The sequence below is a fragment of the Seonamhaeicola sediminis genome, assembly GCF_004358095.2.
Lineage (GTDB): Bacteria > Bacteroidota > Bacteroidia > Flavobacteriales > Flavobacteriaceae > Seonamhaeicola > Seonamhaeicola sediminis.
In genome coordinates this window covers 288,357-346,027 of the sequence record NZ_SMZJ02000001.1, presented here as the reverse complement: position 1 = coordinate 346,027, position 57,671 = coordinate 288,357, and the positions used below count along the sequence as shown (strand labels likewise).

Genomic DNA, 57,671 nt, shown 5'->3' with positions numbered 1-57,671 from the left:
GGACCAAAAGCGTCAAAATTAAATTTAAAATAAAAAAAGTGAAAGTAACAAGTTCTATTAAGGTATTATATTTTGTTGTAATTATCAATTTTTTGGGTTGTAAAAGGAATCAACCAGAAACCATTAAAATTGATAAAAAACCAAACATACTATTCATTTTAGTTGATGATTTAGGGTATCACGATTTAGGTATTACAGGTAGTACATTTTATGAAACGCCTAACGTAGATAAATTAGCAACCGAGGGTGTTATGTTTACCAATGGCTATGCAGCAAGTAGAGTTTGTAGTCCGTCTAGAGCAAGTATTATGACAGGAAAGTTTACGGCGCGTCATGGTATTACCGATTGGATTGGTGCAAAAGCAGGTAAAGACTGGCGTATAAGAAATAGACATGATAAAATGTTGCCAGCAAATTATGTGATGCAATTACCAAAAGAAGATATAACCATGGCAGAAGCTTTTAAGGAGCAAGGTTACAAAACCTTTTTTGCTGGTAAATGGCATTTAGGAGGTGAGGGCTCTTATCCTGAAGATCATGGTTTTGATATTAATATTGCGGGCATTGACGCAGGAAGTCCAAGAGGAGGTTTTTTCGCCCCATGGAACAATTCTAAGCTTAAAAATAAACTAAAAGGTGAAAATCTAACCCTACGTTTGGCAAACGAAACCGCAGATTTCATAAGTAAACATAAAGACTCAACGTTTTTTGCATTCTTATCCTTTTATGCAGTACATGCACCTGTGCAAACTACCCAAGAAAAATGGCGTAAATTTAGAAATAAAGCAGATAGCATGGGGATAGCCAATTCTGGTTACCAGATGGAACGTATTTTACCCATAAGACAAATTCAAGACAATCCTGTTTATGGTGGATTGGTAGAATCTATGGATGATGCCGTAGGTGTAGTTTTAAAAGCTTTAAAAGATAATGGAATTGATGATAATACTATTGTGGTGTTTACTTCTGATAATGGCGGTGTGGCTTCAGGAGATAACTATGCTACCAGTAATTTGCCATTAAGAGGTGGTAAAGGCTACCAATGGGAAGGCGGTATAAAAGAGCCCTTTTTTATTAACGTTCCTTGGTTAAAAAGTATAAAATCATCAGAGGTGCCTGTTGTAAGTACAGATTTGTATCCTACACTTTTGGATTTAGCAGACCTGCCTTTGAATGCAAATCAGCATGTGGATGGTTTAAGTTTGAAACCCATTTTAGAAGGTAAAGATTTTGATACGAAAAGACCATTGTTTTGGCATTATCCGCATTATGGAAATCAAGGAGGTGAGCCTTCTTCCATCATACAAAAAAATGGTTGGAAGCTTATTCATTATTGGGAAGATGGGCGAGAAGAATTGTTTAAATTGCCTTCTAAAGAGAATGATAGTGAGAATGTAATATCTCAGTATTCGGATATCGCTAATAATTTAAGCAATGAACTACTCGCATGGTTAAAAGAAGTTAATGCAGCATATCCAATAACTGATACCGAGTTTGATGCTAATAAACGAAATCAATATTTGAACAATTTGGTAAACAAAAAATTACCAAATTTGGAAAAGCAAAGGTTGGATATGTTATCTCCAGATTTTAAACCTAATGATGATTGGTGGGGCAGTCAAGTTTATCATGATTAAAGAGTGTTAAAAATTTAATACTGGTTGTATTGTTTAAATGAAAAAAGGAGATGAAATATTATCATCTCCTTTTCAAAAAAACTAAAACAAAACTAACTCAAAAACTATTTTATTTTTAATTGATACGCTTTAGCTTCTGGTTTCACCATATATTCTTTCAATGGTTGGGGACCACAACTTCCGTTACCCACAGGACCCTGCTCAAAATCGATGTTCAATATATGGTAGGGATTCTCTTTTAATTGATAAGAAAAACGTGCCTTTGCCAATTGGTGCGCATCATATTTTTGCAAGGAAAAGTTTATCGGCTTGTTACTACTAATATGTAATTGCGTATCCTGCCCCTTTACTTCTACCCAACGCACTTCTGAGCGATTGCCATTGGCTTGTGGTTTAATATAGTTGGTAAATAAGTCCTCTATGGTTGTATTATAGACGCCCATGCGCATCCCGGTTTTACGATCAGAATAAGAACTGCCGGGTCCTTTGCCATACCATTCGGCCTGATTGTACGCTTTGGGGATTTTGGCTGTATATCCGATACGCGGCAAAGATGCGGGTAATTCTTTACCAAAAAAGTCCACATTTAAGGTAGCTGAAACAAGCCCATTATTCGCTATTGAAAACACTTCGCGCGTTTTTATACCACTGCTTTGGTTAAGAGATGCGTGTGTTTTCACAATGGTAATTTCAGCTTTGCCTTCTAGCACTTCAAACTCAAAAGACTCGACCGAGCATTGTAAACTATCAGGACGGAAGTTATTCCAATCCTTACGAAACGAACGGTCATTATCGACAGGCGCACGGTAAAATGAAAGTGCCATACCATCAGAAATGATTACTTTATCGTTTTTAAGTGCTTTATGCAGGTTTCCACTTTCCTTATCAAAAATGAAGGTATGTTCCGAAGCTTTAATCACAAGCTGATCGCCTTGTTCTTCAACGGCAACTTCCCCCTCAGCACTCAACAGCATTTCTTTTTGTTCTTGAGGAGTCATTACCCATTCCTCAAAAGCAATTTCATAGCCTTTTTCTGCCCATAAAGTGGATTCCTTTAGTTTTGCTGACAATTGCAATACATACTCGTCATTTGTATTGTCCACCGCTTGCCATTGTGGCAAATTAATTTTGGTGCTAGATAAACCTTTCAAGCTTAAGCTAAAGGGTGCACCAGTTAACTTTTTACCATTTTTCAGCAAAGACCATTCAAAATCAAAATCCTGTAGATTAGTGACGTGGTACTTATTGTTGATTTCGATTGTCCCTTTCGTAAAATCTTTCAAGTCGAATGCAATTTCCTGATAAGCTTTTTTCACCTCCTCGGTTTTACTCGTAGGCGTTTGGTCGGGTAATACCAAACCATTGATGCAGAAAGACCCGGAATTGGGGGAATCGCCAAAGCTACCACCGTAAGCCCAATAATAATCCTGTCCGGGCATTCTACACTTTTGGTGCGCTTGTTCCACATCATTTATTTTTACGCCATAAGTCCCATCTGTACCTTTTGTCACCCCTTGATCTGACCAGTCCCAAATACATCCACCAATCAGGTTAGGGTATTTTTCAAATACATCTACATATTCCTGTAAATTACCGGTGCTATTCCCCATGGAGTGGGCAAATTCGTTGAGTAAGTAGGGAAGATCGGTACCCTCAGTACCCAAGTGAATTAAATCATCTACTGATTGGTAACGCCCAAAAAAGTCGTATTTCCCAAATTTAATGATACCACCACCGTAGGTATCGTAAGACACGCCGCCATCAATAATATGATAGTGCGTTGGTCGTGAAGTGTCTAACGCTTTGGCTGCGCGCTGCATGGCTTCCATATTTACGCCATTACCCGCTTCATTACCAAAAGACCAAAGTATCACACATGGATGGTTTTTGTCTCGGTGCATCATAGCTTCCAGTCGTTCCACATGTGCTTTTTCCCATTTGGAATCTTTCGCCAAAGATGCTTCTTCATACTTCATTCCTTGCGATTCTACATTGGCTTCGTCAATCACCAAAATGCCATATTCGTCACATAATTTATACAAATAAGGAGACGCCGGATAATGAGCCGTACGAATGGTGTTGATATTGTATTGCTTCATCATTTTAACCGTCTGCTCCATACGTTCCTTGGTGATGTATTTGCCATAAATTGGGTCGTGTTCCACCACATTTACTCCTTTAATAATAAATGGGTTTCCATTGAGCAACAATTCGTGTTTATTGGATATCGCAATATCTCTGAACCCAATTTTTGTTTGAAGTTCGTCAATAAGCTCATCGCCTTTCTTTAATTGAATTTCTAATCCATACAGGTTGGGCGCTTCGTTTGACCAAGGGGTAATGCTTGCAAAATCTGTTGAAACATTCACCACGACATCCGCATCCACTTCCTGATCAGTCAGTACCTTTCCATTATTGTCCTTTACAGAAATGTGCAGACTGTATTTCTTTAGTTTCTTTTCAAACTTATTGCTTAAATCAATTTGCAGGTTCAGTTTGGCACCATCACCTACTAAATCTGTTTTTACAAAGTAATCACGAATGTGTACCGCTTCTTTTTCTACCAAAAATACATCCCTGAAAATTCCACTCATACGCCAACCATCCTGGTCTTCGAGGTAGCTACCATCGCTCCAACGAAATACCTGCATACGTAAGGTATTTTTTCCTTTCTTTAAATAAGATGAAATATAGAAGGTTGCTGGCGACCACGAATCCTGACTGTAGCCAACTTTTTGGTCGTTAATCCATAAATAAAAAGAAGAGGCAACGCTTCCAAAATACACATATACGTTTTTGTCTTTCAATTCACCCACCTCAAATTCGGTTTGATAAATCCCCACAGGATTGCCATTGATACCGGCAATAAAAGGCGGGTTTTTATCAAACGGATAGATTTGATTGGTATAAATAGGTGTACCGTATCCCTGCATTTCCCAGGCTGCCGGCACTTCTATTTTATTCCATTTCTCGGGTTTAGCATTGGCAGGTACTTGGCTCACATCATCGTAATACGCAAAGTCCCAAATGCCGTTGAGCGAAGTTACATCATCCGAACTGTCGTCATAAAACAAAGTTGCTGACGGTTTTTCTTTATTAATTTGGGTGACGTGTTGATTTTCCCAATCGTTGGATTGGGCGTTTGCACTTCCAATGATCTGAAGCACGCCTATTGCAAATCCTACTTTTCTCAAAATCACCTTAATATACTGATACTTCATGTTACTAATATTTTGTAATTAATCAATCATCGGAATTTAAAATTGTATTATACTCTGTCCGTAATTCTTCTAATTTCTCAGGGTTACTTTCTACTAAGTTATGTTGCTGCCCTATGTCTTCTTTTAGGTTATACAACTGCTCCACTACATCGCATCCTGTTTCAATATTAACGTTCTTTTGTACACGAGGGCGCTTAGGATAGGCTGGAATAAAAACCCAATCACCTTTTCGGTATGCTGTTCTTCTTATTTCACCAATCACAAGGTTCTCTCTTCCTCGATCAGACTTGCCCAGTAGAGCAGTCAACACATCTTTACTATCAGTATTCGGAGCTCCTACACCTAATAGTGTTGCAAAAGAACTCAATAAGTCAATTTGACAAATCACCGCATCAGAAACTTTAGGTTTGATAATACCTTTCCAGTACGTAACAAATGGCACACGCATACCTGCTTCGAACAAACTGTATTTTCCTCCTCGTAATGGGCCTGCAGGCTTGTGATTACCAAGTTTTTCTAGAGCATCATCATAATAGCCATCATTTAACACCGGACCGTTATCACTTGAGAATATGATAAGCGTGTTTTCCATAAGCCCTTCCACTTCAAGCGTTTTAATTAACTCACCGATGCACCAATCGGCTTCCATAATTACATCGCCGCGAGGCCCCATAGTTGTTGTTCCTACAAAGCGAGGGTGAGGGGTGCGTGGTTGGTGTGGTTGCTGTAAAGCATAGTACAAGAAAAAGGGTTCGTCCTTATGGGCTTTTACATATTTCTTGGCTTTATTGAGGAAATAATCCGCAATATCCACATCTTTCCAATACGCATTTTTCCCACCTTTCATAAATCCTATGCGCGGAATACCATTGACAATAGAATTGTTATGTCCGTGATGGGGCTTCATTGTTACCAATTCTGGATGGGTCTCACCTGTTGGTTCCCCTTCAAAGTTCTTTTTGTAATTCACATAGATTGGATCATTCTTTTCTAATCCTACGCCATATCCATTTTCGATATAAATGGTAGGCACACGGTCTTGTGTAGCTGCCATAATTACAGAATAATCAAAACCAACCTCATTGGGACCAGGTGCTACTTTGCCGTTCCAATCCAGGCTGCCATCACCCAATCCTAAGTGCCACTTTCCCACAATACCGGTATGATAGCCTGCTGATTTCATTATTTTTGGTAAGGTAATCACGGCCGTATCGATAATAAGCGGTGCCGAACCCGGAAGAATGTGCGCATCTTTATTTCGCCAAGGATAGATACCTGTTAGCAAGCCATAGCGACTTGGTGTACAGGTTGACGAGGTTGAGTAACCCTGCGTAAAACGCACCCCTCCATTGGCCAACATATCCATATTAGGTGTTTTAAGCTCCGTTGCTCCATAGGCACTTACATCGCCATAACCCAAATCGTCCAAATAGATAAGAACAACATTGGGCTTTGTGGGTTGCTCGTGTTTTTTGCAGGAGCTAAATACTACTATTAGCATCAGTAGCATGCATGAGTATTTCGCTGTTATCTTCATTTTATTATACTATTGGCTTTCGGGCATTTTGTGGTTAATGCCGCAATACGCACTATTCTATTTCAAAAGTTTTATAAGGGCTTACAACGGTTTTTACATTGTTTACTTTGTCGATGTGATAATTTTCACGGAATTCTTCCCGACCATAATAGCCGAATTTTTTAAGGTAATATTCGCGCGGATGAATTTCCGTTTCTCCAATACGTTCAAGTTCTTCCATTAATTGTTTTTCAAGCTTTTGTTGCACTTCCTTATACTCTGGTTGATTTACAAGGTTATTCATCTGATAGAAATCGTTTTTATCGTCGAAAAGCATAGATGGTCCATCAGGTGTTTGTACATAGGTGTACTGATTTGTGCGTACAGCACGGTACTCGTCGGTTGGAAATGCGATCCCAAAGGGACTTAAATTCATGTATAAAGCGGCTCTTTCTTTGTCTTGTTCCGGTGCCTTAAATACCGGCGACAAATCATAACCTTCAATGGCCTCGGGAATATCGATATTACACAAGGACAGTAAGGAAGGCAGAATATCGGGGGTGGTAATGGCTGCTTCGGCCAATTTCCCGGCATTGCTTCCCATATTGGGGTAAGCCACCAAAAATGGCACATTAGCCGATTCGGAAAAAGGTTGGTGTTTCATGTATGGTCGAAAATCGTGCCCACCCATCATTTCACCATGATCGGATGTAAAAACAATTATCGAATTGTCGTAAATCCCCAGTTCTTTAATTTTACTGATGATATCGCCAATAGCTTTGTCGGTTGCTGTGCAATGGGCGTAATACCCCTGCAACTCTTCCCGGGCTTTTTCCTCCCAGCTTTCAGGAACATTTGGCGGAAGTATTAGTTTTTCCGGCGGATACAAAGCTTTTAATTCTTCGGGAGCCGTTTCATGCGGAAAATGTGGAGTTCCGAGCGAAACAAATAAACAAAACTGATTGTCATTATTCACATGATTCTCCATGTATTTATTGGCCTCATCGGCAATGGCATATGTTGAATAGCCTTCCCAATGTTTTTTATTTGGGTTGTCGTTCTCAAAATAATGTTCATTTACATAATTGTGGTCGCATTCCGACCCTTTCCAAAATGTCCAGCCCTGACGACGTTCCGGGGCAACATTGCTTCCTCTCCCGTGGCCGTCGAGATGCCACTTCCCCAGATAGGCAGTGTTGTAACCTGCTTCGTTAAAGATTTCAGCAAAACACAATTCTTCCGATGGCAAGTACAGGTCGTTTATAAACATACCTGTAGAGGAAGGATAACGCCCTGTCATTAAGGATGCCCGGTAAGGCGTGCAAACCGGAGTTACCGAAACCGCATTTTTAAAATTAACGGCTTCCTTTGCGAATTCATCTAAATGCGGCGTTTGTACCATATCATCGCCGGCATAACCCAAGGATGATGCTCGCCATTGGTCGGTCAAAATAAAAATTACATTGGGCTTGAGTTCGTCTTTTTTTGATTGGCAGGATGCTAATAATAGCACTGCTGCAAGGAATAATAGATTTCTCATTTTTATATTTATTTTTTTGTGACTTATTTATAATTGCATAAATAATGTAAATTCATTAATTTATTTTTCATCATTAATAAAAATTTCCTTTACCATTTCTGCGCTCACTTCAGTCGATGGATTGAAATCGTCTGAAGAAATGTACTTCAATATATTATTGCGTAGCAAGGTTGTTACCGGGCGTTTATCTAAATCATTTTCAATATCGATGGAACAAATGACCAATTTGCCATTCCCCACTTTTGCTTCTGTGAAAAGTGATAGTTTACGGTTGATTTTCCAACTATCGATGGGCTGCATGGCCGATTGGTAGTCTTTAGGCCAGGCTGCTTCCGAGTCATAAGAATCCAACACCATAGGATGTGCATAGGTAAGTACATCCCACCATTGCCAGTTGATGTGCTTCTCAGTTGGGAAATCCCGAAAAATGGGGTGTGAAGTATCAAACAGCACCCCTGTTGCTGATGACTGCCCTTCGTTTTTACCAAAACTCGTCCAGTAATGGTTGGTAAAACAAATGGGTAATTGATCTTTTAAATCTTTCTGCTGAGGCAATAATAAAACAGTTTTTCCTTGTTCTAATTGAGACTGAACATTGGCATCCCAAACTTGCGCCACGACAATATTTTTAGGTATTTCTATTTTCTGAACCTTTGGAAATACCCACAAGTCATAGGTATTAAAAAATTGTTTATCGGAAGATTTTAATTCCAAAACCAAACGGCTTGCTTGGTGAACTTCTAGCTTAAATACTGAAATATCACCCACTTTTTGCCCACTACCCTGAGTCATCGTTTTTTGCGGAAGTGTCCAGCGCTTAAGCACTTCTCCTGCTTCGTTCTTCAATTCGGCAATAACCTGCAAGTCCAAGCTTTCTTTACCAAAATGGCTCACCAAAATATCCGCTTTAAAATCGTTGATAGAAGTAAGTATGCGTTGAGGCATAGCGGCCAGTAAAACTGTAGAGCCATTCCATTGCCCCACTTCTTCAGGGTTTACATACGATTTTGCATCGTAAAAAGCATCCGTAAAACCAACCGGTGCAGTATGCTGTCCGGTAAAATCGGCTAATCCTAACCAATGGTACCCCGCCAAACCCGGTGTTCTGTAGGCGGCTTCCATTTCTTCACGGGTAAGGGCGACTTGCCATTTACCCGACGCTTCAACGAACTCTGGTAGCTGTTCATATACGCCTTTTGCTTTCATTTGTTCCCGGGCAATTTCGAGGTAAGTGGCTTTCAAATAACCCGTGTATTTGGGTAGTTCGGATTCAATGTCAGGGAAAGCACAAATTTGTGCTGTTTCGTGCTGAATGATGGGGCGCTTCTCCCTTTTAACCGCCTCCTGCCAATTGATAACGGTCTGAGGAGCCCTGTTTATAAATGCTGAATTTTGAGGTTTCGGAGGCCAACCTGCCTGGTAACGAGCCGGCACAGTAGGCTCTTTCCCTGACTTTCGGAGCACTTCAAAATCGGCACCCTCATTACAAAAGCCTTGCTTTTCGTAATTGGCATTGGCCTTAATGGTATATAAATGGCGACTGTCCCATGCTCTCCAATTCTCTAGCAATGTTTTAAATATCTCGGGTTTTCCTCCCTTTTCATTCCCTAAGCCCATTTGAATAAATGAGGCATGATTGCCATAGGTGTCTAAAATCTTTTTCGACTCTTCAAGGAAAAAGTCCAGCTGTTCCTGTGTAGTTACAGACGCCCACTCCATGACTTCCGGTGCCAGGTAAATCCCCATCTCATCGGCTGCAACAAAGGCAGCACGCGGTGGACACCACGAATGGAAGCGAGCCATATTCAGTCCAAAATCTTTATAAACTTGCCATACCCTTTTCCATGCATCCACATCCATTGGAGCATAACCTGTCTTGGGCATTACAGCACAATCTGCATTTCCTCTTATAAACGTTTTTATCCCATTAATTGTAAATTGGGAGCCATCTACCTTAAACTCCTTCATTCCAAAATTAAGCGCAAAGCTGTCCAAGAATATTTTTCTTTTCTGTTTAACGCTTAATTTAAGGGAAAGGTTATACAAATTAGGATCAAACTCATCCCATACTTGCATTCCGTCGCCCAAAGGATAGGTTAAATGAACAAGCATCTTGGAGTCGGCTTCGACCTCTCCCGAAAAAGTAAGCGGTGTGGGATCGTGTCCATTTCCATTATACCCTCTAGCATCCGCTTCAATTTCCCAGGTGGCTTTTTTGAGCGTTTGTAAGCCCTCAATCTCAACTTCAACATTGACCAACTTTTCACTAATATTTGGAAAGGTGCGAACAGACTTGATGCTAATAGGAGCTTGCTTTCTTAACTCCATTTTGCCCACAATACCGTTCCAGGTACCAGCCGTTTGGTCAGAAGTTGCATGTGCCCTTGAACCTACATCCACTAATGGGGAATTATCAATTCGCAATACAATGGTATGTTTTCCCGCTTGTAAATTCTTTAATAGATATTCGTGAGGAGTACCCAGACTTCGATTTGAACCTACAAATTCGCCGTTGACCCACAATTGGGATTCCCAATGGCAGCGTTCGAGAAAAAGAACGCCATTTTCCTGGTTCCAGTTGCTTGGAATTTCAATTTCTTTCTTAAACCATACAGCACCTATGTAATATCGGTCGGGCACCAAAAAGGCTTGCGTTTTAAAGTTTTCAACATTGCTGTACTCGCTCAACCATGGCCTTTCTTTAAACCAACCTTCCAGAGTTTCACCATCCCACCAAATTGTCGTTGGACCAGGTACTTCACCAAAGCCCTGTTCTTGAATACAACCCGGAAATTGAAGCACCTCATTGAATGCAACTTCTTTAAACCACTGCTCTTCAATACCCTTTTTCTGCGGATCAAGTTTTAATTGCCATTCTCCTGAAAGGTTAAGTGATTCCTGTGCAAAAGCAAAGTTACACGGCACAAGCAATAGGATATAAAATATTGTTTCTTTCATCTAACTATTTGTAATTTACTTATAATTTTATTATGAATTGGTACTCTTCAGCAAGCGGTTTTAACCAATACTTTTCCATAGGTCTGAGGCCACAACTTCCATTCCCTAGTGAGTCAAGTTCAAAATAGATGTTTAACTTGATTTATACATCATAATTTTTCCAAATTTTCAGTTTGGGTTTTTATCTAGTCATCATTGTCTTTTCAAAATTTTAAATCTTCCTTCTTTATACTAGCGGCTAAATTTTTTTAATCTACAGTGTATATCTACGTACCTTTTATTATTAATGTATACCATATCACATCGTCTTTAACGAATACTTTTACTTTAGTTACAGCATTCCTTTATAAACCCCATGAGTTAATGGTTTTGTTGAGTTAAAAAGCGATGTTCTAAAAGGAAAGCAAAAGGTATTAATAATTTTGTGCTTTTAAAATTAACAATTATTCCAGCAAAACTATTTAAGTTAGCAGTGTTTACACTTGGGGTCTAGTATTATATGTTACTTCTACAGCGCTATTGGTCTGTAAGTAGCACTATTAGTAAATTTCGGGGCCTTTTTTACACGTATTTGCTTAACTTTCTTTTACCTGATTACAGGATGTCGCCATATAAAGCGAACATCCTATTATCAGTTATACTTGAATTTGCGTTTTAATTTACATTTTTTGTATTAATATCCAGGATTTTGTGGCTGTAAATTAGGACTAACTTCTAATTCTCTAATAGGGATAGGGTAGAGTAGCTCATCAGCTGTTATGATATAAGACTCAGGTTCTATACCAACAATATCTGATGAAGGCATAGTTGGGTTTGCAAGTTCTTCTTCACCATGTGCAGTCATTACTTCAACAGCTTTATCAGTTCTTACTAAATCAAACCAACGATGATTTTCAAAGGCTAGTTCAACTCGTCTCTCGTGTGCAATAGCATCTCTAAAAGCGGCTTGATTAGGTAAATCTGTAGGAGTCAATGTAGGTAAACCAGCACGTGTTCTTACCATGTTAAGTAAATTAAAAGGTGTGTCGGTTTGATAGCCCTGCTCGTTGATTGCTTCTGCTTGCATAAGCAAAGCATCAGCATATCTGTAAATTGGCCAATTATCAGGTGTTCTAGCAAATTCTGGATCAGAATCATTATCATATTTTTTAATATACCAAACGGGACTTGGGTTTCTGTCAAAATAGGCTATAGAGATATCTTTTCTTAAATCATTAGGCTCATAAGCATTAACAATACTGTTAGTGGGAATATTTCTTCCACCGCCACCATCGGGACCTACAACAACCACACCTCTAGAATCTAATGGTGCAAAGGTGTAAATAAATCTACTAGATTCACCTTCTGGACCTTCTTTGAATTGTGCTTCAAAAATAGATTCATCATGGTTTTTATTTGTTGGGTCAAAAACTGCTGCATAATCATCTAGTAAACTATATTGATTAGAACCAATAATATTATTTAGCTGAGATTGGGCATTAGCATAGTCTTGTCTGGTTAAATATACCTTGGCTAGTAACATTCTTGCAGCTCCCTGAGTAGCTCTCCCGACATCGCTTCCAGAGTAAGATGTTGGTAAAGCAGACACAGCAAAGTTAGCATCAGAAATAATAGACTCATAAACTGTAGCGGCAGGAGTTCTGGTGATTGCGAATGCTTGTTCTGGAGATGTTATAGGTTCTAATACCAAGGGAGTATCTCCCCAATAACGTACAGCAACAAAATAGAAATAAGCTCTAAAGAATTTAAGTTCTGCTTCGGTACGCTTTTTAAAGTCCTCATTAAGATCAGCACCCTCTAAAAAAGATAGGGTAAAGTTAATATCTTTAATGGTATCATATATTAAGGTCCAGGATACATTTATCCAAAATGCTCCAGAATCCATAGTGAAACGATCTATAAAGTTGAATTGTCGGCTACCACCAAGTTGACCACCATCAAGAAGTTGATCAGGCATGGTATTGTCAGATCTTACTTCTTCGAGAATATAAGCATCTGTTACATATTTTTGTAGTGCAGAGTAAACAGCAATGGTGGCTTGTTCAAAATCTGCCTCAGTTTTGTAGAAATTACCATCTGTTTGAAAAGTTTCGGGTGGTATGTTTAAAAACTCTTCGTCACAACCAGTAATAGCGAAAACGATAACAAGAAATAACACATTTCTTAACCTTAAAATTGAATTATATATTTTCATTGTATCTTCTTTTTAAAATTTAATGTTTGCACCAAACGTAAATGTTCTGTTGGTAGGGTATCCAAATTCATCAATACCTAGCTGTTGTACATTATTTCCAAAACGACTTACTTGAGGATTCCAACCACTATAGTTGGTAAATTTAGCAGCATTTTGTACACTGAGGAATAATCTCATTTCAGATAAAAATTTAACTTTATCTATAAGTGATTGTGGTAGTTTATAACCAAAGGTGATATTTCTTATCCATAAGTGATCACCTTTTTCTAACCAGTGCGTACCCGCTTGATGTGTGTTTCGAAAATGAATTCCAGGGATTAAACCATCTCCGGGTTCACTTGGTGAAATGAATCTGTTCAAGAACTTTGAACTCACGTTCCAACGACCTTTTGCATTGTATAAAACTTCATTTGCTTGTGGTAAAATATCATACCCAAACATGCCTGTTGCTAAAACTGATAATGAAAAATTCTTATAGTTAAATACATTATTAAACCCAAGTATGACCTTAGGATGTGGATTTCCTATATCTGTCTGATCTAAACCATCTATTGTACCATCCTCATTTATGTCTCTAAAAATATAGGCTCCGAAGTCTCTTGAGCCAGGTGCAGCTCCTAAATTAGGATCATCTAACTGTGCTTGCGTGGTAAATATGCCATCAACGGTCCAGCCTCTAAGCGAACCAACTGGTAATCCTACTCTGGTAACATTAAACCTTGAGTTGATTTCAGAAATTTCATCAGGCAATGCTGTAACCTCATTTTTTAGGAATGATAAATTTAAATTACCATTCCATGAAAAATTACCATCACCACTGTATAGATTTGCTCCTAGTTCTATATCTAAACCTGTGTTTTCCATTTCACCAACATTGGTTCTAACAGTGCCAAAGCCAGAAACCGCTGGAATAGATAAATTAAAAAGCATATCTTCTGTGGTTTTCTTGAAATAGCTCACATTTAAGCTTACCGCGCTATCAAATAATGCCATTTCCATTCCAATATCAAGTTGAGTACTTGTTTCCCATTGTAATGTGCTTGACGGTAAAGATGTTAAAGATTTCCCTAGAGCAATATTATCATTAAGAACATAATTAAAATTATTACTTAAATCATTTGCATTAGGAATAGAAATTACGTTTCCAAAACGATCAAAATCACCGATAGCGGAGTTACCTGTAATACCATAACTTCCTCTAAACTTTAGTTCGTTTATAAAACCATCTTTAGGAAAGAAGTCTTCTTCAGAGACACGCCAACCAACAGAAGCCGATGGGAAATTTCCGTATTTGTTATTAGCTCCAAATCTGGAGGATCCCTCTCTTCTAAAGTTTAATTCCAAAAGGTATTTAGATTTGTAGTCATATCCCACACGCGCAAAAAACGCAGCTAAAGACCAATTGCTGCCATCGGTCACCGCAGCGGTAACTTCGGCAGCTTCAAGATAATTTAAAACATCATCACTTGGAAAACCTCTCCCTGTAACATTGGTGTTTTCACCAGATTGTTTTTGTGCGGTATACCCTAATAATGTGCTAACGGAGTGGTCTCCAAACTTGTTGTCATAACTTAGGAGGTTATCAATCCCCCAGTTTGTTATGTCTCTTTTTGAATTCGTAGCGGTATTTACAAATGGAGGGGCTCCTGGTGATAAGTTGGAGGCGTTACCAATTCTAAACTGCCCTATTGTAGTTGGTGTGAGGGTATTTTGTTCTGTGGTTAATACACGACCGTATAATTGTGGTTTATAATGTAGTCCAGGTAATATTGTAATGTCGAGGTTAATACTTGCGTTTATATCTCTTTGGATAGTATTGTTTTTACGCTCTAAAGCCTCAAAAACAGGATTAGCCCGTGCAAAATACCCCGGGGAATCTGCTGCTATAAAAGGGATAATGTCTCCATTTTCATCGTAAGGAGATTTTAGAGGACTGGAAGTTATTGCTTTCATTATAATACCTCTAGAGCCATCTTCTGGTAATAAGTTATTCTCAGAAAATGCTACGGCTACGTTGGAACCAACTTTTAACCAATCTTTTACATTGGCGTCTAAATTTGTTCGTAAGGAGTATCTTTTAAAATCACTGTTAATAAGCACGCCTTCTTGACTTAGGTAACCTCCTGACACAGCTCCTTTAAATTTACTGTTGCCACCTCTAAAAGTGACGTTATGGTCTTGGAATAGGGCATCTCTAAAAATGAAATCCTGCCAATCAACAGTTTTAAGATTAGGGTCATTTAAAGCATCAAGGTAAATTTGAGGAACTGCGTTGTTTGTGCCATTACGATCATTAAGCTCTGCAACCCTTTCTGCATTATACTGAGCATATTGACGAGCATTTAATACTTTAGGTCTCCAGCCATTTGGAACACTTTGAATACCTGTAGAACCTGAATAGGTAAATTGAGTTTCAGCTTCTTTTGCTTTTATAGTTTGAATTAAAATTACACCATTGGAACCTCTGGCACCATAAATGGATGTTGAGGCTGCATCTTTTAGAACTGTGATTGATTCTATATCTCTTGGGTTTAAACTTTGAGGAATACCGTTCCCTATAGGGAAACCATCAATAACAACTAATGGCTGGGTTCCAGCATTAATAGAGCTAATACCTCTAACGCGTATTGAAGGCGCTTCACCGGGTGTTCCTGAATTATCATTAATGATAACACCCGAGACTCTACCTTGCATGGCTTGACCTGCTGTAGTATTTGGCATATCTTGAGCTCCCTTCAAATCTACTTCAGAAATGGCCGACGTGATTTTCTTTCTACTTTTAGAACCATATCCAACAACTACAATTTCATCTAAACCTGCGGCATTTTCTGTAAGTTTAATAGTAATTGGAGTAGAGGTATTGGCGGTAACTTCTTTGGTAGTAAAGCCAATGTAAGAGATAACAAGTATCGCTCTATCTGATGATACATTGAGTGAAAAATTTCCATCAAAATCTGATGTAACGCCATTACTAGTTCCTTTTTCAATAATGTTTGCTCCTGGTAAAGGAGTGTTATTGCTATCTACTACAGTACCCGTTACGGTTTTTTGAATATCTTTTTTAGTACTTAATTCTTTAACAGGCTCTTCAACATAAATAGCGCCTTCTTTTGTGAGTTTAAAATTATAGTTGCTTAGTTTTGATATTTCTTTGAACAGGTCAACTATTTTGATTTCCCCTTTTTTAACTTTAATTTTTGGAGTTTTATCAAAACTTCCTGAGCGATAAATAAAATTGTATTCTGTTTGTTTTTTTACAACATCAAGAACCTCCTCAATGGACATTGTAGTGTTTTCAGGAAAGGTGATTTTTTCATCTTGAGAAAATCCATTTTCAGTGCTTAAGGCAAAAGTTAAGAATGAAAAGAAAAAGATAAGAACTTTCATGGTAAAAAGTAGAGGCGCTTTTAGATGTGAAAAATAGCACCAGTTTAGCTTGGTTTTCATAAATTTGAATATTCGTTAATAATTAGTTAATTGATTTTTAATGAATCTCGGGTGGTTGTTTAAATTTTCCAGGTCTAGACACCACCCATTTTTTGTTATTATATCATAGTTATAGTTTTATTGGTTATACGGTATTTTACTTCATTGGTATTTTGAATAATATCTAAGATTTGTTTTAGGTTTGAGTTTTTCCTGAAAACACCATTAAACTCTATAGTTTCTTTTGTTTGATCTTCAAAAACTATTGAGACATCGTACCATCTGGATAATACTTTAGTAATCTCTTTTAATGAGGTGTTTTTAAAACTAAATAAGCCATCTTTCCATGATATTTGATTGTAAACGTCTACCTGAGTAACATTTAAACTTTTAGAATCAAGGCTTAAACTTGATTGCTCACCTGGTATCAACTTTTGATATTGATTATCGAGATTCTCAACTAGTACTTTTCCTTCAACTAAGGTAGTAAAGATTGTGTTTTCATCTTTATAGGCTTTAATGTTAAACTGAGTACCTAGTACTTGTACATCTTGACCTTCAGAATGCACAATAAAACCTGAACCATTATGTTTTGTACTTGGAGACACCTCAAAATAAGCTTCACCATAAACTAGTTCAACTTCTCTGGTCTTGTTAGGTGTGAAGTCTATTGGATATTTAAGCTTTGTTTCAGAATTCATCCAAACTTTAGTGCCATCTGCAAGTACTAAATAGAATTGCCCTCCTCTTGGAATGGTTAGTGTATTTTGTCTGACAAGATTACTAGATATAGATTTTGCCGATTTATATACAAGTTGTTCTCCATTACTGGAGGCTTCGTTATTATTATAAACCATACCCTTTTCCAAAGCTATTTTTGATCCGTCATCTAGTGTTAAGGTTGCTTTATCAGTCCCTATTTTTATTGTGTTGTCTTTGGCTACCTCATACTCCTGATGAATTTTGGATTTATCCTTAAAGGAATTGAAATACCACAAACTTCCAAAAGAAATAAACATGGCTACAGCTGCAGCATATTTAAGGTTTAAAACACTTTTTTGAGTATCAGTTCTTTTTGAAATTTTATACCATCCCTTTTCTAAATTGACTGTATCAATACCCCTATTGTAATTTCGTTGGACTTTTTTAAAATAATCACGATGTCTCTGTGATTCATTGTACCAAGTCTTAAAAATTTTCTCATCTTCTTTTGAAAGCGTTTGTTTTATTTTTTTTATGATTAGTTTAAAATCCATAGTGTTAAAATCAATAATGATTTATTGATAGACAAAAGAATGTATAAAAAGGGTGACAAAAACTTATTAAAAATTTAATTCTGCACCAAAAAAGTAAAGTGTTTCTCAAAATAAAGCGGCTTGCATTAAAATTTTATTGTGGTTTTTTTACATTAAAAGTTAAAAGCTGTAGCGTTAAAGCTTTTTAATTCTTTTTTAATTTCGGGGTTTGTATAATGTCTCCTTCATTATAAAAACCAAAATAATCAATTGCATGGTTTTTTTGTCTTATCTTAAGATGTCACTTTTTTAAATAATAATCTCTATGCTTAAAGTTTTCATCAACAATACGCTTGAGTTTAGTACAATCTTAAATTTTCGAATCCTATAGATAAAACCTGTTTTTAGCAATAAGTTTTAGTTAATTTAGCTAGCTTGTGTTAGAATAATTCTAAATACAATAATCAATATTTAAACTGATGTACATATGAGGGTAAGACAACATTACTAATAAAATAAGTGAGGTGACAAAACTAATTTAAAAAGTGCTTTATTGAATAGAATAAATGTCTAGAGTTGTGTTATTGTTAAAATGAAGGTGAAAGTAAATAGGACAAACTGGGCTAATTTTACCTTGGCGCGTTTTAATTGAGTTTTAACTGTGTTTACAGATATGTTGAGTTCGTTTGCTATTTCTTTATATTGATAGTTGTTTACAAACCGCAACTTTACAATCAGTTTCATTTTGTTGGGTAAACTTTCTATTGATTCCAAAACTCTCTGATAAAGAATATGTTTGTTGTTATCTTCTAAGGTATAGGGTGTTTGAACATTTTTATTAGCATAGTCTAAAATGAACATATCATCAGTGTAAGATATTTTAAGGTTTTTTAATTTATTTAAACAGTGGTTCCTTACCATGGCATATAAATATGCTTTTAAACTTGTTTTTATTTCAATAGTTTCAGCTTTTTCCCAAAGACAAACGTATACATCTTGAACGACATCTTCACTTAAGCCTTTGTCAAACAAATATTGGTTTGCGTAAACAACTAATTCGAAATAATGCTTTTGAAAAAGCTTTTTAAAAGCTAAATGATTCTTATCTCGTATTTCAAAAAGAATTTCTATTGAATCCATTATTGTTAATTAACCTAAATCAGAAGTAAACTCTATTAATAATATAGAGTGTATATTTAAAGATATGTGGTTTTGCTTAATTAAAAAGGTGTTTTGATTTAGTTAGTTCTATTTTGGTTTTAAAAAAATTAAACGTTAGTTACGTGACTCAATATAGAATCAAAAAAGAAGATCACTATCCTGTACAATACTGCTTTAATTACGTTGTTTGTAAAGAGTATAAAAAAATGCTATGAAATTTCGCCTGTCAATACAAAAGAATAAAAAGATTAGAGGGTGAAATTTTCAATCAGTACTGTGCAGGATAAATATCTACCATTCATAATTTAAATTGCCAAAAGTCTAAATCTAAAATATACAATGAAAAATATACATATGTGTTTTGCTTTAATGGTTTTATCCGTTTTGAATATATTTTCATGTAGAAATGAAAATAACAATAAAAATGAGAATGCGTACCATTCAATTTTCAATGGAAAAAATCTCGAAGGTTGGGAAGGTGATTCCACGTATTGGCGCGTGGAGAATGGCCTTTTAGTTGGTGAGGTTACACCTGAGACACTTTTAAAGCGAAATTCCTTCATTATTTATAAAAAGGAACAGCCAGAAAACTTTGAATTAAAACTTGAGTATCGCATTAGTGAATTAGGAAATAGCGGAGTTAATTACAGAAGTGAGATTATTGACGAAATGCCTTTTGCTTTAAAAGGTTACCAGTGTGATATAGATGGTAGAAATAGATATACGGGTCAGAATTACGAAGAAAGAAAGCGTACCACATTAGCTTATATGGGTGAAAAAGTAAACATACCTTTAATGCCTGATAGTATTCCGATAACTAATATTCGTAAGAATGTTTTAAAAAATTGTTGGCAAATAAGAGTGGTTTTGGATACTCTTGGAACAAAGTCACAATTAAAATCGAACATTAAATCAAATGATTGGAATAAAGTTTATATCAAGGTAAATGGGAATAAATTACAACATTATATAAATGGCGTTTTAATGAGTGAAGTGACAGATTTGGATACTGTAAATAGAACTTTAAAAGGCTATATAGGCGTTCAAGTTCATGTTGGCCCTCCAATGAAAGTTGAATACCAAAATATACAGCTAAAATCTTTAAGTAACTAAGTTTTAATTAATCGAGTATCAAGCTTATTCTTTAGTTTGAGCCTTCAGTAAGTAATAGAGTTTTCAGCACATAACAGGATAGATGTAAAGTTATTAAATTTTACTTTTAAAGAATTATTTTTTAACTGAGTTGCTATGCTATTAAATGATTGTAAAAAAGTTTTCGGAGTTATTTTAATTTTTACATTAGTTTCAAACTTCTATACCTGTTCTAAATCCAATCCAGTAGAAGAAGAGGTTATAGTGACTCCAGATCCAGATCCCAATCCTGAAGAACCAGAAGGTATTGATGAAAGCACTTTAGATCCAAATAAAATTATAACAGTAAATACAGGTGCCGTTGTTGGGCAGTTTTATAATTTTTGGTCTACCCGCCCTATGATAAATCAAACAAGATTTAGTGCTTCTGGTTTTAGAAATTCACTAAACCCCATAAAAGATTATGTGAAAAGCTATAATCTGGTAAGAATAATGGGCGGTAGAACCGATAATCTTAACATGTTTTATCAGGGCGTCGATGCTTCGGGTAATATAATTACAGATTTTAGCGACTTGCTTACCAATATGCGTGATTTTATGAATACTGGTTTTAAGCCAAGAATTGTTTTAAGTAAAGTACCTTGGGAAATGGTTGCCAATAAAGTGGTTAATACCTACGGAAATACCAGTCCTCCTGATAATTATGATCATTGGAGACAATACGTGAATGCTTTTTTAACTACGTTGGTAAATGAGTTTGGTATGAACGAAGTAAAAACATGGCGGTTTAGAGTAAGTACAGAGCCTAATTATACACCTAACCACTGGAATGGTACCATGGAAGATTACTTTAAGCACTATGATATTACGGTTGATGAGGTTTTAAAAGTCATTCCAGATGCTATTATTGGACCCGGTAATATGTTAACCGAAGGAGTAGCCACTTATACCACCCAGCTTATAGACCATTGTGCTACAGGAACCAATTATGCCACAGGAGCTACTGGTACTAAAATGGATTTTTTTAGTATTTCCTATTACGAAAAAATAGATCAGAACACTGTAGCATTACCCGGGAAAATTGAGCCTTACAGAAACAAATTGAATAGCTATTCGCAATTTCGAGATATCCCTTTAGACATTCAAGAGTTTGGAATGTTGAGAGATGAAAATGGTGTAAGAGGTGTTAGTCTAACAGATGCTACCGAGTTAGGAGCTAGTTGGTACGCAACGGTGGCTGATATGGTCTTTGATTATAAGATTTCAGAAATTTATGACTGGGGACAAGAAATAGAAGCGAGCGATTTACCTCAAGGAAGAAAAAATGTAATGCGTATGTTTCAAATGATGGAGAATGGTAACAGGGTAGAAGCTATTGATAATTTTAGTGGACATGCAGGTGTAATACCTGTCATGAAAGGCGATGTTATGTATGTGCTGGTTTACAATCACAATCCATCTAGAACCAGTTCAAACAAACAAACTATTTATCCCAAGCTTACTGGTGGAATAATTCCCTCTAGTAATACATGGAAAATGAACGAATGGACCGTTGATAAAGACCATAGTGTCATGATGCATGAACTTTATAAGGACTTGAGAAATGCGGGTGTAACCGAAAAATCAAACGGCCGTATTTATGGTAACAGACCTTCAGACCGCTTTGGAGATGGTTGGAAAGACGTACTTAGTGCTAATTTATCGAAATATGAAAATTTAGCCAAACTGCAACAAACGGTAACAGATTCTGTTGTTGTAAAGCGAGACGGAAGCCTAATACTTCAAGTAGATTTAGAGCCTCATAGTGTAAAACTTATTGAGTTAATACCAGAATAAATAAATATGTTAAGAAGTCAATTAATAAAAATTGCAACCCTAGTTGTTTTAGGGTTTGGTTCTTTTTCATGTGATAATGTGCAAGAAAATAAAGATTATGTGTCACAGGAAACAAGAACAAAGTATAACTTCAATCTGGAATGGAAATTCATAAAGGAAAATCCAGAAAATGCTCAAGAACTAGGTTTTGATGATGTAGTTTGGAGCACTGTAAGTTGTCCGCATACCTTTAACGATATAGATACTTTTGACGATTTAAGTCATGGTCATCATGATGGAGAAGGTAATCATTGGAGAGGTACAGTATGGTATCGTAAACACTTTATGCTACCTGCTGAAGATGCTAATAAGAAAGTTTTTATAGAGTTTGAAGGTGTGCGTCAAATAGCAGATGTTTACATTAACGGGAAATTTTTGGGGCAAAACCAGACAGGTTTCATTCCATTTGGGTTTGATTTAACACCGTATCTAAAATTTGGAGAAAACAATGTATTGGCTGTAAAAGTGAATAACGACCGTGGTGATCATTTTAGAGACAATTTTCCTTTAGTATGGCATCATGAGCATTGGCATCCTAATCATGGCGGGATTTACAGAAACGTATTTCTACATGTTACAGATCCACTCCATATCACATTACCCCTTTATGATAATTTAGAAACATTAGGAACGTACGTATATTCTGAAAACATTACTGCAGAAAATGCCGATGTTACTATAAACGCCGAAGTTCAAAACGAATACCCTGATGCTAAAAAAGTGGTTTATGAAGCTAAAATTATTGATAACGACGGTAAAGTGGTGGCAACAGCATCATCAGAAAAAAGCATTGAAGCGGGCGACAAATATATGTTTTCAGTAACAACAAGTGTGTCAAATCCAAAACGTTGGTACACTCGCCATCCTTATATGTACAACGTTGAAACTATTTTAAAGGTTGATGGAAAAGCCATAGATTCTTATAATACACCTTTAGGAATACGAAGCTTCAATTTTGATAAAGATAAAGGCTTTTTTAATAATGGCGAATATGCAAAATTACATGGTTGGGGTCAAAAACCAACCAATTCTTGGGCAGGATTAGGCGCTGCATTGCCAGATTGGTTACGCGACTATACCTATCAGTTAATGGACGAAGCTGGTGGTAATTTTATACGTTGGGGGCACTGTGCTGGATCACCAGCAGAAATTGCCATGGGAGACAAATATGGTTTTGTAACTCTTATGCCAGGTGTTAGTGGAGAATCTCAAGACGATGGCGAAACTTGGAATATCCGTATTAAAGCCTTTAAAGATATGATTGTGTATTACCGCAACCACCCATCAATTTTTATTTGGGAGGGGGGTAATTGGGCTGAAACCGAAGCACATTATCAAGAAATATTAGATGTCATTAATACATTCGATCCCAATGGAAAACGCCTTATGGGAAACAGAAGGGCTGATGTTAAAAATGATTCCGAGGGTTATGTGTCTATTGAAATAGGAACCGAAGGTTGGGAAAGAGAATATCCAGATTTGCCAATTGTTGAAAGTGAGTATAACCGTGAGGAAGCCCCAAGACGTATTTGGGACAAATATTCTCCCGACGATAATTTTTACAGTCACCAGAATATCAAAAAGAATACCTATAAATTAAATTCTGAAGAGTTTGCAGTAAACCAAGTAGATCACTGGTGGGAAAAAATGGGAAAGAAAACTTACCATGTGGGTGGTGCCAATTGGGTATTTACTGATGGGCCTCATGGTGGCCGTTGCCCAACAGAAGTAACAAGGGCTAGTGGAGAGGTAGATGCCGTTCGCTTGCCTAAAGAAGCATTTTTTGCCACAAAAGCCATGTGGCGTCCAGAACCACAAGTGCATATTGTTGGGCACTGGAATTACGATGAAAATACTATCAAAGATATATTCGTTGTGTCAAATTGCCAAGAAGTAAAGCTTTATGTTAATGATGAATTAGTGGGTACCAATAGCAGCCCAGAAAATGGTTATATTTTTAAATTTGATAAGGTTAGTTGGAAAACTGGTAGTATCAAAGCAGAGGCATATATTAATAGTGAATTACAAACCTCTCAAATTAAGCAAACGGCTAGAAAACCAGTAGCTTTAAAGCTGAGTTCAATTACTGGCCCTCAGGGTTGGTTGGCTGATGGTTCTGATATTGCTTTAGTTGATGTAGAGGTCGTTGATGCAAATGGTAATCGATGTCCTTTAGCGAAAGGGCGTGTAGATTTTACTTTTGAAGGAGCAGGTGTTTGGAGAGGTGGTTACAACAGTGGTAAACCAAACTCTATTAATAATCTGTATTTAGACATAGAGGCAGGTATAAACCGAGTGTCGGTACGTTCACTTTTAGAGGCTGGTAATGTGTCTATTACAGCGTCTTATGAAGGTCTCCCTTTGGCCAATATTAGCATAACATCTAAACCAATAAAAGTGGTTAATGGCTTAACAATAGAACTTCCTCAGGTATACCAAGATGTGCTAGCAGAGGAACCAATGCCTATATATACTCCTGAAATTCCAGAGTATATTCCTGGTAAGACCAATAAAAGTAAGTTGTTTACCAAGTTTAGTTACACAGGTGATGGTAAAGCTATGTTGCGTACTAATATGCACTGGGGTAAAAAATCACATACCGATTTAGAACATAATTATACAGTGATACCAAGATATCTTAACAAAGCCGAATATATAAGAACACCAAATTCTGATAAAAATTATTGGGCAAGAGATCAGTTACAGTTTATTGCTGGTGTAAAAATGCATATCTATGTACTTCATGATGACCGGGTTCCAAGACCAGAATTTCTTTTAGAGGATTATAAAGATACCGGTGACAATGTAAAATTAGATGACGCTGTTATGTCTGTATTTCACAGGTTGGCAGAAGCAGGTGAAAGTATTATTATGGCAGGAAACTCTGATGGTGAAGTTCCAGAAGATGCTAAAATGTACACGGTAATAGGAAAAAAATTCTAACAGCAAATTAAGATTAATAAAAACAAAAAAGAGCTTGGATAAAATATCCAAGCTCTTTTTTGTTTTTATTATATTTATTTTTTCTTTTGTTCAGGATTGTTGCTAACATAATTTTCTAAAAAGCTTTTTACTACTTCCATACCTCCAGCTTCTAAACCATCATTAACGTTAGCACCAGTAATCCAATATAATACCATACCAGCGTCAGAGCAGTCCCATTTGCCTTTTTGAAAGTTTACTATATTATCTATCTCTGCTATATTTCCAATGGTCCAGATGAGTCTAATACGTGGGTCTGAATGATTTTTTGCCCAGTCCCATTTTTTGTGGTCCAATTTTAAATTAATGTTCTGGTCTGGGATGCGTACTTCCTCAATACCAAAATCCAAAATCTGTTGCCAAGAGTAAAAATCACCAGCATTATCGTTAGCAGGATGGTGCGTTACTACTTTTACATACCTGTGCTTTTCTTTGGGTGTCTTTTTTAAAGCCATACCAATAATGTCTGGTTCTCCTGCCTCGATAATCCACAGCGGATCGTCTTCCGTTGAGGCGTTAATAGCCCAACATAAATCGTTTATGGTGGCTTCTCTTTGCCACATGGCATCGTAAAAGGTTAAAAGTTCAAACCCGCCCCAGCGTCTTGCAGTTATATCGCAGGCTATTTGCATTAAATGATGGCGTTCCTTTTCGGCACCAACAGATATTCTATCATCTCTTATTAAATCACAGCTATGGGAATAGTGAACCAATCTATCTTCCAATCCTGCAGCACGCAATAGCGCCAAGGTTATTGCAGTTCCGCCTAAGTCATCAGGGTCGGGCGAATTACCATCAGCAACAACAGCAATGCGACCAGAAGGTGGGGCTATTTGCTGTGCAGAAATAGTTTGGTTAAGTATTAAAAGAATGATTAGTATTAAGGATGTTTTATTCATTTTTATAAGTTTAGAAAAGTTAATATAATTAAAGTGTGTAATGTAATGATGTTTGTTTTACTTAAAATATGCAATAAAAATAGGGTAGTAAACGGAATATGTTAACCTGTGCTATCCTGTGTTTATAAAATATGTATTTGCATAAAAATGGATTAAAAAATAAGCCATTTATAAAAAAAATTAAATGATTTGTGTGTGCTGGTATTTTAAAAATTTAACAATTTTTGGGATGCAATTTTACTATGTTTTTTAGTTTTTTTTTAGTGAATTTTGAATAAAAAAGCAAAAAAATAGTAAAGTCATAATGACTAAAATGGTTTTGATTTTCAGATATTTAAGTCTTTAATAGCTGCTGAAACATCCTTTTTTCTATAAGAAAAATCTACGAACAGCACAGAGCATAACAGTAAGTGCAGGATACTTCACAAAATTTTAACAAATATTTTAGTGACCTATTAACAAATTAACTTAAAAATTTATGAAACTAAGAACTACACTAAATGAGGCACTTAATTTGAGGCAAATTAAGTTGTTTACCATTTTGTTTTTTTCGTGCGTGGCAATGTCGTTTGCCCAAACTGTAACAGGAACTGTTACAGCAGATGGTCAGCCACTCCCTGGGGCTACTGTTTTAGTTAAAGGAACTACAACAGGGACCAGTACTGATTTTGATGGAAACTTCAGTATCAATGCTGATGCAACCAGCACGCTTATTTTTTCTTATGTAGGTTATGCTACAAAAGAAGTGGCTGTTGGAAACCAAACAGTAATTAATGTGGTACTAGAAGCAGACAACGCTTTAGATGAAGTTGTTGTTATTGGTTATGGTACACAAAGAAAATCAGACTTAACAGGATCTGTATCTTCGGTAAGTGCTGAAGATTTAACTGTGGTGCCAGTATCTAGGGTAGACCAAGCCTTACAAGGTAGAGCTACTGGTGTGCAGGTAACACAAGTAAGTGGTGCACCAGGTGCAGGTACGGTGATTCGTGTTCGTGGTGGTAACTCTATTACGGGGAGCAATGAGCCACTTTGGGTCATTGATGGTATTGTTGTTGGTACCGACTTTAACTTAAACAACATCAACAGTAATGATATTCAATCCATTGAAATCTTAAAAGATGCCTCTTCTATTGCTATTTATGGGTCTAGAGGGGCGAATGGTGTTGTGTTAGTAACTACCAAAAGTGGTAGAGGTTCAGGAACTGGTAAACCACAAGTAAGTGTGAATATTTATACCAGTGCGCAGATGGTTCCAGAATTACCGCATATGCTAACGCAGGAGGAGCAAATTGATTACACCAATGAAGATGCACGCTATAGAAATACGGCGGAGCCTTTTCCAAATGATCCTTCAACCTATCCAGATAACGATTGGTTCGATTTAATTATGGGGACGTCTCCTATATATAGTGCAGACGTGTCTATTTCTGGAGCAACAGAAAATTTGAATTATTATAATTCTTTAAGTTATTTCAACCAAGATGGTTTGGTTAAAAGCTCTGGTCTTGAAAAATTTATTTTCAGATCTAATTTAGATTACACGTTAAGCGATAAATTAAAGGCAGGGTTTAGAGTAAACTACTCTAGAATTAGTCAAGATAATGGTGTTGTAGGTTTTAATAATGCTTTTGGAACTCTTAGAACACAACCTATTTATAATGATGATGGAACTTACAATGGATTTAATGATGTTATTGGGGCACCATTTAACAACCCTTTAGCAGCTATAGAGTTAAATACCAATGAGACGTTTACCAATAATTTATTAGCAACAGCATATTTGGAGTATAGTCCTATTGAAAACTTGGTTATTCGTTCTACGTTTAGTCCAGAGTTTAATAACATTAAGCAAAACAGATTCAATTCCAGTCAATTACCAGGGCTTTTGGCAATCAATGTGCCTGATGGAGGTGAAGCGAGTGTAAGATCAGTGGCTAGTACTGGGTGGAATAATGAAAATACTATTCAATACACTAAAGACTTTAATGAAGAGCATAGTTTGGTAGCATTGGCTGGGGCATCTTTTCAAAAAGTGTCAGTAGAGACTGCCACTGCACAGGCCTTTGGTATCACCAGTGATGCCACAGGATTCAATAACTTAGGCTTTTCAGACCCGGCAAGGTCAGTTATTACTAGTGATTATGAAGGATTTCAAATTGCTTCCTTTTTCGGAAGGTTAAATTATTCGTATAAAGACAAATACTTATTGACGTTAGTAGGAAGAACCGATGGTAGTTCGCGTTTTGCCCCAGGTAATAAATATGAGTTCTATCCATCTATTGCAGGTGCTTGGAAGATTACTGAGGAGCCATTTATGCAAAATCAAAATGTATTCCAAGATTTAAAATTAAGAGCAAGTTGGGGTAAATCTGGTAACCAAGCTATTGAAGCTTATAGAACTCTCGGTGTTTTAACCGAAGCTAATACTACGTTAGGAGGAGCTGAATTACCTGGTTTAACCATTGGTAGACCAGCGAACCCTAACTTAAAATGGGAAACTACCAGTTCATACGATATTGCCTTAGAGGCGTCTTTGTTTGGGGGTAAAGTATTTACAGAGTTTAACTACTACTACAAGAAAACTAACGATCTATTATTAGATGTAACCATACCTAGACAAACTGGGTTTACAAGTCAATTACAAAACGTTGGGTCTTTAGAAAATAAAGGTTGGGAGTTAATGATTAATTCAACTAACCTTACTAGTGGTGACTTTACATGGGGTTCTACAGTTACTTTATCATCTAATGAGAATAAAATATTAGACCTTGGTGGGGCTGAGTTTATTGATGTTACAGTTGATGAAATTTTAGGATCTGATAACACCCGTTTAATTGTTGGGCAGCCGGTACCTGTATTCACTGGCGCCAGATATTTAGGTACTTGGAAAAGTCAGCAAGAAATTGATGCTTCAGGATTTGCAGGTCCTGCTGTAGTAGGTGGAGCCAGATTTGAAGACGTTAATGGAGACGGCATCATCTCAACGGAAGATTATGTGATTGCCGGGGATCCTACACCAGACTTAATATTTGGTGTTGAAAATAACTTTTCTTACAAAAATTGGGATTTGTCATTCTATTTTCAAGGAACTGTGGGTAACGAAGTATTTAACTTGCTAATGCGTAATAATTATTTCGCGAGAGGAGAAGCTACCAAATTTGGAGGTATAGCAGATCGTTGGATAGAAGGTGTTAATGAGACTTCAGATATTCCAAGAGCGGGAACGGATACTGTAAGTGGTATACCACCAAACACAGAGTATATTGAGGATGGCTCGCACCTACGTTTAAAAACATTAAGGTTAGCCTATAATGTGCCAGTTGATGGCTGGGGACTTAATGGGGTTAAAGATGCTACTATATATTTCTCTGGAAGTAACTTGTTATTGTTGTCTAGTACACGTTTAATAGATCCGGAAGCAAGTAGATTTGGAAGATCAGGTTTAGGTAACATAGCACAGGGATACCTAAGTGGTCAGTACCCTAATCCTCGTGTATTGACCCTTGGTCTAAATGTAACATTTTAAAAAATAAAAAAATAGATTATGAAAACAAAACATATATTTTTATACGTCTTCATGATTTTCTCATGTTTTGCATGTGAGGAGTTTTTAGAAGAAGAACCAAAAGCATTAGTTTCTCCAGAAACGTTTCTAGCCTCGGCAAGTGATGCCAGGACGTTTATAAATGGTTATTATGCCATTTTAAAGAATAATTCCATTTATGGGCAGGTAGGGCTAGACCATTTTTACGATAACGGATGTGATATTATTGAACCTAACCGTGGGGCTAATTTTGTTGCAGGTATTGGAAATTATACATTGAATGAAGCAGAGGCTGATAGATCAATTCAAAAAATGAGTGTATCAGACACTTGGAAAGATTTTTATAGAATAATTTTAAATACCAATACGTTGATTTCTAGAATTGCTGATAATGAAGCGATATCACAGGAAGAAAGAACAGATTTTATTGCAGATGCAAGGTTTGTACGTGCCTTATGTTATTGGCACATCACAAATCTTTGGGGAGATGCACCATTCTATACAGAAGTGCTTACCCTTGAAGAGATTGGGTCTTTAGGAAGAACAGATGAGAATATTATTCTAGATGCCGTATTAGATGATTTAGAATTTGCTCAGGCAAATTTAAAAGATGCTTATACAGGTGCTGAAGCAGGAAGAGCTTCTAAGTGGGCCGCAGCTTTAGTTGAAGCTAAAATTCATATGAAAGCTAGAAACTGGCAAGCCGGTTTAAATAAATGTTTAGAAATTATAAACCAATCGCCACATGAGTTGTTACCAACCTATGCTGAGGTATTTGATCCTGATAATGAATACAATGCAGAAATTATTTGGTCTTTAGACTTTGCCAAAGATATTAGAGGACAGTTTGAAGAAGGTGTAATTAGAGCGGATGGTACATTACCTGGTTTTGCCGGTAACGGTAACTGGCGTCCAAGTATGTTCAACCCGCGTTTAAGAGACGAACCAAGAAATAATGATGATAGAGATGCTTTAATAGCGGCTTTGGCAGCTAATGGCGAGGCCATGAATGGTACGGGGCTGCAAATTGCTTCTAAAGACTTTGCTGAGAAATTCCCAATGAATGATTTACGACGTCCATTAAACGTTAATGACCAGTATGAAGGCATTCAATTAAATCATACTTATATGCCAAAGTTTATGAATTTAAAGTTGGACACCTCACCTCGATTTAACCACTCAGATAACAGAATGGTATTCCGTTTGGCGGATATTTATTTAATGGCTGCAGAATGTGAAAACGAATTAAATGGACCTGCAAATGCGTACCAATATATTCATCCTATCAGACAGCGTGCTTATGCAACTCAAGCAGAGTGGGAATTGGTAGGGCTTTCACAACAACAGTTTAGAGAAGCTATTTATGATGAACGTAAGTGGGAGTTAGCTGGTGAAGCATGGAGAAGATATGACTTGATAAGATGGGGTATCTTATTGGATGTGGTTCAAAACTTAGAATTCCGTTTCTGGGATCCAGCAAGCAATATCAGACCTTGGCATGTTAAATTACCTATTCCATTACAAGAACTTATCAATAATCCTGCGTTGTTGGAGTCAGATCCAACTAATAATGGCTACAGAAGTAATTAATAGCAAGTAATTTGTTTTTTTTGAATTGTTTAGTTTTAAAAAGCCGAAAGAAATTTTCTTTCGGCTTTTTTTTACAATTCGATTGGTAGAGTCATTCTCAGTACAGTACAGGATACAAAAATTCGTTAAGGATTTTACTTTTATACACAAATGCATTCTATGAAATTCTTTATTCTTGTCTCCATTTATCTTATAAGCACACTAAATGCATTTGCCCAGATTAAGCATGGACTAAGAGATGAATTAGGAAGACATATCATTCCTAGGGGATTTGTAGTTAATACGAACGACCATAAAGGAGACGTTTTTTTTAATACCGATGACTATGCCCGTATGGTTAGAATGGGGGCTAATGTTCAAGTAATACGCTTAGAATTAGGTAAACTCAGCAATTTTCCAGGAGGTAAACTAGAACCTAAATATCTCTTAAAACTAGATACTTTAGTCGCTTTAGGTAAGAATGCTGGTATTAAAACGGTGTTTAAAATGACCGTTTACGGTGTTGATCAATTTAAGTGGGAAGAGTTTTGGGAGAACAGAAACAGTGAATATGAAACTTATATAGATGCTTGGAAAGTCATTTGGAATAGGTATTCTGATGATGCTTCCGTTTTGGGGTATGATGTTGTAAATGAACCTAGAAAATTAACCATGGACATCTCCTATGACGACTTAACAAAAAAGTACCTCATTCCATTATACCAAAACATAATAGATGAAAGTCAAAAAATAAACCCTGATAAAAAAATACTACTGCAATCTATTTTCATGAATAAGGGTGAGAAAATAGATAATAATCAATATGCCGAAATTACAGCACCCATAAATAGAAAAAATATCATTTTCGCACCCCATATTTATCAGAATAAAATAGATTTTATAAAACGAAATATGGATCGTTTTAATAAAGAATCTGATATGATGAAAGCACCCATACTTATTGGTGAATGGGGGTTTCCAACGTTTGCGACTACCGATACCCTAATTTCAGGAGATTTAGGTCAATTACGGTATAGGGAGTTATATATTAGAACAGCTGAGATTTTTGATAAAATGGGAGTTGGTGCTATTAAAGCTTGGTTTTTAGGAAATAGAAGTATGCAAAATTTTCTTCCCGGAGGCCCTTCAACTTGGGCTATTTTTAGTGATAGCACCGATGCAGGAACCGTAGAACGTAAGTATATAACAGACGTCATTTCAAGACCTTTTCCGCAAGCCATTGCTGGTGATATTCAAAACTTTTTATTCAACCATGCCACCAGAACACTTCACTTAAATGTTATTTCAGATAATAGTAAAGGGGTTTCTAAAATATTTATAGGCGCTAATAGACATTACCCCGATGGATTTTCAATTATAATAAACAACAATTTTATAATGTACTATAACCCGATAAAGAATGTTGGATTGGAGACTTATAAATGTCCTGAGAATGGCAATCCCTCAGATTTTATATGGGACTCATATGCTCAAAAACTTGTTATTTTAAAGTGGCCCTTAGATAAGGAGGCGTATAACATAAAAATTGTTCCAGGGATTAGAAATTATAAATAATAGTAACAAATAAACATAATAATTAATGAAAAAAGCACCCCTATTAATTTTACTGGTATTAACTATTCTTAGTTGTAATACAAACTCAAAAGCCACCAGTTCTAGTCCAGAAGATCAAGAAATTGCACAAAAAGTTGAAGCGCTTCTTGCAGAAATGACCTTAGATGAAAAAATTGCAGAAATGACACAGGACGCTCCAGCCAATGAGCGATTGGGAATTCCTGTTATGAAATACGGAGAAGCATTACATGGATTATGGTTGGTGCTTGATTATTATGGTAATACAACCGTTTATCCGCAAGCAGTAGCATGTGCTTCAACCTGGGAACCTGAACTTATAAAGAAAATGGCATCCCAGACAGCAATAGAGGCACGTGCTTTAGGGGTTACACATTGTTACTCTCCTAACTTAGATGTTTATGCAGGCGATGCGCGCTATGGTCGTGTTGAAGAATCTTATGGTGAAGATCCCTATTTGGTGTCGCGCATGGGTGTAGCCTTTATTCAAGGGTTACAAGGTACAGGCGATGAGCAATTTGATGAAAATCATGTGATTGCAACCGCAAAACATTTTGTAGGATACCCAGAAAACCGCCGTGGTATCAATGGTGGTTTTAGTGATATGTCCGAACGTCGTTTGCGTGAGGTGTATTTGCCATCGTTCGAGGCGGCAGTAAAGGAAGCTGAGGTAGGCTGTGTTATGCCAGGGCATCAAGATTTTAACGGTGTACCTTGTCATATGAATACCTGGTTGTTAAACGACATCTTAAGAGAGGAGCTAGGTTTTGACGGATTTATTGTTTCTGATAATAATGATGTTGGAAGATTGGAAACCATGCATTTTATTGCTGAAACTAGAACCAAGGCAGCTATCTTAGGATTAAAAGCAGGGGTGGATATGGATTTGGTTATAGGGAAAAACGAAAAATTAGCAACCTATCACGCTAATGTTTTGAAGGATACCGTGATGCAGGATCCTTCATTAATGAAATATATAGATAAAGCCGTATCTCGTAATTTGACCGCAAAATATAAATTAGGTCTGTTTGATTCAGAACCAAAAGTCATTGATCCAGAAACCGTAAATGCTGGTCGGGATGAGCATCGTGAATTTGCATTAGAGATAGCCGAAAAATCGATAATCATGTTAAAAAATGATAATAATCTCTTACCATTGGATGAGTCGAAAATAAAATCCTTGGCCGTTATTGGTCCGAATGCCCACGAAGAAAGACCCAAAAAGAAAACTTATGCGCTATTAGGTGGATATTCAGGATTACCGCCATATTATGTGTCTGTTTTAGATGGTTTAAAAAAGAAAGTAGGCGAAAGTGTTCAAATAAATTACGCCAAAGGGTGTGATATAGATAGTTTTTCAAAAGACGGATTTCCAGCGGCTATTGCAGCAGCAAAACAATCGGATGCGGTTGTTTTGGTTGTAGGAAGTTCTCATAAAACCTGTGGTGAAGGAGGCGATCGTTCTGATTTAGATTTGTATGGCGTTCAAAATGAATTGGTAGAAGCCATTCATAAAACCGGAAAACCTGTGATTGTGGTGTTGATTAATGGTCGCCCGTTGAGTATAAACTACATCGCCGAAAATATACCATCTGTATTGGAAACATGGTATGGTGGTATGCATGCCGGTGATGCTGTTGCTAATGTTCTTTTTGGCGATGTTAACCCCGGTGGTAAATTAACCATGTCATTTCCACGCTCTGTTGGGCAGGTGCCAGTAACGTATTTAGAACGTCCAGACTTTATAGGTTCTGGAAAAGGAAAGTATCGTTTTAGTGATAAATCACCGTTATTCCCCTTTGGCTATGGATTAAGTTATACCACTTTTGAAATATCTGAGCCAAAGCTTCAAGATGGTAGTATTGCTCCCAATGGAAGTACAACAGTTTCTGTAGAGATCACAAACACTGGAGAAAGAGATGGTGATGAAGTAGTACAACTATATGTGCGTGACGATTTTGCCTCGGTAGGTAGATATTTAAAACTATTAAAAGGTTTTGAACGCATTAGCCTAAAACCGGGCGAAACAAAAACTGTTAGCTTTAATCTTGGATTTGATGAATTAAATCTTTTAAATAAGGACATGGTAAAAGTGGTTGAACCTGGAACCTTTACCATTTCTGTTGGTACATCGTCTTCAGAAGAAGATTTACAGAAAGTGACCTTAATGGTTAAGTAAAGACCTTTTGAACATAGGCTTAAGGTAACTACAATATATTGTAGTATTACCCTAGGGTGAGATAATTAATAATAAGTATGCGTAGAAAGGACTTCTTTTTCTTTTTTCTAATAATTTTTGTTTTAGTCAATATTCAAGCACAGAACAAAAAGCATCTAGAAGCTAAATTTAAAAATCCACCAGATGAATACAAACCACTATGTCTTTGGTATTGGTTAAGTGGTGAAATTTCAAAAGAAGGCATCACCAAAGATCTGGAAGGCATGAAAGCTGCTGGAATAGGAGGCGCTATCCTATTCGATTTAGGTCAGCATATTTCTGATGAAGGTAAGAATATTCTGTTTAGTGATGAATGGAATGCGTTTTTCACACATACTTTAAAAGAAGCAGATCGTTTAGGTTTGGATATTGGCGTGCATAATGCACCTGGTTGGTCGGGTTCAGGAGGGCCATGGGTACCAGTAGAAAACTCCATGAAGAAAATGGTGTGTTTAACCAAAGAGATTACTGGAGGAAGAATTATTAACATTGAACTGGAAAAACCAAAGCACTACAAAGATTTTTATAGGGATTTATTTGTTTATGCCATTAAGGGGCATAATCTAAAAACTATTTCCGAAAAGGAAACCTCGGGAGGTGGTTTTGGTGCAGATTGGATAAAACAAATGGATATTTCTGTACCTGATTTATCTATTTTGAATACTGAAGATATTATCGATATTTCCAATAAATTTAAAGGTGATAGCTTAGTTTGGAATGCTCCGAAAGGCGATTGGACGGTTTTACGCGCAGGTTTTACAAGTACAGGACAAAAGAATAGAGTTGCCCGCCAAATTTTTGGCTCCGGACTCGAACCGGATAAATATGATGTTCTTGCAATTGAGAAAGCTTTTTATGATGGTTTTTGTGGGCATGCATTAGCAATGGAAACTAAAAGTGGGACCAATGCATTTAAAGATATTTTTTTAGATAGTTGGGAGGTTGGTTACCAAAATTGGAGTGAGGTGTTACCAGAAGAGTTCAAAAAACGCCGAGGTTACAATATGAACAAATATTTGCCAGTTTTAGCTGGTTTTATTGTTGATTCACCTGAAACTTCAAGACGATTTCTTTGGGATTGTCGCTTAACCTATGGCGAACTAATTATTGATAATTATGCCAAAACCATGAAGCGTTTGTCAAATAAGCACGGTAAAAGGTATATGGTGGAACCTTATCGCCAAGGGGGATTTCACTCCTTTGATTATGGTTTACACACCGATGTTGTAGTTAGCGAGTTCTGGAAGGGCGGGCACAATTTTGAACGTATTAAAAGCGTAGCCTCTATAGCACATGCAAAAGGTGCGAAAGAGCATAGAGCTGAGACTTTTACCACTAACTATTTTAATGGCGGGTGGCGAGACCATCCATGGCAATACAAAATGATTGGAGATAAAGCCTTCTGCTCGGGAGTAAATAGTATGGCATTTCACTCATACGCCCACCAGCCTTATCCAGATAATATCGTTCCTGGTATGAGTATGGGACGTTGGGGTGCTATGATAAGCCGTAAACAAACTTGGTGGCCTATGGCATCGGCATATATGACCTATCTAGCACGTTGCCAATACCTTTTAAGAAATGGCGATTTTGTTGGTGATGTTCTTTTTGTTACGCACGAACATTTGCCCAATCCTGACATAAAAACATATCCTGAATTAAAAACTTCAGGTTACGACTATGATATTATCAGTCCTAAATTTTTTATGGAGAACGCAACTATTATAAACGGAAAAGTACATCTTCCCGGAGGTACGTCTTACGAGTTGGTTGTTTTTCCCAATTCGAAATGGGTCACTCCAAAGTTTATGGAAAGTATTGATAAAACAGTTCGGAAAGGTATCCAAACTATTGGATATGACTATCAAAAATCACCTAGTTTGGAAGGTGGTGCCGAAAGTGATGACTTGGTTAAAAATATAAGTCAATCCTTAATATTAGATACTAAGAACGGAAAGCTACCAAATTACTATTTAGATAAAGCCCCCTTGGATGTGCTAACTGAGTTGGGTATAATAAAAGATTTTCAAGTTGTTAATGCCATTCCTTCTGACGCTAAAATAAATTATATTCATCATCGTGTTTCTGGTAAAAACGTTTATTTTATTGCCAATGAATCTCCAAAGCGCATGTGTGGAAACTTTCGTTTTAGAGAGGGGCATGGTAAACCATCATTATGGAATCCAATGGATGGGAGCATAAATAATAATCTAGTTTATTCTCAATATGCTGGGGTCACCAATGTACAATTAGAAATGGCTCCATGGCAATCGCTTTTTGTGGTCATTGAACCTATTAATAACCAAGAACCACATTTTACAAAATTAAAATCTGATAAGCCTACTCAGGAATCCACCTTACCAGAATTTAAATTATACAAAGTAGTAAGAGGTAAAATATTCGACCCTAGTCCTGAAAATAATGTAGATATTACATCACAGTTAAAACCAATGATTAAGGATAATGCCTTATCGGTTGATTCAATTCCTGGAGAAGGAAAGCTGGCCATTGCTCACTATAAAATCAATAATGAAATGATGTATTATATGCGTTGGGCAAATGAAGGTATTCATTTAGATGCTGGTGATGCTGAGGCTACCTCATTAGGAGCCGAAGTAAGACATATAAACGGGGAAATACAATTGCTTACAGGTGAATCTGGTAATTATACACTTAAAAAGTCTGATGGAGAATCGTTAACAGTTGCTATTCCCTCTTACAAAAATGAATTAGAGTTAAACTCGCCTTGGAAGGTCTCTTTTCAAAAGGGTAGAGGTGTCTCCAAAGAATCAATCATATTAGATGAATTAACAAATCTATCGGAACATTCTGATTTTAACATTAGGCATTTTTCAGGTATTATTGAATATGAGACTGTTATGAAAGTTCCTAGAAAATTTATCAAAAACAATGCATGTATTAAAATAGAGTTTGAGAATATTGCAAATATCGCATCAGTTCAAGTCAATGGCATTGATTGTGGTATTGTTTGGGCAAAACCGTATGTTGTTGATGTATCAAAAGCCTTAAAAAAAGGAAAAAATGTCTTTGTTATTCAAGTAGCCAATTCTTGGTCAAATAGATTAATTGGCGATGAATATTTTCCAACAGAATTGGAACAAAATGCAGAAGGTGCTACAGTAGGACCTATTCCAAATTGGGTACGAGAAGGTAAGATTGATAATAGACCACAGAAGAAGCGTGTTGCATTTACTTCAAATCGGTTTTACACAAAAGACGATGCTTTACCCTCATCGGGATTATTTGGGAAAGTGGTATTAAAAAAATGGGTATCTCAAGTAATTGATTAGAAAATTAGATTATAAGATAAAATGTTTTTTTAAGAAGTACCACGAATTGACAAAGTGCGGTTATAAATGTCATTAGCAAAATTTATTTAAAAAAGTCTGTTTGTATTTGTTATTTGGCAAGTGTAATCTAAGCATAGAAATTACTAGAAAACATAAAAAGAAGTAAAACATTGGTTAAAACTTTTGTGTTACTTGACAAATTTTAAGAATTAAAATAAAAATTAACTTCAATGAAACGTATCGAAAAGGTAAATCTTAAAAAAATGATTCTAGTAGCTAAAATCATGCTGATTTTGGTTTTAACATTACATGTTAGTTTTTTATCTGCACAGGTTGTTGAAAAACCAACTTTAGACCTAAAAATAAAAGGTAAGAGCCTTATTGTTGAAGCCATGTTGCCTGACAATGTAAGGCAATTTGAGCTTCGTATTGAAAGTTCTCGAAATAAGCCCATGACTAGGTTTTCCTCCGTTTCGCCATTTGATCCAGATAGTTTAATCCGCAAGACATTATATAATAAAACAGACCATGAAACTTGGTTTCCTGTGGTTGATATAAGTCCAGAGCTGGGAATGGAAGGTGTCTGTGTATTTAAAGGCAATCCCACAGGGACTTACACCTTTGGTGGGCCATATTACGATGACTCGCATGAACTAAAAAAACAAATTATTTTTCCCTCGGGTAGGTTAGAGCACTGGGAAAACTCATTAAGGGTAAGTTCCAAGGAAATTGAAATTGAGCACTTTTATTTAAGAAAAATCTATCCGGTATTATTGAAGGAATTCAGGCATGAAATAGCTTTACTTTCTGAAGACTGGAGTGGGTCAGTAAGTATATTCATTGATAGTGAAGACGGACCTTATGAGTTTGCTAGAAAAACTATTGCTCCTGAAAATACAGCATGGAAAAATACAGAACTCGAACAGCTTATGCATGAAGGCTTGTCTAAAGAGCGTTTGATAACATCGTTGAGTGCGGTGATTGACAATGGTTTGAGGCGACAAAACTTAAATCCAGATAGTCCTACTTACGGCTCATTTTTCACTTTTTACGATTTAGAGGCTCGTCTCCACCGTTCAGTCTACTGGCTATGGGGTGGTTCCCCAATCGTAAAAATGGTTTTAGATGCCATAAAAGTTCCAGAAATTGCTAATAAATATGATACGGAAGAACTGATTCAGCGCATGGACCTGATTGGGAAACTTTATCTAAAATATCAGGTTCGCGAGGAAAACCATCCATCTCGGGGGTCATTTCTAGTGATTTGGCTTAGGTCGCCAAGTGGCTATGAAAAATGGGTAGGAACATCCGATTCTGGAATAATGTATAAATGGGCTTTGGCACCTTTATATGAAACAACAGGTGATAGTGCGTACGTAGAAGCCGCCAATTTTTGGAATACCGAAAAGGGCAAATTAATAGAACAGCACGACATTTTACCGCACAACTATTTGTATGACATTAATAAGTTTCACAAAAATATCTTAGATGAAACGGGTTGGGATCCAGAGGGCCACAGTGTATTTTATAGAATTACTGGTGACGAAAGCTTTAAAGAAGTAGCCAAACGTTATATGGATAAGCACATGGCTAAATTCCAAAATGACAATGGTTTATGGAACAGAAGCTGGTCCTTAGAAAAGAAGATGGCTGTGCCTCCGCTAAAAATGACACGAGGAACCGGTTGGACCATGGAAGGCATGTTGGCAATGAACGAAATGTTCCCTGATACCATTTATCTGGAGTATGCCAAAAAACTTGCAGACCAATTGGTGGAAAACCAAAACCCTGATGGCTCATGGAATTTTGTGTTCGATTCGCGTGAAGGTGATCGAACTGCCATTCCTACAGATAAGGGAACACCGCTGTGGAGTTTGTTGATGTACAGGATATATGAAACCACCAACAATGTAAAGTATTTGGAGTCGGCTCGTAAAGCGCTTACTTGGTGCCTGGAAAACCAATACCTCGGGCCAGATCCAGAAGCTATTGGTAGTATTGTTGGACGAACCAACGCATCCATGGTTGGATACCGCTTTTACTACGATGCCACATGTGCGTATTCAACAGGCTTTTTTGGCTTAGCAATACTGAAAGAACTAGAGTTGCAGGAAAAGGAATCGGGTAAAGAATAGTTAGTGCTACTTAGAAACAATATTTAAAAATTCAGAGGATTGTCCCCTCGGTAATTTTTTTGGTTGGCTTTTAACCGACCTCCTAAATAGTTTTTTAAACAATAAGACTGTTAAAATATCATTATCTTATTGTAATCAAAAATAACTAATTAAAAGTTTCCATGAGATTTGACATTATAAAATATTTAGCGTTTACTAGTGTTTTTTTCTTAACCCTTTCAATGAAGTCACAATCATTTGAAAAAAGTAAACTAGTTAATTATGGTGACATAAATATTATTGATTTAACTGAGATTTCTAACAATCCCAACAGCCCAATAGCTTTTGGTAAGCAGAATTTATTTGAAGCCATCAAGCAGTCTGGAGGACGCATCAATTTAACTCAAGAAATAGGAGAAACCTTTCCAAATAGAAGCCTTATTATAGGTTCTTTAGAAAATGAGACAGTCGCAAAATTCGTTTCAAAAAATCCAGAGATACAACCAAACAAACCCGAAGGCGTTTTTTACCAATGGCAGAAAACCGAAACTGGAACAGCGCTAGTAATTGGGGGAACCGATGCTAAAGGACTCATGTATGCACTTAATGAATTTTCAGAACGTATTAACGTTTATGGACTTGAAGCGCTATCGGAGGTTAAAAATACGGTTGAGTATCCTGAAAACAACGTTAGGGGACTGGACAAGTTTTTAACAGACCAGAATGATGACACTTGGTTTTTTTCTGAAGATTATTGGCAATACTATTTAAAAAATTTAGCCAATAATAGGTTTAACAGGCTTACCTTGATAACGGGGTATAATGATGGTAAACAAGAGGATTTTATGATTCCAGTGTATCCGTATCTTTTTAAAATACCTGGATTTGAAGACGTGTCCATAAGAGAAAACCTGAATAGAACACCTCAAGAATATTTAGACCAATTGAGGCGTATAGGGCAACTATGTGATCACTATGGGCTGGAGTTTGTGTTTGGTATTTGGGGACATGGCAGAAGTGATGGATTGGTTGCTAACCTCCCTGAAGATGTTGAGGCTTATACCAACTACTGCTCTAAAGGCATGCACATGTTGTTGCGTGAAGTCAAGGAAATTGATGGTATTCAGTTAAGGGTAAATTACGAATCTGGAGTTGGTGGCTTTGGTAATACGGCCGAATTATTTTGGAAAGCCATCATTGAAGCCATAGGACATGCCTATAAAGAACGTAACGGACAACTCTTTTTAGATTTAAGAGCCAAAGGACTTACAGAACAAATTAGGGAATGGGCTATAGAAACTGGTATGAACATTACAGTTACTAGTAAATACTCCTGGGAAGGTGTTGGGTTACCATTTCACCCTACCCAAATGCGACACCGGGAATTATCTAATTTAGATAATATCGATTTACGCCAAAGGTACGGGTACGCCGATTTTTTGAATAAATCTCGCAATTTTGATTACATAAATCGGCTATGGGGTATTGGCACCATAAGACTGTTTACATGGGCAGACCCAGACTATGTAAAACGTTTCTCTTCAACTACAAGTTTTGGAAATGCAAAGGGCTTTCAGGCCACACCGCCTATGGCAAGAAAACAAAATACATGGCCTCTTTTTAACAGCGATTCCTTAAACTATTTTACATGGGAAGACCAACGCTATTGGTCGTGGTATAAGCTGTACGGAAGGTTAGGGTATTCAACAACCACCCCTTCTGAGGTATGGGAAAGAGCGTTTAAAACACATTATGGAGACGCCTTTAAGGAGGTTTTAGAAGCTTATAGTTGGTCTGGTAAAATACTACCGTTAATCACATCGTCTCACCTTACGTTTCACCCCGCTAATTATAATTGGGCAGAAATGGATAGTGGGGGGGCTCTGTTTGTAGAACATAATGCCAATCCGTATCATATTGAAAAAGGAAGAACCTACCAATCTGCCGAACCTGGTGACCCCGGCTTGTTTTATAGTATTGATGATTATGTGAAAGATGTTTTAAAAAATAAAGTAAAACGTAAGGTGAACCCAGTGCAGTTGGCAGCCTTATATGACTCCCTTTCTAATAATACTTTAAATGCTTTGGCAAAAGTTAATGAGGCCGATATTCCCAAGGAAAATGTCATAGAATTCAAAACCAATACAATAGATATCCTGGTAACTGCAGCACTTGCCAAATATCATTCATATAAAAATAAGGCGGCAACAGATGTTGTTTTTTATCAGGAAACAGAGCAACACGGATATTTAAAGTCTAGTCTCAAAAGTCTTGATAATGCAAAAGATAGTTGGAAGCATATAATAAACCTAGCGGGTAGTTTATATAATAATTCCCCAAAGTTTTTACATGATAATGGCACCTGGCAAGATAGGCTGGTAGAGATAGATAAAGACATAGCAAAACTTAAAACGCTTTTAGGAGCTGATTCAGAAGCTATTAATAATAAGAGCCATTGGAATGCCTTTGAAAACGCTAATAATCAAAGTCAAGTTAACTTTAAGGCTGTGGTGCCTAGTTTGGTGCCAAAAAACAAGCCAATACAAGTAACTTTAATTACAGATACGCAGTTGGGAACCAGCCAAACCCCTATAGTGCATTACAGGGTTGCTAATATGGCTGCAGGTAAGTTTAAGAAATTAACCATGACTTGGAATGGTAATAACTACATTGCCAACATACCCTCAAAGGATTTGAATCCAGAATTTGATCTATTAGTCTACTTCACTTCAATAGATAATCATGGTCATGTAATAATGCATCCCAGATTATTTCACGAACAGCAGTTAACGCCCTATTACATTGTAAAAATAATAGAGTGACTTGTTGTGCATTTTGACAAAATGCTGTCAATTCTATTTCTATGACCTTACCAAATGATTTTTTCGTCACCTCGAGCATAGTCGAAAGAGGAAAAAATAACTCTTGAACTCACATTGTGCTATCTGTTTTAAATCAAAATGCACTACAGGTTAGAGTGGTATTGTTTTTAAAAGTTTCCAACAATTTTTTTGCGCAGAAAATAATAGCATTTCAAAACACTAAGGTTTTGTGATACATACTACAAGAATAACTCCAAATAAAACCATATATTAAGGGGTTTGTAAAAACTTTTTGTAAGAAATAAACAACATTTTAATAATGTAATTTTCTGATAATGATGTTTTTATAATCTGTTTTACAGGATGCGGCAGGATAGTTTGTTAATCAATTAAATTTAAGTATTATTAATCCAGTTTACTAATTAAAACATTTTTATTATGAAAAAAACTACTCTTAAAGCTATTGCTTTTTTATTACTAACTACGTTTGCGTTGCAGGTGCAAGGGCAGGCTTTTGATGGTACACCAGGTATTTACAAAATCAAAGTTAATGGAACAAGTCCAGAAACTTTTCTCACACAAGACAGTGGAGTTAACAACGCAAAGTATCAGGCGGCAGCAACTGCTGGTAATGAGGATACACAGTTGTTTACAATTGTAGCCCATCCAAGCGGTACCGATTGGTCTATTACGTCTCAAATGCCTGGAGAAGGAGCACTTCAGCCAAATGATACTAGCGGTACTAGTGGTACTCTTGGTTTTGGAACTGAAGCAATGGCATCAGGACAACAAGACAGGTGGCAGTTTAGAGATGGAGGAACAACAATCTTTCTTACAAGTGATAATACTGGTACAGGATGGGAAGGCTCAAGTGTTTTTAGAAGAATTCAAAACAATGGCACTTCAGCAGGTACTAACATGTTTTTTGGTGGAGGAACTAAAATGGTCTTTGATTTTATTCTTGAAACATCATTAAGTAATGAAAGTTTTGATACAAGCTCAATATTTGTGTCTAACCCAGTAAATGACGTGTTGTCCATTAAAGGTTTAACTACTAATGTAAAGCAGGTTTCTGTATACTCATTAATTGGTAAAGAGGTTATGGAAAAAAAGGTAAATGGTGTGTCTTCACTTAACTTAAACGTAAGCCCATTAGCTAGCGGTATGTATCTTGTTAAAATGAAAGGTGATAATGGTTCTTCATTTACTAAAAAGATTGTAAAGCAATAAATAAGGCTTTACTTAAAATAATTTTTATTAAAACATTCTATCTTAGTTTAAGATAGAATGTTTTTTTTAAACCAAAAATCAAAAATCTAACGTATCTTTAAAAGGATTTTAAACTAAGAAATAAAAGCGTTATGACATTATGCAAAGATTAGCATTTAAAATGAAATTAAATAAAGGTCAAAAAGAAGCTTATAAGACCAGGCATGACCAACTTTGGCCAGAGTTAAAAAAACTATTAAAAGATAGTGGTGTAAGTGAGTATTCTATTTTTTTAGATGAAGAAACCAGTACCTTATTTGCGTTTCAAAAGGTGTCTGGTGAAGGAGGTTCGCAAGATTTAGCTAATAATCCCATTGTGAAAAAATGGTGGGATTTTATGGCAGATATCATGGAAGTAAACCCAGATAATTCACCCGTTTCTATACCTTTAGAAGAGGTGTTTTATATGGAATAATGGAGTTACACCCATTGTGCATTTTGACAAAATTCAATATGCTCACAAACGCGAGTGACGACAGATCTAAATGGGTTGTAGAGTCAACAACTTTAAGTACAGAAGACATTGAAGTAAACCCTGCTAATATTAGTGTATTTCCTAACCCTACGTCCAAAAATTTTACCATAACCCTAAACGGTATTGATAAAGCCAATATTGTGATACACAATATGCTCGGAAAAGTGATTTATGTAAGGAACATGACTGAAGGTAGACTAGTTATTGAAAACAACGGACACTTTACTTCTGGTGTATACTTTATAAAGGTGATTGATGATTTCCAAAGAGTACATCATTCAAAGCTAGTGGTGCGATAGGTTTTTAAGATATTTACAACCGTGTACGAGTTTATGAAATTTTTTGAGTTGTATTTTCAAATGGAGTTCAGTTAAGTTATTCTAGCGTGTTTATTCAGTAAATAAAAGAGTATTATGGTTTTTTATGGATGATATGTTCAAATAATTTTCAGTTTGTATTATCTTTGATTACGTGCGTTCTTAGATTTCCCCCCCCCCCAATATTTCTAAGCAGCACACTACAGGATAATTTGAATATTAAAATTTGTAATTTTACAAAGTTATCCTAAGCTATAATAAGAAAAAAACTACTTATGAAAAAAAATTGCACATTCCATTGGAGAATAAAGGCGATGGTATTTTTGTGGATGCTACTGGTATCTTCAAGTATGCTAAGAGCCCAAGTTGTCTTAGAAACCGAAGTCAAAATAACCGATTTAGGTTTGCATTTTAATGGTAGTAAGGTCACAGGCGGTGCTCCAAATACTGGAGATAATGCACCTTATGATTTTTTCTTTGGGCGCAACATTTCGGCACATGGTGATGCTGTGAAATCTTTTGGGGATTTTGTGTTCATGACTTGGTATCGTGGTCCTAAGGCAGACCGTCATTTAATGCTTTCTCGATACAATAAAGTTACTGGAGTTGTTGCTACAATAGAATTTCCGCATAGGCACACAGGCTATCAAAATAGATACTGGATTGGTGAATCTCATAATACCTGTGCTGTAGGTATAAGCCCTAAAGATGGAACTATTCATCTGTTATATGATATGCACGCTTACAGTGCCTCTAGGCCTTCAGATGGAAGTCTAGCTAATGATTATTTTAGATATTCCTATTCGGTTCCAAACGCTGCTACCGTAGCAGATAGTGAATTTACTTTGGATAAGTTTGTGAAAGATAATGGGGTGGATGGAGATTACAAGCATTTGCGCACACCCGGAAGCGTAGCACAATCTGAATTTGTAGCCTTAACTTACCCAAGCTTTTTTCTTAATGACGAAGGCGATCTTCTATTTTTTATGCGAGAAGGGGGAAACAATAATGGTATGTACAAGTTTAGCAAATATGATGCGGCTTCAGGTACTTGGGGTAATTTCATAGATTTTAATAGATTAAATGCAAAAAGTCAATCTGGGATAACTTATAACTGGGGCTTGTATGGCGATATTAAATATGCCAATGGAAAAATACGAATCGGTTTCCAGCGTAGATCTTCTAACAATGATGATAAATATCAGTACCAAAACGGTATTTATTATGCGTATTCAGATGATCCTAGTGGAGCCACAGGGTGGAAAAATTACAAAGGAGAACCATTTGACCTACCATTATGGGATGCTGATGTTATAAAGGTAATGGAACCAGGAGATTATGTAGCAACAACTCAAAAAGATAAAGTACATATTGTAGGTAATTTTGATTGGACGGTTACGGGTAATGGCGATGTACATTTTATTAGTAGAGTTAGAGACAATGAAAATAACGTTACAAAATATTTGCACACCTATCAACCATCAGGAACGGGAGATTTTATTACTTCAGAGGATTTTTCGGGAGGGTCAGCGTTGTATACGTCAGGTAACGATGTTTACCTAATCGGATTAAATAATGGACGTGTTTTTGTAGATAAAACAGCAGGAGGCACCAATAACTTTCAAAGAGTTTATGAGGCTACAACAGGTAGAACTTTTGATCATGGTGTAGTAAATATAAAGGATGGTAAAGTGTACTATTATCTTATGGAGGATACCTCAGGCAGTGCAATGCCCTTGTACCTACAAATCATAGATTTAGGCATCGTACCTCAAGACCCCTTAGCGGCTAATAACTTTACCATTCAGGCAGTTGGGGAGACCTGTGCAGATAAGAACAACGGAAAGCTTATTATTACAGGCCATGCTACACATGATTATGCAACCACCATCAATGGAGTAGATTATAATTTTACTAAGGAATTGACGATTGAGGATGTAACTCCAGGCACTTATGATTTTTGTATTGACGTGGTTGGCGAAAATTACAGCCATTGCTATGAAGTAACTATTGAAGGTGGCGTCAGTATGACTGGTAAAATATCGGTTGTGAAGCAATCAGCCAGTGTATCCGTAACCTCAGGTGCAGGCCCGTACAAGGTTTATAAAAATGGTGTAGAATTATTTGAGACTACTCAAACTAATTTTACAATAGCGGTAGACCATGGCGATGAGATTCAGGTAAAGAGTAAAGCAGCCTGCCAAGGCCTCATGTCAAAAACCATCAATTTACTAGAAGATATAAAAGCGTATCCCAACCCATCCAGTGGTGTGTTTGAGTTATACATTCCTAGTGGTATGGAGACCATAGATTTAGAGGTTTACAATATCCATTCACAATTAATAAGCACAAATACCAGTAAGGTCAATGGAGGAAAAGTTCATTTAGATATATCAGATAAACCCAGAGGTATCTATTTTGTAAAAATAAATTCAAAAAAACCAGTATTCATAAAATTAATAAAGAAGTAAAGATGAAATGAGTTATAAGCAATAGTAAGCTTATAGCGAATTCCATTTTACCTAAGAAAAACAATAAACTTAAAAAGATGAAAAAGGCATATTTATATTTAGGCGTATTAATAAGTGTTTTAATGTCCTGTAGTGGCGGCGGTGATGGCGATGGCGGACCAGGACCAGATCCAGATGTAGAAAACACGGCGCCCACGGTTCCAACGCAGGTGTACCCATTGAGTAATACCTTGTGTATAGACAACAATGTGGTATTTGAATGGAATGCTTCTACCGATAGTGAAGGCAATGCGATAACCTATAGAGTTGAAGTATCAGAGAGCAGTGATTTCTCATCGTTGGCACATGATGTATCCAGTTCCTCAACCTCTAGGGTTATAACTTTAGACAAGGGTAAATCCTATTATTGGCGCTTAAAGGCCAGAGACATTAAAGGCGCAGAGAGTGCTTATTCATCGGTTAGTCAGTTTTTGACTGAGGGCGATGGTGTGTCTAATCATTTACCATTTGCACCAGAGTTAGTAGGGCCAGCATTGAATTCAGAGATAGATGGCACGAGTACCACCTTGAGTTGGACCGCTAGTGATGTCGATGGTGATACTTTGAGTTATGATGTGTATTTAGATACCAATAGCAACCCAACCACCAAAGTATCAGAGGGTCAATCAGGGACTACCTATGAGGCCACAGGATTAAGTGCAGCATCTACCTATTATTTCAAGATAGTAGTTAAAGATGGTAATGGTGGTACTACAATAGGGCAAATTTGGAGTTTTACTACGAAGTAATTTTTAGAAATAGGACTCGCATTTCTAACAAACTATTAAAGTGGAGTGCTTTTATGTTTAGATTGTAACCTTGAATAAATCAATATTGGTATTATAGCTATGAAAAAATTAACTTATTTCGTTTTCTTTTTATTGGGGATTGTTAGTTATGCGCAAAATATAGAGGCACCTTCTTGGGTTGACTTTGCAGAAAAAAAGTTAACAGGAAACCTGTCTGAAGCAACATTAAACGACTTTTCATATACGGGGTATCACTTTTCAGAAAAAGAATTGCCCGATGTATCTGGTTGGAATACGATAAGCGTAACCGATTATGGAGCCATTCCTGATGATACAGGTTATGACGATGCAGGGATACAAGCAGCTATTGATGCTGCTGAGGCAAGTACTCAACCCACAGTGGTCTTTTTTCCAGCTGGCAGATACATCGTTTCTAGCGAAACTACAAAAACGCAACCCATCATTATTAGTGGTAGTAATATTGTTTTGAAAGGAGCAGGAACAGGAGTTGGAGGTACAGAGATATATGCAGATAAATTTAATGAAAATAAATTTGGTAGTGGTTCAACGCATTATCGCTTTATGTTTAAACCATCCAATACAGATTCAAATGATATCACCCAGGTAACTGCAGAGATAAAAAAGGGTGATTTTGAAGTTCAGGTGGCCAATACTGCCAATCTATCAGTAGGGCAATATGTAGATTTATTTCAAAAAACAACAGATAATCTAGAGGCCAATATGCCTGGGTTAATACCTAATACAAGATGGACCATTATTAATAGAGATGGTATTCGTCCTTTTGAAAAACATTTAATTACCAAAATATCTGGTAATAAAGTAACCTTTAAAAACCCAGTACAACTAAATATGCCAGTGTCTTCTACAACGGTACTTAAAACTTTTCAAACCATAGAAGAGGTTGGGGTAGAAGATATATTATTTACAAGTGGTTGGAAAGATTATCCTGAAAACTTCGTACACCATGCTAATGATATCGTAGACTATGCTTGGCAAGCTTTGTTTTTTACAAATGTTGTAAATGGATGGATTAAAAATTGCCATTTTAAAGATTGGAATGAAGATATTTTTATTGATAGAAGTATGGCAGTAACTGTTAAAAATATTGATATTTCTGGTAAAAGAGGTCATACAAGCTATTTTTCTAGATATAGTTATGGTGTGCTTTTCGAGAATTGTTTTGATAATGCAGATCAAGGTCTTGTTAATGGTAGAAAAGGTATGTTGCATGGACCAGGAATGCGGTGGAGTACCACAAGTTCAGTTTTTACAAATTGTCCCATGCAACCCGATCAATCCATAGATTGTCATGCCTCTCACCCATATGCCAATTTATTGGATAATATTCAGGGAGGAAAGCTTCTAGGTAATGGTGGTGCAGAGACCTCTTACCCCAATAGTGGCCCCTATTTAACATTTTGGAACTTTAAGCATGATGCTTTTTTTACCAGTAGGCTTTACGATTTTTGGTTTATTTCCAACACATCGGAAAGAAGAACCCATACGTTTCCAAACCCTCTTTTTATTGGTTTTCAGGTAGGTGCAGGAGAAAATATAACGTTTAAAAATGAAGGTTTAGATGAGTTGCGTGGTCAGCAAGTGTATCCTAATTCTTTATTCGATGCCCAGTTGCAATTGCGACTTTATAATGGGTATATGTCGGCATCGTCATCTAAGATGAATGCCGAAGCTAAATTAGCAAATGATAGCAAAGATGCTACATTTTGGGAATCTGAAAATCCTGGAACTGGAGAGTGGCTCATGTTAGATTTAGGTATTAACAAAACGGTTAAAGGGATAACTCTAAAAGAAGCTTCTACGCGAATTAAAGATTGGACATTAGAATATTGGGATAATAACCAGTGGACAGAACTTGTTACAGAATCTGAAATTGGTACTGAAAAGATTGTTAATTTTGACCTTATTGTTACCCGTAAACTTCGCTTTAATATTGTGAATATGTTAGCAGGTCAAGAATCTGCTTCGGCATCCATTGCGGCATTTGAGATAGTACCTGGACCTTTGGAATTACCAGCTAATAACTTCACTATTGAAACGGTGGGGGAAACTTGTGTAAATAAACAAAATGGTAAAGTTCTTATTAGTGCTAATGCTACCTTTGACTATATAGCAACTATTAATGGAGTAACTTACAATTTCAATGATACTACCACCATTGAAAATCTTTCACCAGGAACTTATGATTTATGTATAACCGTTGATGGTGAAGAGTTTGAGCAGTGTTATGAAGTTACTATTGCTAGTGGCGTAAATTTAACCGGAAAAATACAAGTGGTTAAAAAGTCTGTTCAGGTTTCGGTTAATTCTGGTGCTGCTCCTTACACCGTATACAAGAATGGTGAAAAAATATTAGAGACCTATCAATCTCATTTCACTATTGATGTGAATCATGGAGATAATCTTGAAGTTAAAGGTAAGGATGCATGTCAAGGAAAAATGTCTAAAACCATCAATTTGCTTGAAGATCTTAGGGCTTACCCTAACCCATCATCTGGAATGTTTGAAATTTTTGTGCCAAATAATATAAAAGTTGTTGATGTAGAAATCTACAATATGCATTCGCAATTAATTGGTGTAAATAAACAGCAACTCAATTCTGGAAAATTTTTCATAAATATTACGGATAAACCTAATGGGATTTACTTTGTAAAATTAAACTTAGAGAAACCAGTTTTTGTTAAACTAGTAAAACATTAATTTGAAACATAAAAATGTTTTCTTGATATAATACTAGTATACATAACTAAATAGCTTTAAAAGCCATGCAATTTAAAATTGTATGGCTTTTTCTTTTAAAAAATAGTATTACAGTAAAGAGCAGGATGAACATCTTTTTTTTAAGTAATAGATTTAAGAAATTAAAAATCATACCACTATCAAATGAGAAAAAATACTTTCCAGACTTATGTTGTTTTTTGTTTAGTTCAATGTCTTTTATTTTTTTCCTGTAACAGCAAACAAACCATAGTAAATATTACCACGCTATCAGATGCGCCACAAGTGTCATTTGCCCTACAGGATGTTGAATCTGTATTGGAAGGGTTTTGCAAGATTATCGATTCTACAAGTAAGGTTGAGCCTGATATAATTCTAAGGATTCAAGCTTTAGATACATTGGTTTCTGAAGGCTTTCGGATTAATAATTCTAAAAACAAACTAGAAGTCATTGGATACGACGAAGCAGGATTAATGTACGGAACTTTAGAACTTGCTGAACAAATAAGGCTTTACGGGCTGGAAGGCGTAAAATCTATGATTAGGAATCCTTATTTGGAAATGCGTGGACCTAAATTTAACATACCCTTAGATGTACGCACACCCAGTTATACCGATGTTTGTGATGCGGCACAGCATAATATACCGCACATGTGGGATTTCAACTTTTGGAAAGATTATATAGATACTATGGCGCGGTATCGATATAACTATATTTCATTATGGAGTTTGCACCCGTTTCCCTCGTTAGTAAAAGTGCCAGGATATGAAGACGTTGCTTTGGATGATGTACAACGTTCTACAACAGATTGGAAGGAATATTATAATTTGATGGGTATTGGCTTTGATGCACCAGAAATTTTAGAAAATGTAGAGGTGTTAAAAAATATTACTATAGATGAGAAAATTGAGTTTTGGAAAAAAGTAATGGCCTATGGTAAGCGTAGAAACATTGATTTCCATATCATCACATGGAATATTTTTGACTACGGCACCCAAGGAAAATATGGTATTACAGATGATAGAGATAATGAAGTTACCACGGATTATTTCAGAAAAAGCATCAAGCAGATGTTTATCACCTATCCAGATTTGGCCGGAATTGGACTCACCACTGGAGAAAATATGCATGGAGCTTCATGGGAAGAAAAGGAAGATTGGGCCTATGATACCTATGCCAAGGGAATTTTAGATGTAGCTAAGGAAATGCCAGAGCGACAATTTAAATTTATACACCGGCAACATCAATCAGGAGCCAAAGAAATTGCAGAAAAGTTTAAGGCTGTTGTTGAGGCTGAAAATATAGAATTTTTATTCTGTTTCAAATATGCTAAAGCCCATGTATATAGTGCTACCCAGCAACCGTATCATGAAAATGCCAATTATTTACAACAAATAGAAGGCATGAAAACGTTATGGGGCTTGCGTAATGACGACACCTTTTACTTTAGATGGGGCGCTCCAGATTTTACCCGGGAATTTATTAATAATTTACCCTATGAGGATGTTGCTAAAGGTATTTATTTTGGTTCAGACCAATGGATTTGGGGGCGAGACTTTTTAACTAAAGTACCTGAAACACCCAATCAAATTGAGGTGGTTAAACATTGGTATCAATGGTTGTTATGGGGCAGGTTAAGTTATGACCCTACAATATCCAATGAACGATTTAGAGATATATTATCAAGTCGGTTTTCGGGTATTGATGCTGACAAATTATTTTCTGCATGGCAAAATGCGTCTATGGTTTATCCGATAACTACTGGATTTCATTGGGGAAGCCTTGATTTTCAGTGGTATATAGAAGGTTGTAAAAGTAGGCCCCAGCAAGCAGAAAATGAAACTGGATTTCATGATGTAAACCGTTTTATCTCGCTAGGTGTGCATCCTAAATCAGGAAATCAATCCATTCCAGACTATGTAAAAATGATTTCTGAAGGAAGCACCACTACTTTAAAATCTCCTTTACAGGTTTCAGAAAAACTTATTACTGTTGCAGAAAGTGCTTTGAAAGAATTGGAGGGAATTGAAAAAACCAACGATAAAGAATTACAATTCACTTTAAACGATATTAAAACAGTGTCATTTTTAGGAAAATATTACGCTTATAAAATTGAGGGCGCCACGTATCTAGCTTTATTTAGAGATTCTAATAAAAACGAGTATCAAGAAATGGCAGTAAAAGCTTTAGAAAATGCTTTTGAGTTTTGGAACCAATATGTCTCGCAAGCCATGTTGCAAAACCATAACCCTTTATGGACCAATAGAGTAGGTGTTGTAGATTGGAAACAAATCACCGAATGGGTAAAACAGGATATTGAAATTGCAAGAAATGAGCCATGATATGAATGTTTTAAAAATAATAGCATTTGGTTTTCTTATTTGTTTGGGACAGTATGCTTTGAGTCAATCTTCAAAGCACCGGTTGGTGATATTAGCAGATATGGGTAATGAACCCGATGAAGAACAACAAATGGCTCACATGCTTATGTGTTCCAATGAATTTGACCTTGAAGGACTCATTGCCGTAAGCGGCAAGTATTTGCATAATCAACATAGATTAGTTGAAAGACAAAGACTTTATCCAGATTTGTTTGAAAACCTAATTAACGGCTATGAACAGGTTTTTGAAAACTTGAAAATACATGCCAAGGGTTATCCAGAACCAGCCTATTTAAGAACTATTGTGGCCCCGGGGCAACCTGGATATGGTATGGGCGATGTTGGTGAAGGCAAAAGTACTAAGGGGTCAGAGTTATTAATTGAAATTTTTAAAAAGAAGGATTCGCGTTTAATTTATATTGTAGTGAATGCCGGTTCTAACACATTAGCACAGGCCTTAAATGATTTTAAGGCAAGCCATTCGGCAGTAGCTTTAAAGAAGATATTAAATAAACTCAGAGTATTTGAAAATGGGGCGCAAGATAATGCAGGTGCATGGATTTGTGCTCATTATCCAGAAATACACTGGACACGAAGCAACTATCAAACCTATGCTTATGGTGGGCCTGCTTGGGCCTGGGGAAATGACCCAGACGCTGATAAAAAAGGTCCTCACACTTGGAAACCTTATGCTTATAATGCCACAGGGCAACATCAGTGGGCGCTAGAGCATATTAAAAATCATGGCGCATTAGGTAGATTATTTCCTTTAAGGCAAACACCAACAGGTAGATTGGCTTTTATAGAGGGCGGAGGCACTATTCCTTGGTTAGGACTTATGCATCAGGGTTTATCTGATATTAGTCAACCCAGTTGGGGTGGCTGGAGCGGTAGATTTTCAGAAAAACCTATTAAGAATGTGCCTTCTAGACACGAAAGTGTAAGGGCAGATGAGGTTACTTATGGAGATTATTATTTATATACTGAAGTTTCAGATGAATGGAAAGATCCTGAAACAAAAGAAATCTACAATTCAATTTACACTCCAGTTTGGAGATGGCGACAAGCCTATTATAACGATTTTCAATGCAGAATGGATTGGTGCATAGAATCCTATGAAAATGCAAATCATCATCCAGTTGCTGCAATAAATTCTGATAAAACTGAAAAGATTCATTTTATACAAGCAGCTGCAGGAGAGGTCATGTCATTAGACGCGTCCGCTTCATTCGACCCAGATGGTGATAATATTACCTTTAAATGGTGGGTTTATAATGAGGCAGGAACTTATACAGGCAACAGTAAAATTATTAAGCATCCTTCGAAGGCTATTACTGAGATTACGGTCCCAGAGGATGCTTCAGGTAAAACCATTCATATCATTCTCGAAATTGAAGACAATAATAAAATTGCTTCCTTACACGATTATAGACGTATCGTACTAAGCGTTGAGTAATAGTTTTGAAATTATGAAGTTCATCCAAAAAAATCTAAGCTTACTAATCATTGCATTCATGGTGCTTGTGCTATGCATTGGTTGTAAAAAAGAATCAGCATTCACCATTAATATCCAAAATACTATCAATTCCCCACAAGTATTGCATGGTATTGATAAGCTGATAGATTTCTCAGAAAAAAATACCATTACCATAGCTAAAAATAAAGATGCGTTAATTATAAAAACGGTCTTAGACTCTTCAGCTTTAAAACCAGAAGCTTTTTCTATAAGAGCGCATGACAATTTGGTCACGGTTACTGGAGGTGATGCTACGGGCATTATGTACGGTTTATTAGATATTAAAGAACAACTAGCAACCGGTAACAGAACCATTAAAAACAAAGAAGAAGTACCAAATTTAGCTTTTAGAGCGCTAAAATTTAATTTGCCTTGGGAAGCCTATCGTAGTAGTAAAACATTACGAGAGCATACCCAAACTTGTAAAGACACACTGTTTTGGAGGGATTTTTTAGATATGATGGCTGAAAATCGTTTTAACAAGTTAACCTTATGGAATTTACATCCATTTAGTAGAATGGTTAAAACCGAAAAATATCCTGAAGCCTGTAGTCTTTCAGACGAAGAGATGAAGACATGGGAAACTTTATGGCATACACTTTTTAGAATGGCTAAAGACCGTGGTATTGAAACTTATATGGTCAACTGGAATATTTTCGTTTCTAAAGAATTTGCTGAGCATCACAAGGTGTCTCAAATTTCTATCAAGAAAGAAACCCATGTAGGTGTTGGTGATACCTCCGAAATAGTAAAAGATTACATGCGTGAATGCGTCAGAGCAACCATTGATAAATATCCAGACCTTACCGGTTTGGGAATTACCCTAGGTGAAGGCATGGGTGGGATGACAGCAGAGAAAAGAGAAAAGTGGGTTTTGGAAACGGTGGTTGAAGGTGCAAGGCAAGCTAAGCGTAAAATAAAATTTATACATCGAGTACCACTTTCGGCAGGCATGGGTAGTGGTGGTTCTACAGATGTATCGGTTGAAAGGTTAACTCGCCGAACTTTAGATACCTTAACCTGTTTTGATGGTCCCATAAATATAGAACTGAAATTTAATTGGTCTCACGGACATTCAACACCTAAATTAGTGAAAGTACATGGTGGTGAGCTTAAAGATACTTACTGGAACCCAATGCCTAAAAATTATTATTTGGCGTGGATGATTCGCAATGAAGATTTTTTTATTCTTCGCTGGGGGCAACCTGATTTTATAAGACAACATATTGCTGAGAATGTGCACCCTTATGTTAATGGTTATTACGTGGGTTCAGAAACATACATTCCTGCCAAAGATTTTATAACCTCACTAGACGGCGCTTCTGCTAAGTATGCCTTCGAAAGACAATGGATGTTTTATAAAGTATGGGGGCATTTACTTTATAATCCTAGCACACCAGATACTTATTTTATTAAAGCTTTTGAAAATCGTTTTCCTAACTACGGAAAAGATTTATTTGAAGGACAGTCTAAAGCTAGCAAAGTACCGCTAATTATAGCCTCATACTGGAATGCCAAATGGGATTTCACCCTATATTCAGAAGGTATGTTAGGTTTTAATGATGGCCCTCCTGCTGTAAAATTGTTATCATTGAAAACTTTGGCCAATAGAACGCCTATGGACCCGCGTTATGTTGGTGTCAAAGAATTTATCGAATCTGGAAAGAATGTGGCTCCTGGAAAAATCACACCCATCCAATTGGCTGATTCTTTAAATGTATTCTGTAATGAAGCTTTAAAAATAGTAGAACCAATATATCCTGAGACTGATATAGATCTGCTTTATGAAAAATCAGATATTCAAGCATGGGCTTATTTAGGACTTTATTTTTCCGATAAATTAAAATCTGCTGTGGCATATCAGCAATATGTAAATACAAAAAACAAAGTGTTTCATCAAGAGGCTATCTTGTGGTTAGAAAAGGCCACAAAAAATTGGTCAAAATTAGTTGATGTTACTAAACCTGTTTATCAACCTGTTACCATAGAGCATAAGGGATATCGAGTAGATAGTAATGTATTCCATTGGTCTATTGTTCAGGAAGAAGTGGAAGCGGAATTACATTGGTTAAAGGCATTAGACATTAAATCAATTAAAGAATTAAACTAATATATGATGGTTGACAGATTTATTATTTATAGTCTTTTAATAGTTGTGTTGTGCTCTTGTAAGGATAACAACCAAGAAAAAGATGGAAACAAAGAAGATATCAATACCAATCCTGAAATATCGTCGTCCGTAACAGAAATAGACCAAAATTCGAACAAAAATAGATTCATTTTAATGTCTGATATAGGTCACGATCCAGACGATGAACAACAACTTGTACATCTGTTAATGTACTCAAATAAGTTTGATTTAGAAGGCTTAATAGCCGTAACTGGTCGCTATTTTAGACCAAACCCCAAAGATACCGTAAAAGTATTAATGCCCGAGTTGTTTCATTATTATATTGATGGTTATAAAAAGGTATACTCGAATCTTCAATTACACGAAAAAGGATGGAAAACGCCAGAGTATCTGCATAGTATTGTAGCTTCGGGTCAAGAAGGCAATGGAATGAAAGATGTAGGAGCGGGAAAAACAAGTGAAGGGGCTAAATTAATAGTAGAGGCTGTTTTAAAAGATGATGATAGACCTATTTTTGTGCTTTCAAATGGCGGTATGAATACGCTGGCGCAAGCTTTATTCGACCTAAGAAATAATCATCAAAAAGAAAAATTAAAAACACTTGTTTCTAAATTAAGGGTTTACGATAATTCCGGACAAGATGAAAGTGGTGCTT

Annotated in this window: 31 protein-coding genes (2 of these 31 cut by a window edge); 22 read left to right on the top strand and 9 right to left on the bottom strand. The window is 36.5% G+C overall.

Annotation, left to right across the window (positions count from 1 at the left end; all coding sequences use genetic code 11):
* Together E1J38_RS01425 and E1J38_RS01420 are read left to right on the top strand one after the other, a co-directional pair.
* A protein-coding gene (locus E1J38_RS01425) for a glycoside hydrolase family 43 protein (protein ID WP_133354616.1) crosses the window boundary here: on the top strand, window positions 1-33 show its final stretch. Its footprint begins 1,764 nt before the window's first position; only the last 33 of its 1,797 coding nucleotides appear in the window; the start codon falls outside the window, past its left edge; its stop codon occupies window positions 31-33.
* Window positions 34-38: 5 nt separating this feature from the next.
* Window positions 39-1,637 (top strand): sulfatase, encoded by a 1,599-nt coding sequence (locus E1J38_RS01420; RefSeq protein WP_255449751.1) that lies wholly within the window; start codon window positions 39-41, stop codon window positions 1,635-1,637.
* A 104-nt stretch (window positions 1,638-1,741) separates the two neighbouring features.
* Here E1J38_RS01420 and E1J38_RS01415 read toward each other — a convergent pair whose 3' ends face one another.
* The 8 genes from E1J38_RS01415 to E1J38_RS01380 form a co-directional block, all read right to left on the bottom strand.
* Window positions 1,742-4,858, bottom strand: coding sequence for a glycoside hydrolase family 2 TIM barrel-domain containing protein (locus E1J38_RS01415; RefSeq protein WP_133354618.1), 3,117 nt, complete (start codon window positions 4,856-4,858; stop codon window positions 1,742-1,744).
* A 22-nt stretch (window positions 4,859-4,880) separates the two neighbouring features.
* Window positions 4,881-6,395 (bottom strand): sulfatase family protein, encoded by a 1,515-nt coding sequence (locus tag E1J38_RS01410; protein ID WP_133354620.1) that lies wholly within the window; start codon window positions 6,393-6,395, stop codon window positions 4,881-4,883.
* Between the two features lie 52 nt (window positions 6,396-6,447).
* Window positions 6,448-7,914, bottom strand: coding sequence for a sulfatase family protein (locus E1J38_RS01405; RefSeq protein ID WP_133354622.1), 1,467 nt, complete (start codon window positions 7,912-7,914; stop codon window positions 6,448-6,450).
* Window positions 7,915-7,974: 60 nt separating this feature from the next.
* The gene (locus E1J38_RS01400; RefSeq protein ID WP_133354624.1) at window positions 7,975-10,872 is read right to left on the bottom strand and encodes a DUF8487 domain-containing protein; all 2,898 of its coding nucleotides are present in this window, start codon (window positions 10,870-10,872) and stop codon (window positions 7,975-7,977) included.
* 673 nt (window positions 10,873-11,545) lie between these two features.
* Complete coding sequence (locus tag E1J38_RS01395; protein ID WP_133354626.1) at window positions 11,546-13,066, bottom strand: RagB/SusD family nutrient uptake outer membrane protein; 1,521 nt, start codon at window positions 13,064-13,066, stop codon at window positions 11,546-11,548.
* Window positions 13,067-13,078: 12 nt separating this feature from the next.
* Window positions 13,079-16,513, bottom strand: a complete 3,435-nt coding sequence (locus tag E1J38_RS01390; RefSeq protein ID WP_133354628.1) for a SusC/RagA family TonB-linked outer membrane protein — start codon at window positions 16,511-16,513, stop codon at window positions 13,079-13,081.
* Between the two features lie 98 nt (window positions 16,514-16,611).
* Window positions 16,612-17,748 (bottom strand): FecR family protein, encoded by a 1,137-nt coding sequence (locus tag E1J38_RS01385; RefSeq protein ID WP_133354630.1) that lies wholly within the window; start codon window positions 17,746-17,748, stop codon window positions 16,612-16,614.
* A 549-nt stretch (window positions 17,749-18,297) separates the two neighbouring features.
* The gene (locus E1J38_RS01380; RefSeq protein ID WP_133354632.1) at window positions 18,298-18,867 is read right to left on the bottom strand and encodes an RNA polymerase sigma factor; all 570 of its coding nucleotides are present in this window, start codon (window positions 18,865-18,867) and stop codon (window positions 18,298-18,300) included.
* 360 nt (window positions 18,868-19,227) lie between these two features.
* Here E1J38_RS01380 and E1J38_RS01375 point away from each other — a divergent pair, with 360 nt between their 5' ends.
* From E1J38_RS01375 to E1J38_RS01365, 3 genes are all read left to right on the top strand, one after another.
* A complete protein-coding gene (locus tag E1J38_RS01375; protein WP_133354634.1) occupies window positions 19,228-20,001 on the top strand; it encodes a 3-keto-disaccharide hydrolase in 774 nt (257 codons plus the stop codon).
* A 135-nt stretch (window positions 20,002-20,136) separates the two neighbouring features.
* Window positions 20,137-21,816 (top strand): GH39 family glycosyl hydrolase, encoded by a 1,680-nt coding sequence (locus tag E1J38_RS01370; protein WP_133354636.1) that lies wholly within the window; start codon window positions 20,137-20,139, stop codon window positions 21,814-21,816.
* Between the two features lie 6 nt (window positions 21,817-21,822).
* Window positions 21,823-24,798 carry a glycoside hydrolase family 2 protein gene (locus E1J38_RS01365; RefSeq protein WP_133354638.1) on the top strand — a complete coding sequence of 992 codons (2,976 nt, stop codon included), beginning with the start codon at window positions 21,823-21,825 and terminating at the stop codon, window positions 24,796-24,798.
* Between the two features lie 74 nt (window positions 24,799-24,872).
* Here E1J38_RS01365 and E1J38_RS01360 read toward each other — a convergent pair whose 3' ends face one another.
* Complete coding sequence (locus E1J38_RS01360) at window positions 24,873-25,736, bottom strand: hypothetical protein (protein ID WP_133354640.1); 864 nt, start codon at window positions 25,734-25,736, stop codon at window positions 24,873-24,875.
* A gap of 478 nt (window positions 25,737-26,214) precedes the next feature.
* Here E1J38_RS01360 and E1J38_RS01355 point away from each other — a divergent pair, with 478 nt between their 5' ends.
* From E1J38_RS01355 to E1J38_RS01275, 17 genes are all read left to right on the top strand, one after another.
* Window positions 26,215-29,265, top strand: a complete 3,051-nt coding sequence (locus E1J38_RS01355) for a SusC/RagA family TonB-linked outer membrane protein (protein ID WP_133354642.1) — start codon at window positions 26,215-26,217, stop codon at window positions 29,263-29,265.
* Window positions 29,266-29,283: 18 nt separating this feature from the next.
* Window positions 29,284-30,873, top strand: coding sequence for a RagB/SusD family nutrient uptake outer membrane protein (locus E1J38_RS01350; protein WP_133354644.1), 1,590 nt, complete (start codon window positions 29,284-29,286; stop codon window positions 30,871-30,873).
* A gap of 159 nt (window positions 30,874-31,032) precedes the next feature.
* Entirely contained in the window at window positions 31,033-32,427 is a 1,395-nt protein-coding gene (locus E1J38_RS01345) for a cellulase family glycosylhydrolase (protein WP_133354646.1), read from the top strand.
* Between the two features lie 25 nt (window positions 32,428-32,452).
* Complete coding sequence (locus E1J38_RS01340) at window positions 32,453-34,624, top strand: beta-xylosidase (protein ID WP_133354648.1); 2,172 nt, start codon at window positions 32,453-32,455, stop codon at window positions 34,622-34,624.
* Between the two features lie 77 nt (window positions 34,625-34,701).
* Window positions 34,702-37,974, top strand: coding sequence for a glycosyl hydrolase (locus E1J38_RS01335; RefSeq protein ID WP_133354650.1), 3,273 nt, complete (start codon window positions 34,702-34,704; stop codon window positions 37,972-37,974).
* A 230-nt stretch (window positions 37,975-38,204) separates the two neighbouring features.
* Complete coding sequence (locus tag E1J38_RS01330; RefSeq protein ID WP_133354652.1) at window positions 38,205-40,109, top strand: glycoside hydrolase family 88 protein; 1,905 nt, start codon at window positions 38,205-38,207, stop codon at window positions 40,107-40,109.
* A 221-nt stretch (window positions 40,110-40,330) separates the two neighbouring features.
* Window positions 40,331-42,910, top strand: a complete 2,580-nt coding sequence (locus E1J38_RS01325; protein WP_133354654.1) for a hypothetical protein — start codon at window positions 40,331-40,333, stop codon at window positions 42,908-42,910.
* A 438-nt stretch (window positions 42,911-43,348) separates the two neighbouring features.
* On the top strand, window positions 43,349-44,140 hold the full coding sequence (locus E1J38_RS01320) for a T9SS type A sorting domain-containing protein (RefSeq protein WP_133354656.1): 792 nt from the start codon (window positions 43,349-43,351) through the stop codon (window positions 44,138-44,140).
* A 139-nt stretch (window positions 44,141-44,279) separates the two neighbouring features.
* Window positions 44,280-44,594: an L-rhamnose mutarotase gene (rhaM, locus tag E1J38_RS01315; protein WP_133354658.1), complete on the top strand. Its 315-nt coding sequence runs from the start codon at window positions 44,280-44,282 to the stop codon at window positions 44,592-44,594.
* 38 nt (window positions 44,595-44,632) lie between these two features.
* Window positions 44,633-44,953, top strand: coding sequence for a T9SS type A sorting domain-containing protein (locus E1J38_RS01310; protein ID WP_186525795.1), 321 nt, complete (start codon window positions 44,633-44,635; stop codon window positions 44,951-44,953).
* Between the two features lie 293 nt (window positions 44,954-45,246).
* On the top strand, window positions 45,247-47,442 hold the full coding sequence (locus tag E1J38_RS01305; protein WP_133354662.1) for a T9SS type A sorting domain-containing protein: 2,196 nt from the start codon (window positions 45,247-45,249) through the stop codon (window positions 47,440-47,442).
* A 77-nt stretch (window positions 47,443-47,519) separates the two neighbouring features.
* Window positions 47,520-48,230, top strand: coding sequence for a fibronectin type III domain-containing protein (locus E1J38_RS01300; RefSeq protein ID WP_133354664.1), 711 nt, complete (start codon window positions 47,520-47,522; stop codon window positions 48,228-48,230).
* A 99-nt stretch (window positions 48,231-48,329) separates the two neighbouring features.
* Complete coding sequence (locus tag E1J38_RS01295; protein WP_133354666.1) at window positions 48,330-50,969, top strand: DUF4955 domain-containing protein; 2,640 nt, start codon at window positions 48,330-48,332, stop codon at window positions 50,967-50,969.
* 183 nt (window positions 50,970-51,152) lie between these two features.
* The gene (locus tag E1J38_RS01290) at window positions 51,153-53,330 is read left to right on the top strand and encodes a beta-N-acetylhexosaminidase family protein (RefSeq protein WP_133354668.1); all 2,178 of its coding nucleotides are present in this window, start codon (window positions 51,153-51,155) and stop codon (window positions 53,328-53,330) included.
* Window positions 53,305-54,825, top strand: coding sequence for a nucleoside hydrolase-like domain-containing protein (locus E1J38_RS01285; RefSeq protein WP_222428223.1), 1,521 nt, complete (start codon window positions 53,305-53,307; stop codon window positions 54,823-54,825). The genes E1J38_RS01290 and E1J38_RS01285 overlap by 26 nt, the downstream gene beginning before the upstream one ends.
* Window positions 54,826-54,838: 13 nt before the next feature.
* Complete coding sequence (locus E1J38_RS01280) at window positions 54,839-56,995, top strand: hypothetical protein (RefSeq protein WP_133354670.1); 2,157 nt, start codon at window positions 54,839-54,841, stop codon at window positions 56,993-56,995.
* A gap of 3 nt (window positions 56,996-56,998) precedes the next feature.
* On the top strand, window positions 56,999-57,671 hold the start of the coding sequence (locus tag E1J38_RS01275; protein WP_133354672.1) for a nucleoside hydrolase-like domain-containing protein. 893 nt of this gene lie beyond the right edge of the window; the window shows 673 of its 1,566 coding nt (coding positions 1-673); it begins with the start codon at window positions 56,999-57,001; its stop codon lies off the right edge, out of view.

Bases quoted from the DNA above. Each gene is read 5' to 3' on its own strand.
- E1J38_RS01415 (WP_133354618.1), bottom strand. From the start codon at position 4,858: ATGAAGTATCAGTATATTAAGGTGATTTTGAGAAAAGTAGGATTTGCA.
- E1J38_RS01410 (WP_133354620.1), bottom strand. From the start codon at position 6,395: ATGAAGATAACAGCGAAATACTCATGCATGCTACTGATGCTAATAGTA.
- E1J38_RS01405 (WP_133354622.1), bottom strand. From the start codon at position 7,914: ATGAGAAATCTATTATTCCTTGCAGCAGTGCTATTATTAGCATCCTGC.
- E1J38_RS01400 (WP_133354624.1), bottom strand. From the start codon at position 10,872: ATGAAAGAAACAATATTTTATATCCTATTGCTTGTGCCGTGTAACTTT.
- E1J38_RS01395 (WP_133354626.1), bottom strand. From the start codon at position 13,066: ATGAAAATATATAATTCAATTTTAAGGTTAAGAAATGTGTTATTTCTT.
- E1J38_RS01390 (WP_133354628.1), bottom strand. From the start codon at position 16,513: ATGAAAACCAAGCTAAACTGGTGCTATTTTTCACATCTAAAAGCGCCT.
- E1J38_RS01385 (WP_133354630.1), bottom strand. From the start codon at position 17,748: ATGGATTTTAAACTAATCATAAAAAAAATAAAACAAACGCTTTCAAAA.
- E1J38_RS01380 (WP_133354632.1), bottom strand. From the start codon at position 18,867: ATGGATTCAATAGAAATTCTTTTTGAAATACGAGATAAGAATCATTTA.
- E1J38_RS01375 (WP_133354634.1), top strand. From the start codon at position 19,228: ATGAAAAATATACATATGTGTTTTGCTTTAATGGTTTTATCCGTTTTG.
- E1J38_RS01370 (WP_133354636.1), top strand. From the start codon at position 20,137: ATGCTATTAAATGATTGTAAAAAAGTTTTCGGAGTTATTTTAATTTTT.
- E1J38_RS01365 (WP_133354638.1), top strand. From the start codon at position 21,823: ATGTTAAGAAGTCAATTAATAAAAATTGCAACCCTAGTTGTTTTAGGG.
- E1J38_RS01360 (WP_133354640.1), bottom strand. From the start codon at position 25,736: ATGAATAAAACATCCTTAATACTAATCATTCTTTTAATACTTAACCAA.
- E1J38_RS01355 (WP_133354642.1), top strand. From the start codon at position 26,215: ATGAAACTAAGAACTACACTAAATGAGGCACTTAATTTGAGGCAAATT.
- E1J38_RS01350 (WP_133354644.1), top strand. From the start codon at position 29,284: ATGAAAACAAAACATATATTTTTATACGTCTTCATGATTTTCTCATGT.
- E1J38_RS01345 (WP_133354646.1), top strand. From the start codon at position 31,033: ATGAAATTCTTTATTCTTGTCTCCATTTATCTTATAAGCACACTAAAT.
- E1J38_RS01340 (WP_133354648.1), top strand. From the start codon at position 32,453: ATGAAAAAAGCACCCCTATTAATTTTACTGGTATTAACTATTCTTAGT.
- E1J38_RS01335 (WP_133354650.1), top strand. From the start codon at position 34,702: ATGCGTAGAAAGGACTTCTTTTTCTTTTTTCTAATAATTTTTGTTTTA.
- E1J38_RS01330 (WP_133354652.1), top strand. From the start codon at position 38,205: ATGAAACGTATCGAAAAGGTAAATCTTAAAAAAATGATTCTAGTAGCT.
- E1J38_RS01325 (WP_133354654.1), top strand. From the start codon at position 40,331: ATGAAGTCACAATCATTTGAAAAAAGTAAACTAGTTAATTATGGTGAC.
- E1J38_RS01320 (WP_133354656.1), top strand. From the start codon at position 43,349: ATGAAAAAAACTACTCTTAAAGCTATTGCTTTTTTATTACTAACTACG.
- rhaM (WP_133354658.1), top strand. From the start codon at position 44,280: ATGCAAAGATTAGCATTTAAAATGAAATTAAATAAAGGTCAAAAAGAA.
- E1J38_RS01310 (WP_186525795.1), top strand. From the start codon at position 44,633: ATGCTCACAAACGCGAGTGACGACAGATCTAAATGGGTTGTAGAGTCA.
- E1J38_RS01305 (WP_133354662.1), top strand. From the start codon at position 45,247: ATGAAAAAAAATTGCACATTCCATTGGAGAATAAAGGCGATGGTATTT.
- E1J38_RS01300 (WP_133354664.1), top strand. From the start codon at position 47,520: ATGAAAAAGGCATATTTATATTTAGGCGTATTAATAAGTGTTTTAATG.
- E1J38_RS01295 (WP_133354666.1), top strand. From the start codon at position 48,330: ATGAAAAAATTAACTTATTTCGTTTTCTTTTTATTGGGGATTGTTAGT.
- E1J38_RS01290 (WP_133354668.1), top strand. From the start codon at position 51,153: ATGAGAAAAAATACTTTCCAGACTTATGTTGTTTTTTGTTTAGTTCAA.
- E1J38_RS01280 (WP_133354670.1), top strand. From the start codon at position 54,839: ATGAAGTTCATCCAAAAAAATCTAAGCTTACTAATCATTGCATTCATG.